At 65.4% G+C, this 56,610-nt stretch carries 51 protein-coding genes (2 of these 51 only partly in view); 23 read left to right on the forward strand and 28 right to left on the reverse strand.

From position 1 onward, the window contains the following. From ACZLIB_RS11875 to ACZLIB_RS11895, 5 genes are all read right to left on the reverse strand, one after another. Positions 1 to 231, reverse strand: partial view of a hypothetical protein gene (locus ACZLIB_RS11875; protein ID WP_478467657.1) — the 5' portion only. It extends 102 nt beyond the left edge of the window; 231 of the gene's 333 nt are visible here — the first part of the coding sequence; the start codon lies at positions 229 to 231; its stop codon lies beyond the left edge, outside the window. Between the two features lie 126 nt (positions 232 to 357). Then, positions 358 to 873 carry an OsmC family protein gene (locus tag ACZLIB_RS11880; protein ID WP_478467658.1) on the reverse strand — a complete coding sequence of 172 codons (516 nt, stop codon included), beginning with the start codon at positions 871 to 873 and terminating at the stop codon, positions 358 to 360. A gap of 22 nt (positions 874 to 895) precedes the next feature. Beyond that, on the reverse strand, positions 896 to 1,663 hold the full coding sequence (locus ACZLIB_RS11885; RefSeq protein WP_478467660.1) for an SDR family oxidoreductase: 768 nt from the start codon (positions 1,661 to 1,663) through the stop codon (positions 896 to 898). Between the two features lie 128 nt (positions 1,664 to 1,791). Then, positions 1,792 to 2,823, reverse strand: a complete 1,032-nt coding sequence (locus ACZLIB_RS11890) for a LysR family transcriptional regulator (protein WP_478467661.1) — start codon at positions 2,821 to 2,823, stop codon at positions 1,792 to 1,794. Continuing rightward, a complete protein-coding gene (locus tag ACZLIB_RS11895) occupies positions 2,820 to 3,128 on the reverse strand; it encodes a sigma factor-like helix-turn-helix DNA-binding protein (RefSeq protein ID WP_049401564.1) in 309 nt (102 codons plus the stop codon). Before ACZLIB_RS11895 ends, ACZLIB_RS11890 begins: the two co-directional genes overlap by 4 nt. 89 nt (positions 3,129 to 3,217) lie before the next feature. Here ACZLIB_RS11895 and ACZLIB_RS11900 point away from each other — a divergent pair, with 89 nt between their 5' ends. The 3 genes from ACZLIB_RS11900 to ACZLIB_RS11910 all read left to right on the forward strand — a co-directional run bounded on the left by ACZLIB_RS11900 (position 3,218) and on the right by ACZLIB_RS11910 (position 5,114). Beyond that, complete coding sequence (locus ACZLIB_RS11900; RefSeq protein ID WP_043033451.1) at positions 3,218 to 3,697, forward strand: carboxymuconolactone decarboxylase family protein; 480 nt, start codon at positions 3,218 to 3,220, stop codon at positions 3,695 to 3,697. A gap of 55 nt (positions 3,698 to 3,752) precedes the next feature. Further along, on the forward strand, positions 3,753 to 4,157 hold the full coding sequence (locus ACZLIB_RS11905; protein WP_032127296.1) for a cupin domain-containing protein: 405 nt from the start codon (positions 3,753 to 3,755) through the stop codon (positions 4,155 to 4,157). 75 nt (positions 4,158 to 4,232) lie between these two features. Then, positions 4,233 to 5,114 carry an RNA polymerase sigma-70 factor gene (locus ACZLIB_RS11910; RefSeq protein ID WP_049422314.1) on the forward strand — a complete coding sequence of 294 codons (882 nt, stop codon included), beginning with the start codon at positions 4,233 to 4,235 and terminating at the stop codon, positions 5,112 to 5,114. Positions 5,115 to 5,228: 114 nt separating this feature from the next. Here ACZLIB_RS11910 and ACZLIB_RS11915 read toward each other — a convergent pair whose 3' ends face one another. The 3 genes from ACZLIB_RS11915 to ACZLIB_RS11925 form a co-directional block, all read right to left on the reverse strand. Further along, positions 5,229 to 6,149, reverse strand: coding sequence for an MBL fold metallo-hydrolase (locus ACZLIB_RS11915; RefSeq protein ID WP_012511063.1), 921 nt, complete (start codon positions 6,147 to 6,149; stop codon positions 5,229 to 5,231). A 271-nt stretch (positions 6,150 to 6,420) separates the two neighbouring features. Further along, on the reverse strand, positions 6,421 to 6,897 hold the full coding sequence (locus tag ACZLIB_RS11920; RefSeq protein WP_478467662.1) for a nuclear transport factor 2 family protein: 477 nt from the start codon (positions 6,895 to 6,897) through the stop codon (positions 6,421 to 6,423). Positions 6,898 to 6,958: 61 nt separating this feature from the next. Further along, positions 6,959 to 7,528: a TetR/AcrR family transcriptional regulator gene (locus ACZLIB_RS11925; protein WP_478469927.1), complete on the reverse strand. Its 570-nt coding sequence runs from the start codon at positions 7,526 to 7,528 to the stop codon at positions 6,959 to 6,961. Between the two features lie 169 nt (positions 7,529 to 7,697). Here ACZLIB_RS11925 and ACZLIB_RS11930 point away from each other — a divergent pair, with 169 nt between their 5' ends. The 3 genes from ACZLIB_RS11930 to ACZLIB_RS11940 all read left to right on the forward strand — a co-directional run bounded on the left by ACZLIB_RS11930 (position 7,698) and on the right by ACZLIB_RS11940 (position 10,314). Next, positions 7,698 to 8,651 carry an alpha/beta fold hydrolase gene (locus tag ACZLIB_RS11930; protein ID WP_279911781.1) on the forward strand — a complete coding sequence of 318 codons (954 nt, stop codon included), beginning with the start codon at positions 7,698 to 7,700 and terminating at the stop codon, positions 8,649 to 8,651. An 831-nt stretch (positions 8,652 to 9,482) separates the two neighbouring features. Beyond that, positions 9,483 to 9,755, forward strand: coding sequence for a hypothetical protein (locus tag ACZLIB_RS11935; protein WP_478467663.1), 273 nt, complete (start codon positions 9,483 to 9,485; stop codon positions 9,753 to 9,755). Next, complete coding sequence (locus ACZLIB_RS11940) at positions 9,727 to 10,314, forward strand: hypothetical protein (RefSeq protein WP_478467664.1); 588 nt, start codon at positions 9,727 to 9,729, stop codon at positions 10,312 to 10,314. Before ACZLIB_RS11935 ends, ACZLIB_RS11940 begins: the two co-directional genes overlap by 29 nt. Before the next feature lie 72 nt (positions 10,315 to 10,386). Here the strand turns inward: ACZLIB_RS11940 and ACZLIB_RS11945 are convergent, their stop codons facing one another. The 6 genes from ACZLIB_RS11945 to ACZLIB_RS11970 all read right to left on the reverse strand — a co-directional run bounded on the left by ACZLIB_RS11945 (position 10,387) and on the right by ACZLIB_RS11970 (position 20,532). Further along, entirely contained in the window at positions 10,387 to 13,035 is a 2,649-nt protein-coding gene (locus tag ACZLIB_RS11945; RefSeq protein ID WP_478467666.1) for an excinuclease ABC subunit UvrA, read from the reverse strand. A gap of 134 nt (positions 13,036 to 13,169) precedes the next feature. Next, positions 13,170 to 15,053: a PepSY-associated TM helix domain-containing protein gene (locus tag ACZLIB_RS11950; RefSeq protein ID WP_478467668.1), complete on the reverse strand. Its 1,884-nt coding sequence runs from the start codon at positions 15,051 to 15,053 to the stop codon at positions 13,170 to 13,172. Positions 15,054 to 15,099: 46 nt separating this feature from the next. Continuing rightward, positions 15,100 to 17,556: a TonB-dependent siderophore receptor gene (locus tag ACZLIB_RS11955; protein WP_478467669.1), complete on the reverse strand. Its 2,457-nt coding sequence runs from the start codon at positions 17,554 to 17,556 to the stop codon at positions 15,100 to 15,102. Between the two features lie 108 nt (positions 17,557 to 17,664). Continuing rightward, a complete protein-coding gene (locus ACZLIB_RS11960; RefSeq protein WP_121503298.1) occupies positions 17,665 to 18,708 on the reverse strand; it encodes a FecR family protein in 1,044 nt (347 codons plus the stop codon). Beyond that, positions 18,705 to 19,391 carry an RNA polymerase sigma factor gene (locus tag ACZLIB_RS11965; RefSeq protein ID WP_478467671.1) on the reverse strand — a complete coding sequence of 229 codons (687 nt, stop codon included), beginning with the start codon at positions 19,389 to 19,391 and terminating at the stop codon, positions 18,705 to 18,707. The genes ACZLIB_RS11960 and ACZLIB_RS11965 overlap by 4 nt, the downstream gene beginning before the upstream one ends. A 259-nt stretch (positions 19,392 to 19,650) precedes the next feature. Beyond that, positions 19,651 to 20,532 (reverse strand): LysR family transcriptional regulator, encoded by an 882-nt coding sequence (locus tag ACZLIB_RS11970; RefSeq protein WP_478467673.1) that lies wholly within the window; start codon positions 20,530 to 20,532, stop codon positions 19,651 to 19,653. A 151-nt stretch (positions 20,533 to 20,683) separates the two neighbouring features. Here ACZLIB_RS11970 and ACZLIB_RS11975 point away from each other — a divergent pair, with 151 nt between their 5' ends. Continuing rightward, complete coding sequence (locus ACZLIB_RS11975; RefSeq protein WP_478467675.1) at positions 20,684 to 22,231, forward strand: MFS transporter; 1,548 nt, start codon at positions 20,684 to 20,686, stop codon at positions 22,229 to 22,231. 38 nt (positions 22,232 to 22,269) lie between these two features. Here ACZLIB_RS11975 and ACZLIB_RS11980 read toward each other — a convergent pair whose 3' ends face one another. Both ACZLIB_RS11980 and ACZLIB_RS11985 read right to left on the reverse strand, forming a co-directional pair. Next, on the reverse strand, positions 22,270 to 22,797 hold the full coding sequence (locus ACZLIB_RS11980) for a DUF6622 family protein (RefSeq protein WP_478467677.1): 528 nt from the start codon (positions 22,795 to 22,797) through the stop codon (positions 22,270 to 22,272). An 88-nt stretch (positions 22,798 to 22,885) separates the two neighbouring features. Continuing rightward, positions 22,886 to 23,719 carry a S1 family peptidase gene (locus ACZLIB_RS11985; RefSeq protein WP_478467678.1) on the reverse strand — a complete coding sequence of 278 codons (834 nt, stop codon included), beginning with the start codon at positions 23,717 to 23,719 and terminating at the stop codon, positions 22,886 to 22,888. A gap of 190 nt (positions 23,720 to 23,909) precedes the next feature. Here ACZLIB_RS11985 and ACZLIB_RS11990 point away from each other — a divergent pair, with 190 nt between their 5' ends. Next, entirely contained in the window at positions 23,910 to 24,188 is a 279-nt protein-coding gene (locus ACZLIB_RS11990) for a hypothetical protein (protein ID WP_478467679.1), read from the forward strand. 31 nt (positions 24,189 to 24,219) lie between these two features. Here the strand turns inward: ACZLIB_RS11990 and ACZLIB_RS11995 are convergent, their stop codons facing one another. Next, complete coding sequence (locus ACZLIB_RS11995; protein ID WP_049401540.1) at positions 24,220 to 25,089, reverse strand: methylenetetrahydrofolate reductase; 870 nt, start codon at positions 25,087 to 25,089, stop codon at positions 24,220 to 24,222. Further along, entirely contained in the window at positions 25,089 to 26,003 is a 915-nt protein-coding gene (locus ACZLIB_RS12000; RefSeq protein ID WP_049401539.1) for a LysR family transcriptional regulator, read from the reverse strand. Before ACZLIB_RS12000 ends, ACZLIB_RS11995 begins: the two co-directional genes overlap by 1 nt. 176 nt (positions 26,004 to 26,179) lie before the next feature. Here ACZLIB_RS12000 and msuE point away from each other — a divergent pair, with 176 nt between their 5' ends. The 3 genes from msuE to ACZLIB_RS12015 are packed head-to-tail and all read left to right on the forward strand — an operon-like array spanning position 26,180 to position 28,870. Beyond that, positions 26,180 to 26,761, forward strand: a complete 582-nt coding sequence (gene msuE, locus ACZLIB_RS12005; RefSeq protein WP_049401538.1) for an FMN reductase — start codon at positions 26,180 to 26,182, stop codon at positions 26,759 to 26,761. Between the two features lie 58 nt (positions 26,762 to 26,819). Next, positions 26,820 to 27,797 (forward strand): DUF1852 domain-containing protein, encoded by a 978-nt coding sequence (locus ACZLIB_RS12010; RefSeq protein WP_478467680.1) that lies wholly within the window; start codon positions 26,820 to 26,822, stop codon positions 27,795 to 27,797. Between the two features lie 38 nt (positions 27,798 to 27,835). Beyond that, on the forward strand, positions 27,836 to 28,870 hold the full coding sequence (locus ACZLIB_RS12015; RefSeq protein WP_049422263.1) for a methionine synthase: 1,035 nt from the start codon (positions 27,836 to 27,838) through the stop codon (positions 28,868 to 28,870). Positions 28,871 to 28,925: 55 nt separating this feature from the next. Here ACZLIB_RS12015 and ACZLIB_RS12020 read toward each other — a convergent pair whose 3' ends face one another. The 3 genes from ACZLIB_RS12020 to ACZLIB_RS12030 form a co-directional block, all read right to left on the reverse strand. Further along, on the reverse strand, positions 28,926 to 29,954 hold the full coding sequence (locus ACZLIB_RS12020) for an SEL1-like repeat protein (protein ID WP_329810055.1): 1,029 nt from the start codon (positions 29,952 to 29,954) through the stop codon (positions 28,926 to 28,928). Between the two features lie 114 nt (positions 29,955 to 30,068). Then, positions 30,069 to 30,590 (reverse strand): hypothetical protein, encoded by a 522-nt coding sequence (locus ACZLIB_RS12025; RefSeq protein WP_478467682.1) that lies wholly within the window; start codon positions 30,588 to 30,590, stop codon positions 30,069 to 30,071. A gap of 24 nt (positions 30,591 to 30,614) precedes the next feature. Continuing rightward, a complete protein-coding gene (locus ACZLIB_RS12030; RefSeq protein WP_012511105.1) occupies positions 30,615 to 30,827 on the reverse strand; it encodes a hypothetical protein in 213 nt (70 codons plus the stop codon). A 245-nt stretch (positions 30,828 to 31,072) separates the two neighbouring features. Here ACZLIB_RS12030 and ACZLIB_RS12035 point away from each other — a divergent pair, with 245 nt between their 5' ends. Then, a complete protein-coding gene (locus ACZLIB_RS12035) occupies positions 31,073 to 32,320 on the forward strand; it encodes an arsenic transporter (RefSeq protein WP_478467684.1) in 1,248 nt (415 codons plus the stop codon). Between the two features lie 26 nt (positions 32,321 to 32,346). Here ACZLIB_RS12035 and ACZLIB_RS12040 read toward each other — a convergent pair whose 3' ends face one another. Both ACZLIB_RS12040 and ACZLIB_RS12045 read right to left on the reverse strand, forming a co-directional pair. After that, positions 32,347 to 33,498: a serine hydrolase domain-containing protein gene (locus ACZLIB_RS12040; protein WP_478467685.1), complete on the reverse strand. Its 1,152-nt coding sequence runs from the start codon at positions 33,496 to 33,498 to the stop codon at positions 32,347 to 32,349. Between the two features lie 104 nt (positions 33,499 to 33,602). Beyond that, entirely contained in the window at positions 33,603 to 35,255 is a 1,653-nt protein-coding gene (locus ACZLIB_RS12045) for an ABC transporter ATP-binding protein (RefSeq protein WP_478467686.1), read from the reverse strand. A 113-nt stretch (positions 35,256 to 35,368) separates the two neighbouring features. Here ACZLIB_RS12045 and ACZLIB_RS12050 point away from each other — a divergent pair, with 113 nt between their 5' ends. From ACZLIB_RS12050 to ACZLIB_RS12065, 4 genes are read left to right on the forward strand one after another with little or no spacing between them, the layout of a single operon-like run. Continuing rightward, complete coding sequence (locus ACZLIB_RS12050) at positions 35,369 to 37,759, forward strand: TonB-dependent receptor plug domain-containing protein (protein WP_478467687.1); 2,391 nt, start codon at positions 35,369 to 35,371, stop codon at positions 37,757 to 37,759. A gap of 6 nt (positions 37,760 to 37,765) precedes the next feature. After that, a complete protein-coding gene (locus ACZLIB_RS12055) occupies positions 37,766 to 39,229 on the forward strand; it encodes a DUF3526 domain-containing protein (protein ID WP_478467688.1) in 1,464 nt (487 codons plus the stop codon). Beyond that, positions 39,226 to 40,581, forward strand: a complete 1,356-nt coding sequence (locus ACZLIB_RS12060; RefSeq protein WP_478467690.1) for an ABC transporter permease subunit — start codon at positions 39,226 to 39,228, stop codon at positions 40,579 to 40,581. Before ACZLIB_RS12055 ends, ACZLIB_RS12060 begins: the two co-directional genes overlap by 4 nt. Before the next feature lie 12 nt (positions 40,582 to 40,593). After that, a complete protein-coding gene (locus tag ACZLIB_RS12065; protein WP_478467691.1) occupies positions 40,594 to 41,304 on the forward strand; it encodes an ABC transporter ATP-binding protein in 711 nt (236 codons plus the stop codon). Here ACZLIB_RS12065 and ACZLIB_RS12070 read toward each other — a convergent pair. The 3 genes from ACZLIB_RS12070 to ACZLIB_RS12080 all read right to left on the reverse strand — a co-directional run bounded on the left by ACZLIB_RS12070 (position 41,301) and on the right by ACZLIB_RS12080 (position 44,092). Beyond that, positions 41,301 to 43,142: an asparagine synthase-related protein gene (locus ACZLIB_RS12070; RefSeq protein ID WP_478467692.1), complete on the reverse strand. Its 1,842-nt coding sequence runs from the start codon at positions 43,140 to 43,142 to the stop codon at positions 41,301 to 41,303. The two genes, ACZLIB_RS12065 and ACZLIB_RS12070, sit on opposite strands and share 4 nt — an antisense overlap. Before the next feature lie 11 nt (positions 43,143 to 43,153). Further along, entirely contained in the window at positions 43,154 to 43,855 is a 702-nt protein-coding gene (locus ACZLIB_RS12075; RefSeq protein ID WP_478467693.1) for a lasso peptide biosynthesis B2 protein, read from the reverse strand. Positions 43,856 to 43,930: 75 nt separating this feature from the next. Continuing rightward, complete coding sequence (locus ACZLIB_RS12080; protein ID WP_162292259.1) at positions 43,931 to 44,092, reverse strand: hypothetical protein; 162 nt, start codon at positions 44,090 to 44,092, stop codon at positions 43,931 to 43,933. Positions 44,093 to 44,297: 205 nt separating this feature from the next. On the opposite strand from ACZLIB_RS12080, the gene ACZLIB_RS12085 reads away from it, so the two are divergent. Together ACZLIB_RS12085 and ACZLIB_RS12090 are read left to right on the forward strand one after the other, a co-directional pair. Further along, positions 44,298 to 45,224, forward strand: coding sequence for a hypothetical protein (locus tag ACZLIB_RS12085; protein WP_478467695.1), 927 nt, complete (start codon positions 44,298 to 44,300; stop codon positions 45,222 to 45,224). Positions 45,225 to 45,851: 627 nt separating this feature from the next. Further along, the gene (locus tag ACZLIB_RS12090) at positions 45,852 to 46,373 is read left to right on the forward strand and encodes a helix-turn-helix domain-containing protein (RefSeq protein ID WP_478467697.1); all 522 of its coding nucleotides are present in this window, start codon (positions 45,852 to 45,854) and stop codon (positions 46,371 to 46,373) included. Positions 46,374 to 46,422: 49 nt separating this feature from the next. Here the strand turns inward: ACZLIB_RS12090 and ACZLIB_RS12095 are convergent, their stop codons facing one another. After that, positions 46,423 to 47,427 carry an extracellular catalytic domain type 1 short-chain-length polyhydroxyalkanoate depolymerase gene (locus ACZLIB_RS12095; RefSeq protein WP_478467699.1) on the reverse strand — a complete coding sequence of 335 codons (1,005 nt, stop codon included), beginning with the start codon at positions 47,425 to 47,427 and terminating at the stop codon, positions 46,423 to 46,425. Positions 47,428 to 47,624: 197 nt separating this feature from the next. On the opposite strand from ACZLIB_RS12095, the gene ACZLIB_RS12100 reads away from it, so the two are divergent. From ACZLIB_RS12100 to ACZLIB_RS12115, 4 genes are read left to right on the forward strand one after another with little or no spacing between them, the layout of a single operon-like run. Beyond that, a complete protein-coding gene (locus tag ACZLIB_RS12100) occupies positions 47,625 to 49,811 on the forward strand; it encodes a TonB-dependent receptor (RefSeq protein ID WP_478467701.1) in 2,187 nt (728 codons plus the stop codon). 32 nt (positions 49,812 to 49,843) lie between these two features. Further along, positions 49,844 to 50,722: an alpha/beta fold hydrolase gene (locus tag ACZLIB_RS12105; RefSeq protein ID WP_049461116.1), complete on the forward strand. Its 879-nt coding sequence runs from the start codon at positions 49,844 to 49,846 to the stop codon at positions 50,720 to 50,722. Next, a complete protein-coding gene (locus ACZLIB_RS12110; protein WP_478467703.1) occupies positions 50,719 to 51,195 on the forward strand; it encodes a MaoC family dehydratase in 477 nt (158 codons plus the stop codon). The genes ACZLIB_RS12105 and ACZLIB_RS12110 overlap by 4 nt, the downstream gene beginning before the upstream one ends. A gap of 36 nt (positions 51,196 to 51,231) precedes the next feature. Next, complete coding sequence (locus tag ACZLIB_RS12115) at positions 51,232 to 54,561, forward strand: hybrid sensor histidine kinase/response regulator (protein ID WP_478467704.1); 3,330 nt, start codon at positions 51,232 to 51,234, stop codon at positions 54,559 to 54,561. A 4-nt stretch (positions 54,562 to 54,565) separates the two neighbouring features. Here ACZLIB_RS12115 and ACZLIB_RS12120 read toward each other — a convergent pair whose 3' ends face one another. Further along, a complete protein-coding gene (locus tag ACZLIB_RS12120; protein ID WP_032127250.1) occupies positions 54,566 to 55,240 on the reverse strand; it encodes a response regulator transcription factor in 675 nt (224 codons plus the stop codon). Positions 55,241 to 55,369: 129 nt separating this feature from the next. Here ACZLIB_RS12120 and ACZLIB_RS12125 point away from each other — a divergent pair, with 129 nt between their 5' ends. Further along, on the forward strand, positions 55,370 to 56,610 hold the 5' portion of the coding sequence (locus ACZLIB_RS12125; protein ID WP_478467705.1) for a fatty acid--CoA ligase. The gene runs 406 nt beyond the window's last position; 1,241 of the gene's 1,647 nt are visible here — the first part of the coding sequence; the start codon lies at positions 55,370 to 55,372; the stop codon falls past the right edge of the window.

Raw genomic sequence — 56,610 nt, forward strand, 5'->3', positions numbered from 1 at the left:
CCTGCGGTAGGGCGAAGGACCGACGATGGCCCAGATCAACGCAAGCGCCCCAAGCAGGAGCATTGTCTTGTTGGCCTGTGAGATGAGCTCGACTTCGGAGGCAAACCCCATGTTGGGATCGAAGGTACCGAACAGCCAGCTGAGCCTCTTCCAGTAATCACGCGCAAGAAAGAACAGGAAGACAAAGACCCCCATCAATGCACCCGCTAGCAGCTGATACTGCACTTCCATGGCAGCCTCTTGAGGGGATCTGGCGTTTCCACGCGTGGACGTCCCGCAGCTTAGCCGGATTTAGATGAGGCGTGCATCCGTTGGCCGGAAGCGGACGTCAGGGCAATAGTCGAGCATGGCTCGACTCTACAGAGGCGCGGACTGCGGGCCGACCCGAACATGCACCACATGGCTGATGCCACGATGGAACATCTTGGCGTACGGGCAGACGCGTTCGGTGTTGCGCACCAGTTCGCAGGCCAGGTTCGCATCCATGCCGGGAAGATGGACCACGATCTCGGCCGACAGCAGGTACAGCCCATCTGCCGGATCACGGGCGAAGGTGACCGCCACTTCGACGCTGGGGTTGTGCAGCAGCAGGCCGGCACGCGCGGCCACCAGTGCCATGGCGCCGTGGAAGCAACCGGCGTAGCTTGCGGCCAATAGCTGCTCGGGATTGGAGCCGCCGCCAGGCCCTCCGAGTTCCGGCGGCAGGCGCAGGTCCACCGCCAGTGCACCGTCGTCCGATCGCACCACGCCAGACGCGCGCCCGTGCTGGGCCTGGCCACCGCTCACCCGCACGCGGCCGGTGTACAGCGGCTGCACGTCGTCGCCCTGGTAGCGGTCCAGCATGGCGGGCGAAGGTGGCTTCAGCTCGGTCATTGGCAGGCGATCGATTCGTCGCTCAGACGGGCTGCCGCTGCAACAGGCCGGACTGCTGCAGCCAGGCTTCGAAGCCGACCTGCCCCAGCCAAGCCTGCCCCACCGGCACCAGCGTATCGATCTGCAGCGGCGCACCGAAGTACAGGGACTCGGCGTCTGCCACGACCTGCCGCGGGTCGCCGGTCCGCTGCAGATACTGCCTGGCCAGATCCGCCATCGCGGCGCGCTGGGGGCCCGCAATTTCCACTACGTCATTGCGGGGTGGCTGCTGCGCGATGCGTGCCACCGCTTCGGCAACATCCTCGGCGGCAATCGGCTGAACGTCGGCGGCGGGCAAGCGCAGGGTCGCCCCATTGCCGGCGGACTGGATGATGCCCGGCAGGAACTCGAAGAACTGCGTGGAATGGATGATGGTGTACGGCAGGCCCGAATCGCGGATCAGGCGCTCCTGGGCGATCTTGCCGCGGAAGTAGCCGCTGGCCGCAAGCTTGTCGGTGCCTACGACGGAAAGCGCAACGTGGTGGCGTACGCCGGCACGGGCGGCGGCGGTCAGGATGTTGTGGCCAGCGGTCACGAAGAACGAAAGCACTGCTGCATCTTCGAACGAGGGCGAGTTGGCCAGGTCCACCACCACGTCGACGCCGTCCATGGCGGCGTCCAGGCCTTCACCGGTCAGCACATCCACCCCAGTGGAGGGCGCTGCCACCACGATCTCATGCCCGGCGGTGCGCAGGCGCTCCACCACCTTGCTGCCGATGCGGCCGGTACCACCGATGACGAGGAATTTCATGACGTGTCTCCTGGAATGTAGAAGGGGCGACCGGTTGTGGCCGGTCATGCTGGAATCGTAGGCAGCGTGGGTGCGGGGCAGTAGGTCCGCGCTGGGGCGCGCACTGTTGCCCGGCACGCACCAATGCTTCAGGCCCAGGCGGGCTGTGCCTCTGGCTTCATGGACGTGGCCTGTTGGCGCGCTTCCCAATGCGAGATCACATCCAGCTCGAGCGCGCGCACCCGCTGCGTGCTGAAGTCGATGAAGGCCCGCACGCGCTTGGGAAGCTGGCGGCGGCTGAGGTAGCACAGGTAGTGGCCGCGATCGAGCGGCGCATGCCGATCCAGGCAGGTCACCACCCTGCCCGCCCACAGCGCTTCACGTATCTGATAGCTGGGCAACTGGGCGATGCCCAGCCCGTCGATGACGGCCTGCAGGGCCAGATCGGCATCGTTGAATACCAGTGCGGTTGGGGGCTGCAGGTGCACTTCGGTACCGTCGACACGGAATTCCCAGGGCTGCATGCGTCCACCCGGCAGGCGCCGCCCGATGCAGGCATGCGTGGACAGCGCATCCACCGACGACGGTAGACCCTGCGCCTGCACGTACGCCGGTGACGCGCACACCACCAGCTGCATCGGCACCAGCTGCTTGGCGATCACCTGGCTGTCTTCCAGCAGGCCGTCGCGGAACGCCACATCGATGCGGTCACCCGCCAGGTCGGGGGCCTGCTCGTCCAGCAGCAGTTCTACCGAGACCTGCGGGTACTCGGCGCGGAAGGCGGCCAGCAAGGGGGCGATCACCCGCCGGCCGAAGCCGTGGCTGGCACTGATGCGCAGGTGCCCGCGCGGCGGGCCCTCGCGCAGGTCGCGCATTTCCTCCAGCGCCTGCAGGATGCAGTTCACGCCCGGGTTGCAGCCCTCCAGGAACAGCTCGCCTTCGCGGGTCAGCGTGGTCGAGCGCGTGGTGCGCAGAAACAACCGCACGCCCAGCTGGTTTTCCAGCTTCTGCACGCTGCGGCTGACGGCCGAACGGCCGATGCCAAGGCGGTCGGCCGCGCGGGCGAAACTGCCCTCGGCCGCCACTGCAATGAAGGCCAGCACGCCGGCGTAGCTGGTGGAGAAGGATGCATTGAGCGCATCGTGGCCGTCGCTGGCCGGGTTGGGCTGTGCGATGTTCATGGGCGGCCTGGCTCCAGGCGGGCACGGCGTGCGTGCAGGTGGTTCCGCGCCAGCGCCAGGCGCTGCCTGCACGCGGAAAGGTCGAGCCCCAGCAGGGGCACAATGTCCTCGAACCCTGCGCCCAGCACGTCGTGCAGCAACAGCACCGCACGTGCATCGGGCGGCAATTCGCGCAGTGCGGCCAGGAAGGTCTGCCAGACCTGTTCGCTGGCAGGGCGGAATGCGGTGCGCAGGTGCGATGAGGTGTCCATGCCCGGCAGACGGCCGAGCATCGGCCGCTGTGACAGGCCATTGGTGTTTTTCATGCAACAGCATGCGGCCCGGCCCCGGCCTACCGGCAGTGCGGGCGCAGGCCTAGCCTCGCTGTGTCCTTCACTCGCTACAGGAACACGCCATGACCGCACGTCTGGATTACGCCGCGCAATCGCCGGAACTGTTCAAGAAGCTCGGCCTGTACTCGCATGCCGCCCATACCGCCTCGATCGAAGCGGCCATCATCGATCTGGTCAACATCCGTGCATCGCAGCTCAACGGCTGCGGCTTCTGCCTGGACATGCACGTGAAGGAGGCCACCCTGCGCGGCGAGCGCCCACTGCGCTTGCACCACCTGGCGGCATGGCGTGAATCGACGCTGTTCAGCCCGCGCGAGCGCGCCTGCCTGGCCTGGACCGAAGTGCTGACCCAGCTGCCGGCGCAGGGTGTGCCCGACGAGCTGTACGCGCGTGTGCGCGGCCAGCTGTCCGAGCAGGAGATCGTCGACCTGACCCACGCGGTGATGGCGATCAACGCCTGGAACCGCGCCAACGTCGCCTTCCGTACTACGCCCGGCACCTTGGATACGGCCTTTGGCCTGGACAAGGCCGGCCTGGCCTGATCGATCCGCCGCTGCCCCATGCAGCGGCCCTCCCCTACCGCACTGGAGACCTGCCATGCGTCGTTCTGTTCTGGCCCTGCTTGCGCTGCTGCCACTGTGCAGCGCTGCCGCCACCCCGCCCCCTGCTGCGCCCGAGCCCCTGGTACGCGAGGTGATGACCCGCGCCCTGCCGGAGCAGCCCGGCAAGGAAGCGCTGATCCTTACCGTGGAATACCCACCGGGTGGCGCCGATCCGGTGCACCGCCACGATGCCCATGGCTTCGTCTACGTCCTGGAAGGACGGATCGTGATGGGCGTGGCCGGCGGCAAGGAAGTCACCCTCGGCCCGGGCGAGGCCTTCCATGAAGGCCCGGCCGATCTGCACACCGTGGGTCGTAACGCCAGCGCTACCGAGCCGGCGAAGTTCGTGGTGTTCCTGATCAAGGACATCGGCAAGCCGGCGGTTCTGCCGCCGCACTGATCGCACGTCCGGCGCTGGCACCAAGGACAGGTCCCCGGGTGTCACAATCCGGGGACCTGTCCCGTCTACGCTGGCATGGACGATTCCACTGCGCTGTTCTCCCGCCTCCGCCCGCGCCTGTTCGGCGTGGCCTACCGCATGCTTGGGTCTTCGCACGAAGCCGAGGACGTGGTGCAGGATGTCTGGCTGCGCTGGCATGGCGCCGACCCGTCACAGATCGAGAATCCCGAAGCCTGGCTGGTGGCCACCACCACCCGTCGCGCCATTGATGGCCTGCGCCTGGCCCGGCATACGCGCGAACACTATGTCGGCATGTGGTTGCCCGAGCCGCTGCTGACCGATGACACCAGCACCCCTGAGTATGTGCTGGAAACCGCCAGTGATCTGTCGGTCGCCTTCCTCAGCGTGCTGGAGCGGTTGGCACCGGATGCGCGTGCGGCCTTCCTGCTGCACGACGTGTTCGATCAGGACTACGCGGTGGTCGCGCGCACCCTGGACAAGACAGAAGCCGCCTGCCGGCAGATCGTGCATCGCGCACGCCTGCAGCTCAGGCAGGAGCGCCCGCGCTACAACGTCCCGCAGGAGGTGCACCAGAAACTGCTGCGCCGTTTCGCCGAGGCCGTATCCAGCGGCGATTTCCGCACGATGAAGGCGCTGATGGCCGAGTCGGCAGAGCTGGTGGGTGATGGCGGTGGCATCGTCACCAGCTTCCCCAAACCGATGGTCGGAGGCGCACGCATTGCCCAGCTGCTGTATGCCCCGCACCTGCGGCGCAGCGCGCAATTGCGGATGGTGCCGGCCATGCTCAACGGACGGCTGGGACTGCTGCGCTATTTCGATGGTGAGCTGGAAGCGGCGATGGCCTTCGAGACCGATGGCGAACGGATCACGCAGATCCTGGTGCAGCGCAACCCGCACAAGCTGCAGCGGCTGGCACTACCCACCTCCATCCAGTAGATCCGCGCCCCGCGTGGATGGCATCCATTGCGACCTCGTTCTTGCGGGATTCGACCGGGGCGCCGATGCGCCCCGATCGTGAACGCCTGCCTGCGCAACGGCCGCAGGACCCGATCAGAAGTCCCAGAACACCGGCACCCAGCGGAAGGTCTCGCCCTCCAGCGACACCCGGCCCACTGACGGGAACGGAAGATGCGTGGCCACCAGCATTTCACCGGTGCCTGCCAGTTCCTTCAGCAGGGCGATGCGGACGCGCGCGGATTCCTCCGGGTCATGCTCGAAGCCGTTGTGCCAGTTCGGCTGGTCGAAGCCGACCGCGAACACCGCGTCACCGGCAAAGGTCAGGGCCTGCCCGGCAGACGCCACGCGCACCACGCAGTGGCCCGGGGTATGCCCACCGGTGCGGCGGGCCGTCACGCCCGGCGCGATCTGCTGTTCGTCCTGGAAGGTGTGCACGTAGCTGCTGTACTCGGCCCAGAAGTGCTTGGCCGTAGCGCGCAGCGCATCGGGGAACCCCTGCGGCATGTTGGTACGGCTGAAGTCCGGCGACTTCCAGAACTCCACCTCTGCCGCGGCCACGTGGATCTTCAGGTCCGGGCGCAGCTGTTCCTTTACGCCTTCAACCAGCAGCCCACCGACGTGGTCCATGTGCATGTGGGTGATCACCACATCGGTGATTTCGCCCAGGTTGATACCGGCGGCACCGAGGCGGCGGATCAACTGGCCGGCGCGCGGCAGCTGCAGGTCCGGGTCCATGCCCAGGCCGGCATCGATGAGGATGGTGCGATCACCGCTGTGCACGACCATCACGTTCAATGCCCAGTCGAAGGCATCCTGCGGCAGGTACATCTCTTCGAACCATTCGGCACGGTCGGCGGCCGGTACGTTGTGGCCGAGCATCTGGGTGGGCAACGGCAGGACGCCATCGCTGATCACCAGCACTTCGACGTCGCCCACCTTGAGGGCGTAGCGCGAGGGCACCAGCTCATCGAGGGCGGGGGCAATGGGCGCGGCGGTGTTTTCCAGACTGAACATGAGGGATCTCCACGAAGGGGCATTGGGCGGGCAGCGATGCAAGGCTGGCGCGAACGATTCCGGGCGCTTTCCCACGGCGCAGGGCGTGGCGTTGCCAGGGCACGATGCCTGGCAGGCCAGCGCTGCAGGGTTCATGGGAAGGCGGGCCACTGCGCACGCGGTGGGCCCGGAACACGGCATGTGCCGTGTGCGATCAGCCTAGGCAGCACACCGTTGCTGCGGTAGGCCCGTGGAGGGGGACGTGATGTTGCATTCCAGGAAGCAATGCGAATCACATACCCAGATCAGACAGCCCCGGATGATCATCGGGGCGGCGCCCCAGCGGCCAGTGGAACTTGCGGTCACTTTCCTTGATCGGCATGTCGTTGATGCACGAAAAGCGGCGTTGCATCAGGCCATCGGCGCCGAATTCCCAGTTCTCGTTTCCATAGGAACGGAACCAGTTGCCGGAGTCGTCGTGCCATTCGTACGCGTACCGGACAGCAATACGGTTTTCGGTAAAGGCCCAGAGCTCCTTGATCAGGCGGTACTCGAGCTCCTTGTTCCATTTGCGTGCCAGGAACTGCCGCGCTTCCTCGCGGCCATGGGTGAACTCGGCACGGTTGCGCCACTCGGTGTCCAGCGAATAGGCCAGCGAAACCCTGTCAGCATCGCGGGAGTTCCAGCCATCTTCGGCAAGGCGAACTTTCTCGATGGCCGATTCACGGGTGAACGGGGGGAGTGGCGGGCGGGGTGCTTCAGTGGGCACGGTGGGGCCTCCAATCAAATGGATGAACGGGGTGCTTCGACGGATCTTGATGACTCAGGCGTCAGCGCCTGGCCTGCTCCAACAACACCGCTGCAACATCCCTTGCAGTGTCTGCGGCGTTGTAGTCGCCCATCACGCGCGAGACGGTGATGGCGCCTTCCATGAGAACCAGCAGCTGCCGCGCCAGTGCTTCCGGCTGCTGGATGTCCAGTTGCGTGGTGAGTTTCAGCGTGTAATCCAGCAGCTTCTGCTTGTGATGTTTGGCGATGTGGCGAATCGGATCATCGGGGTCGCCGACCTCGCCTGCGGTGTTGATGAAGGCGCAGCCGCGATAGCCCTCGGACTGGAACCAGCCCTTGAGCACGGTGAACATGCCGAGGATGCACGCTTCCGGGGTGTCGGCCTTGTTGCACTCCTGCTGGAACCAGGTGAGCCAGCGCACGTCGCGCGCGTTCAATGCCGCAGCGGCCACCTGGTCCTTGTTTTCAAAGTGCCGGTAGATGCTCTTCCGGGCAACGCCGGAGGTCTTCACCAGCAGGTCCATGCCGGTGGCGTGGATCCCGTTCTGGTAGATCAGCGCCTCGGCCGTGGCCAGGATCTTCTGCTGGGTATCGGAGGTAGTTGTGTTCACGACGCCAATGTAGAACGATCGTTCTACCCTGTCAACGGGTGGCGCGGCGACCTCTCGCGTGGGCAAGCTCGCGCAGGACGATCTATCAAGAAATTCGTACATGTCATCATCCAGGCGCCTGATTTCGGTCGCAAAGTACGTCTCACCACCCACCCATGAGACGCCTCGCATGAACACCTTTGCCCGTACCCTGGCCGTTGCCGCCCTCGCCCTCTCGGTCCAGGCCGGCTTGTCCGCGCAGGCCGCCGAACCGGCCAAGCCGGCTGCAATCACCAGCATCGCGCGCACCGCCAGCTACATCACCACCACCGATGGCGTGCAGCTCTACTACAAGGATTGGGGCCCGAAGGACGGCCCGGTCGTTACCTTCAGCCACGGCTGGCCGCTGAACTCGGATAGCTGGGAATCGCAGATGATCTTCCTGGCCAACCACGGCTACCGCGTCATTGCCCATGATCGTCGCGGCCACGGCCGTTCCAGCCAGCCGTGGGAAGGCAACGACATGGATCACTACGCCGATGACCTGGCCACGGTGATCAACACGCTGGACCTGCATGACGTCACCCTGGTGGGCTTCTCCACTGGCGGCGGCGAAGTGGCGCGCTACATCGGCCGCCATGGCACCGGCCGGGTGAAGAAGGCGGTGCTGATCAGCTCGGTGCCGCCGCTCATGCTGAAGACCGCCGACAACCCCAATGGCCTGCCAATGGAAGTGTTCGATGGCATCCGCAAGGCGCAGATGGACAACCGCGCGCAGCTGTACAAGGACATCCCGTCCGGCCCGTTCTACGGTTTCAACCGCCCGGGCGCAAAGGTGTCGCAGGGCCTGATCGATGCCTGGTGGGCGCAGGGCATGCAGGGGGGCCACAAGAACACCTACGATTCGATCGCCGCGTTCTCGGCCACCGACTTCCGCGCCGACCTGAAAAAGTTCGATGTGCCAACGCTGGTGATCCACGGTGATGATGATCAGATCGTGCCGATCGACATCTCGGGCCGCCAGTCGGCGAAGCTGATCAAGGGCGCCAGGCTGATTGTGTACCCGGGTGCGCCGCATGGCCTGACCGACACCCACAAGGACAAGGTCAACCAGGATCTGCTGAGCTTCCTGCAGGAGAAGTGAGTAACCGGGGCTCCGGCATCGCGCCGGAGCCCGTCTCACATCAGAGTGTTTCTGCCCCGCCGCGTGTCCGTTCCCGACCAGAGCCGCCCCCCCCGTGCGGATTCGGGCGGTGCAGGATTTCATCCGGGCCCGGCTGCAAGGGCGTGGAAATGGCCATGCCAGAACCTCGGTACCTGGCAGTAATCCTCTGCTCCTCGTTCGCAAGATAACTCGGCTTTACACGGAGCGAGCGGGCAATCTGAAAATACCCGTTCGTGAAGGTGGTCACGGTTAAGTCCGGGGAAAGTCAATACCTTCAATATCGCTGTAACGTAATTGTTGAAAATGCGAGTGGATTTCGGGCGGGCCAACAATCAGCTGTGACATGGAGGTGGGGATGTGCACGGTATCTGCCAGGTCTTCAGCAAGGCTTGCGGCTCTCCTTTATTTGATGATTGCCTCCTGCATCGCCGCGATCATGCCGGTTGGCGCCAAAGAGGACCGATCACTTGTGCTTGTCAGGCTCTCACCTGAGCAGGGAGCGGTCCTTGCAACCGGGCTACTGAGAGGGATGCTGAGGCCAATCAATGGCTGTGTCTATTTCGTGGATCCAGGTGGCACGGCATATCTTGCAGCATGGCCTCACGATTACTCGCTGGCCATGAAGGGGGGCGTTCCCGTAGGCGTGCAGGATGAACGATCTGGGGAAATAATGGAATTCGGAATCGCCGCATCATTCGGAGGGGGGCATGGCGGTGAATCGCTCCGTTCGAGTCTTGCTGCGTCCATTCCGGATGCCTGTACTGGCCCACTCATGACGATTCACTTGATGCGTCAGGCAAAGGAGCAGCCATGATTAGTCTGCGCACGAAGCTATCCATGCGCGCCCTGGCATTGTCCGCCCTCGGTGCGTTCGCATTCTCCCTGCACGGCCAGCCGATAACTGGCAACCCCACGGCACACACCTACTCGCGAACGTTCAATGTATCTGAGGCCGAAGCAAAATACAGGTCGATGAAATCGATCTCTGCGGCAGGTCTGGAAGCCAGGATTCAGGCATCTGAGCCGGATACGTTTGGTGGCTTGTACGTTGAGCATGAGCCAGAATTCAAGGTCCAATCATAATGGGGCCATAGGCAGGTACATCCGTGCACGCAACCTTTCTCCAGGCCCTCTCAGCGTCGAAGGTGACAGCGGTGGGCCGGTCTTTTCGAACAATGCGGCCGTTGGCGTCATTCACGGCCGGGGCGGTGAAGACACGGGATTTGAGAACGACCTGTTCTACATGCCCATCGAGCGGGTTTCAGCACTTGGCGTTTCCGTATTGACGGAGGCCTTTGAAGTTGCCGGCATCGCAGATCGCACTGAAAATTATTTCAGGCCATTTTCCGTTCCGGTTGCGTACAAGGGAGTTCCGAAGTTCCCGATTGAGTTGACGCTGGAGCGCCCCGTGTGCCCGAGCGGGCCTTGCGAACCCGCCACGGAAACGTTGCCGGACAAGATGCCCTCCCCGCTCAACTACACGTGGGCCTGCTTCTACCCCATCGTGCTCTACCCGCCTCCCGTCATTCCCCCTCCCCCGTTGACCTGGAGGGAGCGGATTACCTTGAAGGATGCGTCTGGAATCACCGCCGAGCCCGTTGAGTACAACCTGCACTGCAGTGGATGTCCTGATTGTCCATAGCCCGCATCTGTTGATGAGTGCAGTGCTGGAGCCACGTGCGTGGATTCTTCGTCAGCCGAGCATGGCTCGGCTCTACATAAGAGCCAGCTCCCTGGCAAGGAACGGCGCCGTTCTGCTGCCTTTGGCGCGCGCCACCTGTTGCGGCGTTCCCTTCGCGACGATGGTGCCCCCTGCCCCGCCAGCGCCGGGGCCGACATCAATCACCCAGTCCGCCTGTGCAACCGCGCGCATGTCATGCTCGATCATCACCACCGTATTGCCCGCGTCCACAAGCCGCTGCAGCTGCACCAGCAACCTGTCTGCGTCCGAGGCATGCAGGCCGGTGGTGGGTTCGTCCAGCACGTACAGCGTGCGCCCGCGTTGGCTGCGCTGCAGTTCGGTGGCCAGCTTGATGCGTTGCGCTTCACCACCGGAAAGCTCGGTGGCCGGTTGGCCGAGCCGCAGGTAGCCCAGCCCGATCTCCTGCAGCAACTGCAGCGGCCGGGCAATGGCCTCTTCCTCGCTGAAGAACGCATGCGCCTGGTCAACCGTCATCTGCAGGACCTCGGCGATGTTGCGGTCATTCCATTGCACGTTCAGCGTGGCGTCGTTGTAACGGGCGCCGTGGCAGGTGGGGCACGGCGCATAGACGCTGGGCATGAACAGCAGTTCGACACTGACGAAGCCCTCGCCTTCGCAGGTATCGCACCGGCCCTTGGCCACGTTGAACGAGAAGCGACCCGCATCGAAACGACGGCGGCGCGCGGCGGGTGTCGCGGCGAACAGCTTGCGTACGTGATCGAACAACCCGGTATAGGTGGCCAGGTTGGAGCGTGGCGTGCGGCCGATGGGCTTCTGGTCGACCTGCACCACCCGCTGGATGGCGTCTACATCGCCCGCCAATGTGCCCCGGGTCGTTTCGATCACGGTCGGGCCGTCGGTGGGCGCGCTATCGGCGTTGTCGTCCGCAGGCTCATGCCCGAGGTGCAGCAGCAACAGCTCGGGCAGCGCCTGCGCCATCAGGCTGGACTTGCCGGAGCCGGAAATGCCGGTCACGGCCGTCAGCAGCCCCAGCGGCACCTGTGCGTCCACGCCCTGCAGGTTGTGGCGGTGGATGCCCTTCAGTTCCAGCCAGCGGTTGGCGCTACGCTGTTGGCTGGCAGGCGCCGGCACCTGGTCGAACAGATACTGCGCCGTGCGCGAATCCTGGATCTGGCGCAGGCCGTCGGGCTCGCCACTGTAGAGGACCTGGCCACCGTGCTCGCCCGCCTCGGGCCCAACATCCACCAGCCACTGCGCGCGGCGCATCAGCTCCAGGTCATGTTCAACAACGAACACCGAGTTGCCGCCGTCGCGCAAGCGCTCAAGCGCGTCGTACAGCGCCTGGCTGTCGGCCGGATGCAGGCCGGCCGAGGGTTCGTCGAGCACGTACAGCACGCCAAACAGCAAGGAGCTGAGCTGCGTGGCCAGCCGCAGGCGCTGCAGTTCGCCGGCCGACAGGGTTGGCGTCGCACGGTCCAGCGAGAGATAGCCCAGGCCCAGGTCACGCAATTGGCGTACCCGCGCCATGACCCCGCCTGCCAAGCGTTGTGCCGCCAGGCGCTTCTCTTCGGACAAGGCCGAGGTCAGGCGCACGTCCGGAGCGCCCTCATGGGTCGCCTGGCCACTCGCGGCCCGCCGGGCGCGATCGCGGGGTGTCGCGCTCCTGCGGGTACGTGCGCCGTTGCTGTGCGCGCCGAAATCACCTTGTGCGATGGGCTCCAGCAGCGCCGCCAGCTGATCCAGCGGCAGCCGCATGAACTCGCCGATATCCACGCCAGCAAAGGTGACCGAGAGCGCCTCCGGCTTCAGGCGTTTTCCGTGGCAGGCCGGGCACAACCGGCCTTCCATGTAGCGCGAAACGCGCTTGCGCATCAGCGCGCTTTGGGTATTGGCAAAGGTGTGCAGCACGTAGCGGCGTGCGCCGGTATAGGTGCCCATGTAGCTGGGCTCCTGCTTGCGCTTGAGTGCGGCACGGGTCTCTGCGGGCGTGAAACCGGCATAGACCGGCACGCTGGGCGCTTCCTCGGTGAACAGGATCCAGTCCCGATCCTTCTTCGGCAGCGTCTTCCACGGCACGTCGATGTCGTAGCCCAGCGTGACCAGGATGTCGCGCAGGTTCTGGCCATGCCATGCCGGCGGCCAGGAGGCGATGGCGCGCTCGCGGATGCTCAGCGAGGGGTCCGGAACCATCAGCGCTTCGGTCACTTCGTAGACATGCCCCAGGCCATGGCAGGTGCTGCAGGCACCCTGTGGCGTGTTGGGCGAGAAGTCCTCGGCGTACAGCATGGGCTGGTTGGCCGGGTACGCACCGGCACGCGAGTACATCATGCGCACCAGGCTGGACAGCGTAGTCACGCTGCCCACCGATGAACGTGCATTGCTGGCGCCGCGCTGTTGCTGCAGGGCCACTGCCGGCGGCAGCCCGTCGATGGCATCTACATCCGGCACGCCCGCCTGGTCGATCAGGCGGCGTGCATACGGCGCTACCGACTCGAAGTAGCGCCGCTGTGCTTCAGCGAAGACGGTGCCGAAGGCCAGCGATGATTTGCCGGAACCCGATACGCCGGAGAACACCACCAGTGCATTGCGCGGAATGGAGACGTCGACATTCTTGAGGTTGTGCTCGCGTGCACCACGCACCTCGACGCAACCGCTGGCGGCGGCAGCGCATGACGATTCACCAAAGGGGGTGTTGGACATCGTTACGATCCTGCAGGCAGTGAGTGGCGCGCGCCAGGGCGCGCCCAGTGGCTCATTCTCGCTGCTGAGAGGTGAATTCGGCGAGGGCGGCCACGGTGACAGCCTGCATGATCTCGTGCGCCTCGCCCTCCGCCCTACCCTCGCTGCAGCACTACCACCCACACCCCCATCAGGGCACTCCCCGCCAGCAGACTCAGCCACACCCGCCCAACACTACGGGCACTGAAGACGCCCACAGCAACGGCAATGAACAGCACGAACCCCAGCAGTGAGCTGGCCAGGACCGAAACGGACGTCCTTACCCCCACCAGCACGGGCAACAACAACGCCAGTGCCGTGGCAGTAACGGCGGTGAACAGGTATCCGCCCAGCGAGGCGGCCAGCACTCGGCTCGCCACCTGCCAGCGATAGGCCGCTTCCCGCCCGGCCGGAGGCTTGGCAGGGCGCGCCGCCTCCTGCGCCCGGGGCCAACGGCGCTGCAGCATCAGGGCCATTCTTGCCAGCATCAGCCCGAATGCCAATGCGACCAGCTCCACGCCGGCCTGCTGCCATGCGCCCCGCTGCAGATACATCAGCAGCCCCTGCCCGGTGGTTGCCAGATTCACCAGCGGCAGTGCCAGGCACAGTGCTGCGGCCAGCCACAACTGCTCGATCCAGGCCAGGCGCGGTGGGCGCCACAGTGCGTGCGCCACCGAGACAGCGCAGGCCGTAAGAAAAATGCGTATTTCCCACGCACTGCGACCGCTGATTTCCAATGGCAGCAACCGATTGCCATACAGGTAGACGATGCTTGCCAGCGCCACCCCAGCCAGCGAGGCGACGTTGAACGCTTCCACGCAGCGGTAGATGCCCGCCGTGGCCGCGCCGAACTCATGCTCGCTGCGCTTGCGCCGCTTGATCGAGAACAGCAGCGTGCCGATGGCGATCATCGCCGTGCCGAGCAGGCCGCTGATGAAGTACAGCCACTTCATCGGCCAGCCGCCGAAATCGGCCTTGTGCAGTGCTTCGATCGTCTCATGCACCTGCACCGCGCCAATCGCATGCGGGTGTACGCCATGCTGTTGCAGCAGCGTGCCGCTGGCAGCATCGAACGCCGCCCGGCTGGCCTCGGTCAGCAGATGCCTGTCCGCACCCCCCTCGGGCTTGCGACCGATCACCTCCACCACGCTGTGCACGGTGCCGGGCGCCTGGATCACGATCAATGCCGGCGGCTGCCCGCTGATGGCCTGCGCGCGTGCCAGCAGGTGCTGCAGGTCCGGCAGTTGCGCGGTGGATACCAGGATGCCTGGCGGAGCCGGCTGCGCTGGCGACAGCTCGGCTTCGTAGCGCGCATAGGCATCACCGACATCGCCATAGGCTGCCTGCACGGGCCACGGCAGATAGCTGCTGTAGAAGAAGGTCAGCCCCGTGTAGCCGATCATGAACAGGAACGGCAGGGTCAGCACGGCACTCAGGTTGTGCGCATCCAGCCAGCTGCGCTGCCCCTTGCCCGGGCGAAAGGTGAAGAAGTCCTTGAAGATGCGTTTATGCACCACCACGCCGGACACCAGCGCCAGCAGCATGCAGGCCGTGATCCAGCCGACCAGCCAATAGCCGGCCATGCCGCCGTGCAGGGTGTAGTGGAAGGACATGAAGTGGCGCCCGCCTTCGGTTTCCCGAAGACGAGGTGGGGGCTGTGGCATGCCGGTGCCGGCATCCACCCAGCGTTCGTGCCCCGTGCCGTCGCCATCCTCCCATGACAGCTCCAGCGGCCAGCCCCGCTGGACAGGCCAACGGATCTGCCATTCCCGGGCATCGGCGGCGTTTGCAGCCAGCCAGTGCTGCGCTCGTACCGCCTGCATTCCCGTGTCCACCGCCGGCGAGGAGGCCGGCACGGGGCCGGCCTCCATCCATCGCGTGATCGGCTCACGGAACACGCTGAGCGTGCCGGTCAGGAAGATCGCGCACAGCAGCCAGCCACAGGTAAGGCCGCACCAGGTGTGCAGCCACGACATGCTCTGCCGAAAGCCCGCTTTCATGCCTGCCCCGTGGCGGGCAGGCCGTTGCCCTGCCGGCTGCGGAAGGTCACAGCGAGCCGCGCAGCGTCAGCATCACATTGCGGGGTTCGCCAAAGAAGTTGCCGCGGCGGATCTGGCTGATCATCGCGTAGTAGCGGGTGTCGAACAGGTTGGCCACGTTGACGCCTACGCTCCAGCGCGGATTGATCCGGTAGCCGGCGCGCAGGTCCCACACGGCACGTCCCGCTGCGCCCATGCGCCAGTCCGGGTCGTCGTAGGCCGGATAGGAGTAGCTGCTCTGTGCCGATACACCACCGCCCACAGAGAACGCGTTCCACTTGCCCGGCAGCTGGTAGGACGTCGACAGGCGCAGCAGGTGGCGGGGCGTCTCGGCGCTGATGGTCGCGCCCTCATCGTCGCGGCTGGTGACGTGGGTATAGCCCGCCATCATCTGCCAGCCCGGCGCCAGTTCGCCGCTGGCCTCCAGCTCAAAGCCCTTGCTGCGCAGCTTGCCGCCATTGCGGTAGCAATCGGACGACGCCAGCGAGCCACGGCAGCTGCCCGGGTCGGATTCGTCCACCACGGCGTTGCCGGTCTTGCGGATGGAGAACACTGCGGCGGAGACATTCAGGCGGCCATCGTTCAACTCACCCTTCACGCCCAGCTCGTAGTTGGCGCCGATGGCCGGATCCAGCACCGAGCCGGACGCGGTGACGTACGAGCTCTGCGGCTGGAAGGTATCGGCGTAGCTGGCATAGACCGACCATTGCGGACCCAGGTCGTAGACAAGGCCGGCGTACGGGGTGAATTCGTGCTTCTGTTCGTAGTCGCGGCTCTTGGCGCCGGTGAAGCCATCGCTGGACTGGTACTTCACCCAGCTCAGCCGGCCACCCAGCGTGAGGTGCAGCGGTTCTGCCAGCTGCAGGCGCAGGTTGCTGTACACGCCGCTCTGCTGGGCGCGGGCGTTTTCTGACCAGTCCCACGCGGGCTGGAGGGGCTGTGGAATGGCGCTGTGGTCCGGTGCGTAGACATCGATCGGCACGTCGATGGCCAGGTCCGCCGAGCTCTGGCGGGTACGCTGGCGCGACCACATCGCGCCCAGCAGCAGCTGATGGCTGCGGCCGAAGGCGTCGAAACTGCCGGTGGTGTGCAGGTCGATGCCATCACTGCGCACGCGCGAGCGGTTGAAATAGATGTCATAGAAGCGCGAACCGATGCCGGTGGCGCGGTCCACCCCGCCCAGCGGAACCGCGACACGCTGGTCCAGGTCCGACTCGGTGCGGTTCACCGACAGGCGTGCCTTCCAGCGTTCGTTGAAGCGGTGCTCCGCCTCTGCAAAGGTTTCGTCGACGGAGCCCTCCTGCCGGTTCCAGTCCTGGATGAGCGAGGTGGAACGCTTGATGTCCAGCGCACCGCCATCGGTGTAGCGCGGCAGGCCGAACAGCCAGTAGCCGTCGGTGTCACTGGCCTGATGGCGCAGGCCAAAGGTCAGCGTGGTGTCCGCACCCAGGTCGGCGTCAATCACTCCATAGGCCACCGGCGTCTTCGATGAGGTGCCCCGCTGGAAGTAGTCGCGGTCCTGGTAGGCGGCGACCAGTCGGCCGCGCACGCTGCCGGTAGCATTGAGCGGGCCACCGCCATCCACCTCGACGCGGTAGTTGTCCCACGAGCCCACGGTTGCGGCCAGATCCAGATGGGCCTGGTCGCGCGGGCGCTTGCGCACCATGTTGATCGCCCCGCTGGGGTCGGCCGCACCGAGCATCATGCCACCGGCACCGCGCAGCACCTCAACCCGCTCCAGCACCGCGGTGTCGATCGGCAGCCAGCCAACGGGCGCATAGACGATGCCGGCCACGCCATCGACCAGATAGTTGCTGTCGTCCACGGTGAAGCTGCGGATCGAGAACTTGTGATTGCCGAAGTTGCGGGCGGTCTTGGTCACACCCGTGGTCTGCGCCAGCGCCTCGTCCAGCGTGGTGAGGTTGCGATCGTCCAGCTGCTGGCGGGTGATCACGCTGACCGACTGCGGGGTCTGGCGGATGCTCTGCCCCAGCTTGCCCAGGCTCAGTTCACGTGCCGTGTAAGCGCCATCGCTTGGGGCATTGGCGGTCACGTTCACCGTCTGCAGGGTGGTCTGGGCATCCTTGCTGCGCGCAGGCGCTGCTGCTTCCTGCGCCAGGGTGAACACGCCCGGACGGGTGGCATTGACACGCACGCCACTGCCCTCCAGCAGGCGCGCCAGTGCTTCCTGGGGCGTGTAACTGCCGGCCAAGGCCGGGGCGCGACGGCCCGCCACCGCCGATTCGCTGAACAGCACCTGCTGCCGGGACTGCTCGGAAAAGCGGCGCAGTGCGGCATCCAGCGGTTGCGCCGGAATATTGAACTGCACGCGTGCAGCCGGCTGCGACTGTGCAATGGCCGGCGCTGCCAGCGCGCTGGAAATGCACAGTGCCAGCAACGGCAGCCGCTTGGCGTGTACCCCCGTAGAGAACGCGCCAGCAACAAGTGCGCGCTTGATCTTCATGTACCCCATTACCGCTCCATCATGCTTGGCCGCTACTGGCCTCACTGGGGTAAACGGAAAATGGCGGTGGGGTGGGAACCCGCGCCGGAAGAAATTTTCGTTCCGGCGTCAGCGGGTCACAGGCCGTTCGTCGATGCGGTAGCCGCCCTGGGCATTGCGGGTCACCTGCACCGGCAACAGATCCGGCAGTGCTTCCAGGAAGGTGGCCGGGGCATCGGTGGCTGCGTACCCGGAGACCGGCAGGAACTTCAGCCCTGGCTGGCCCAACGTGACGGGATGGCCCAGATACTGCCCGACCTCCTGCGCCACTTCGTCCAGCGGCGTGCGCCGGAACACCAGGCGTCCATTGCGCCAACCGCCAATGCTGTCTGCGCTTGCGGCGATGGGGCGATAAGCAGCAGTGAGCGTGGTAACGGCCAAGCCCTGTTCGGCGCGCAGGCTGACCGGCGAGGCACCTTCGGCACGATCCGGCTGCACCCGCACGTGCCCATGCAGCACCTTGACCACGACTTCGCCCGGCCCATTGCGCACATTGAAGGCCGTGCCGACCACCGTCACCCGGCTGCGCTGGGCATCAACGGTGAAGGGCCGGTCGGCCGCCGGGGCGACCTCGAAGAACGCCTCGCCCTGGCTGAGCACCACTTCACGGCGGGATCGATAGAAATGCACGGCCAGCGTGCTGCGTGCATTGAGCGAAATCCGTGAGCCGTCCGGCAATTGCAGATCACGTATCTCGCCCGCGCCGGTGGCCACGTCCTGTACGTAGCTGGGCGCGGCGTACCAACCGTAGCCGACGTACCCCAAGGCCAGCATCGCCACGGCCGCAGCCGCCGCAACGCGTGGCAGGCGCCACGAGCGTGCACGCCGCGCCGCCCTGCCCCGCCGTAGAGCGGCAGGTGCAGGTACTGCTGGGGTGATCACCGCATGCGCGTCCGAGGCCAGTACGGGGCGTGGCAGCTGGCCCAGGTCGTGCCAGGTTCTGGTCACATCGGCGAACGCCTGTCGATGTGCTTCGCTCCCGGCCAGCCAGTGCTGCAGGGCCGCCTCGTCCTTCGGTTGCCAGTCCGCATCCTGCCGCCGTACCAGCCACGCGGCCGCCGCCTCATGCAGGGCAAACGGGTCGGAACCTGCGGGAGAAGGGAGATCGGTCATCGGCAGGGAAAATCAGCATCGATGGCAGGCGCCAACGCCTCGCCCGCCTTGGTCGGGCGATGCAGCTCCTGCATCTGTGCCAGAGACGCATAGCGTACCCGCACTTCGCAGTAGGCAACCGCTCGCGACAGGTGTTTGACCACCATGCGGCGGGAGATCTGCATGCGAGCGGCCACGTCCTCCTGGGTCAGCCCATCGAAGCGGCAGAGCACGAAGGCTTCGCGTTGACGTTCCGGCAGCTCGGCCAGTGCCTCTCGAAGGCGTTCCAGGCGCTGCCGCTGGGCGCTGAACTGCAACGGGCACTGTGATTCATCGCTGGCCATGGCGTGGCCAGCCTCCTCCGCGTCTGCCAGCGGCAAGGTCTGAAGGCGTCGCCCAGCATGATGCTCGCGGTATTCGTCGGCCACGGTGTTCATCACCGTCCGGCGAAGGTAGGCGCCCTGCTGATCGCAGGATTCCAGTGCAGGGCATGCCGCAATCCACTTCACCGCACCGTCGTGCAGGGCGTCCTCACCGTCCGCACCTCTGACGCGCGCAAGACCACGGAGGATGGGTCCGCGCCAGCGGGCATAGGCTTTCGCAAGGAGGTTCCCGCCCGTTGGCAAGGCGTCTTCCGGAATGCCCGGCTCTGTGGAGGAGGCCTGTTCCGCGTTGCTGCCCGTGCCCCGGCCTAGCGTGGACACATCACCCTCAGGGCAAATGCCTGCGGTCTGCACAGGTGGCGCGGGGAATTCACGTTGGGAGCCGGAGTTCTGGCCGCCATAGGCGACGGAAGGGGTGGGATGCCGCAAGTGTAGTGAGAGTCATTTGCAATTGGAACTCCCCTGGCCCGCTCTTGCCGTAATGCGAAGGCGAATCCAGGTCGTGCGGGGATCAACCCGTCCAGCGCACGCGGATATCCGTTACCGCCCGTTACGAAACGTACTGTCCAGTCGCTGCGCTTCAGCCCACCGCGCCGAGTGCGCGGACCGAACACGCGCCATCGCCTGCGCGAAGCAATTGTTCCTCCAACGCTTCGATCGCAGGCGTCCGCACGGCTGCACTGCGCATCAGCCGGAAGCTCGCTGCGGGGAGCACAGGAAGGCCCAGTCCACTGCCCGCAATCATCAGGCCATCCTGGATGTCATCCTGAAGAGCGACAGTGATGGCGAGCCCGGACTTCGCAGCCGATCGCAGGCCCTGCTGGTTCGCCGAGGTAAAGGTGACGCGCCATTCCAGGCCGGCTTCAGCAAGTGCTCCGATGCACACGTCGCGATGCATGCACGGGCTGGGCGCGAGTGCGAGTGGCAGCGTCTTTTCCGGTTCGTGCTCAAATCCCGAACCGATGGCCCAGACGAAACGTGTCCGCCTCAGAACCGGCCACTCAACGTCCTCCCTCAGGAACAGGTTCACCGCCAGGTCGAGTGTTCCCGCCTGTATCTGTTCGTTCAGCGCCCCATAGGACTCCACGGCTACATCCAGCCGCACCGCGGGGAACCTGCGGGAGAAGCGCGACAGCATTGCGGTCAGCCGGTCGCCGGCATAGGTCTCCGGCACACCCAGGCGCACTGCCCCGGTAACGGGAGCCCTCTGGAACCGGCGAACCAGCAGGCTCTGGGCAGCAAGAATCTGCTTGGCATGTCGCAGGAAGTCTTCGCCGTCTTCGGTGAGAGTCACGCTTCTCGTGGTCCGTTTCAGCAAGGCGCTGCCCGCCTGCTCTTCCAGCTTCCGGATCTGGTGGCTGATGGCGGACTGGCTGAGGTTCATGCGCTCACCCGCCTTGGTGAAGCCGCCGGTCTCTACGACGGCGACAAAGGCGCGCAGCAGGTCGGGGTCAAAGAACACCGGGGCAATCCATGATGAAGATTGATCAATTCTATTAAATCAAATCATTTTTATCATCATGGAAGTCCCTCCAAGATGGCCGCTCACTTGAAACGCGCAGCTGCAGTCGCCCCGGCAGTGCGCCAGATCCCGGACCTGCCTGAGGAGACCCATGACTTCCCTTTCACCTGCTGCTCGAGACCGCCTGACGCTTTCTGCGGCGTGCTTGGCTTCCCTGATGTTCGGGCTGGAAATCTCCAGCGTGCCAGTCATCCTGCCGATTCTGGAGACAGAGCTTGGCAGCAGCTTCAGCGGCCTGCAGTGGATCATGAATGCCTACACCCTCGCCTGCACGACGGTGCTGATGGCGGCTGGCGCTCTGGCGGATCGGTACGGGCGCAAGCGCATCTTCGTGATCAGCCTGTTGCTGTTCGGCATCACATCCCTGGCCTGCGGCCTTGCTCGAAGCGGAACGGCGTTGATCGTGGCTCGATCACTGCAGGGTGCGGCGGGAGGCGCAATGCTGGTCTGCGTGTTTACAGTGCTTTCCCATCAGTTCAGTGACTCCGCACAGCGCGCCAAGGCCTTTGGCATCTGGGGCGTGGTCTTTGGCATAGGGCTGGGTTTCGGGCCGGTCATTGGTGCTGGTGTTGTTGTCATCAGCAGCTGGAGCTGGGTGTTCCTGGTGCATGCGCCCCTGGCAGTGGGCGCGACGGCTCTCGCCGTTCTGGGCATCCGGGAATCGTGGGCGCCAAGCCAGCGGAAACTGGACCTTGCAGGAATCGTCTCGCTGTCAGTGGCCGTCTTTTCCTTCACCTGGTACATCACCCAGGGCATTCCTGCAGGCCTTGCAAGCGCCTCTTCCATGGCGGCCGCTCTGGTTGCCGTCATCAGCCTGGCGGTATTCATCGCGGTCGAGCGCAGGGTGCCGGACCCGATGTTCGATTTTTCCATCTTCGGCAACCGGCGCTTCTCGGGCGCATTGCTGGGCTCGATGGGCATGAACTTCAGCTTCTGGCCACTGATGGTGTACCTGCCACTGTTCTTCCAGCACGGACTTGGCTACTCAAGCATCGCGACCGGCCTGTCTGTCCTGGCATACACATTGCCGTCGCTGCTGCTGCCGCCTTACGGCGAGCGTCTCGCTGTGCGCTTCGGGCCTGAGCGCGTGATCCCCGCTGGGATGTTTGCCATGGGCGGCGGGATGCTCATGATGGCGATCGGTGCAGGCGCGGAAAACGCGAGCTGGTTGACCCTGCTGCCAGGCTGCATTCTTGCGGGCTCGGGCCTGGGCGTGATCAATACGCCCGTCACCAACACGACGACCAGTTCCGTGCCCAGCGATCGCGCCGGCATGGCATCCGGCATGGACACCAGCGCCAGATTCATCAGCCTGGCCATCAACATCGCGGTGGTGGGGTTGATTCTGGTGAAAGGTACCTACTACGCACTTGAAACGAACCTGCCCGGCGGTGACCCTTCGCATCTGCGGTCGCTTGCGGAGGGATTGTCCGCAGGTACTGCGCACCTGGATGAGTTGGCGGCCACTGGCCAGGCAGTGTCCCTTGACGTAGCGCATCAGTCGCTGCTTTTCGGCTACCGACTGGCCATGGTTTACGCGGGCGCTTGTGCCTGTGCCTTGGCCGTTGTCAGTGCGCTTACGTTCCGGGGCGGTCGAAGTTCGCTGGCATCGTGCGCCAACGAATCGAACGGGCAGTGAGGGGGGGTATTAATGTGACGTGTCACGCCGCCGCGAATTCAGCCTGCGGTCTCCAGGCCCTTAGCCGCCGCATCCAGTCGCAGCGAAGCCAGATAGCGGCAGTACTTGCCGATGAAGAGGCCGGTGAATCCGCCTGCCAGCAGCAGGTAGGCGGCGCTGAAGCCGGCGTTGGCGGTCAGCGACGGCGACACCGCAAATGCGACTTCGAAGCCGTACTTCACCAGGAAGGTGATCAGCAGCAGCGGCAGCAGGCTGAAGTCCGCGTTGCGCCAGAGCTTTCCGGTAGCGCCATCCAGGGTCAGCTTCACGTGGCCCAGCAGCAGCCATCCCAGTGCTGCCCCGGTGCCGATGCCGACCAACCACTCGCCCCAGGCGGTCAGCGAGGCGCCGAAGCGATGACTGATCGACCATGCGCCCCACACGGCGAACAGGACGGGCACGATCGCCAGCTTCTGCAACGAAGTCTCACCCGGCTTCATGGCGGCGATGCCACGCGTGACCAGGAACGCCAGGAGCAGCCAGACCCAGATCGGCGTCTGCGAGATGAGTTGCTGGAGCATGTTCATGAGCGGTCGCCTTGGTGGGTGGTGGCGAGGTGCCCTCGCCTTGGCGCCCACTATTCGCTTCCGCCCGGGTTGCAACCAGTGACAGCTGTCAGTCTTCGGGGGTTACTGGGCGGTAATCGGGCGCACTCAGGACGCTCTCGATCCAACCCACATAGCGCGATACCCGAACGTTGTGCACCACCTGCCCGTAGAAGCCGGCCTCAAGGGCATGCTCGGGAACGGCGGTGATCCAGGAGCCCAGCCCCACCAGCTGCCAGACGCCGTGATCCTTGATCAGCAATGGGCCGCCGCTGTCCCCGTTACCGAGCACACCTTCAAGCGGCAGGCCCTGTGGCGGGGCATCGAACCGATACCAGAGATAGCGATCATTGCCGCCGGTAATCGCGTTGTATGCCCGCCGCAGCGATGTGCGATGCGGCCCACCCGGCACCAGCCCAATCGCCCCATTGCCAGTGGCGCCCTTTCCGATCAAGGCGGCGACCTGCGTGACCTCGGCGCTGCCGCGATAGAGTGCTACGGGCTGCACATCGTTCACCGGGGTGGCGAGCCGGATCAATGCAATGTCATCCGACCCGGCCAGGAACGCGTGGATCTTCGCCGGGCTTCCCGTCGCCAGCGCCTCCTTTCCCAATGCGTCGGGCATTCTCCTGTAGCCGGGGTGCACGAACACGCGCTCCACGCCGTAGTCCCTGCCGTTGATGGCGATGGTCTGCCCCATCCCTTCCATCGGCGCGGCATGCGCTGCCGTCAGCACCCACTGTGGGGCGATCAGAATGCCCTGCCCTTCACCCGGCATGTCGGCCAGGGCGGGGAATTCTGATCCCTCGATCCGGTAGCGGGCATCGTCCACGTCGTGGCGGATGACCACGGCTCCGGCAGCGAGCGGCAGCGCGGCAAGCGCCAGAAACAGCCAGCGGATCATGGGGGCCTTCATCCTTGCGGTCAGTCGCTGCAGCCTAGCCGAACACGCCGGGCCAAGGGGAGGCATCCGACCAGACTCCCGTGTTCGACGACGAATGCGGGTGAACCTGCCCCGAAGCCGGGGCGGCCACAGGCCGTTAACAGCCCCGCTCTATGCTGGAGCATCATTGGAGACCCATGAGGTACGCGGCATGACCAGACTGCACACCCTGATGTTGACCGGCTGCCTGTTGGTCCTGAGCCCGCTGGCCTCCGCCGAGACCGTGAACCTGACCAACAGCGCCGACGGTGCCAATCGCGATGCGGGCATCGCGGCGGTCAAGAAGAAGCTGCAGGACGCGTGCACCGACCGCAAGGGCTCGCCCGATGCGGCGTCGTTCGAGGTGGTCTTCGAGAAGACCGGCGAGAACCCGAACGTACCCAAGCCGTACTACGTAGATGGCAAGATGAAGTGCGAACTGCCGGGCTGAAGGGCCCGGCCACGCGATCATCGATAGATCATCAGACGCTGGCGGCCGACGTGCGCCGCCGGTACCGCTCGATCCAGTCCAGTGATGGGGCAATGCCGCCGAACGGGAAGAAATGCGGACTGACCGGACCATGGGCGTCTGTCAGCCCACTCAATAGGCGATCCACAAACACCTCTGGCCCCGCCGTGCCGAGCAGCCGGCCGATCGAGATGCCATACCGCGCCAGCATCGATGCACTGGCACTCACGCCGCACATCGCGGCGTAGCGGGCCAACCGCGCAATGCTGGCCGGCCCCGGCACGCCGACCAGCACCGGAACGGTGATGCCACGGGCCCGCAGCGCATCCAGCCAAGCCAGCACGATGTCCGCATCGAAGCCGAACTGAGTGATGATCAGCGGTGCCATGCCCCGCGCCTCGATGGCCTGGCACTTACGCTCCAGCACGCGCCAACGGTCCTCGGCGTTCATCACCGGATGCCCTTCCGGATGCCCGCCCATGGCAACAACCTTGATGCCGCAACGTTCAAGAAGGCCAGTCTCGATGATCGAAGTACTGTCGGCAAACGGCCCTGCGGGCGCGGAAAGATCACCGGCGATCAGCAGGCACTTCTCTACCCCCGCTTCGCTGGCGGCGCGTTCCAGGAACCGCTCAAGCGCCGCACGCGACCCGATGCGGCGGGCAGAGAGATGCGGCATCGGCTCGAAGCCGAGTTCGCGCACCGTGCGCGCGGCCGCCAGCCGGGCGTCGTCGTCCTCGCTCGCCAGGTAAGGGATCGAGATCGTCGTTCCCGGAGCGATGCGATCCACTTCCGCGCGTAGTGCCGGCATGGCCTTCGCGCTCACTTCCAGAGAAAACGCGTTGATGAAGGCTTCCGCCCGCTGCGATCCAGGTGCGGGCATCAACGGGCTCCGCCTGCATTGCCGGCGATCGGCGTGCTGTTCCGGGCCAGTTCGACGAAGGCCTGCAGATAGTCGATGCCGGTATCGGCCTCACGCGCACCCAGGTAGATCTGCTTGGGAATGCCCTTCGCCCCCAGGCGCACCGGCACCACGTCCATGCGCGCCGCGTACTCCTCCACCAGCCAGCGCGGCATCGCGGCCACACCACGGCCGCTGGCCACCATCTGCATCATGATGTCGGTGGTTTCAATGGCCTTGTGGCGCCGCGGCGTGATGCCGGCCGGCAGCAGGAACTGGTTGTAGATATCCAGGCGCTCGAACGGTACCGGGTAGCTGATCAGCACTTCCTGGCCGAGCTGGCGCGGCTTTACGTGGTCCACCTTGGCCAGTGCATGGTCCTTGGCCACCACCAGCACCTGCTCGTAGTCGAACACGGGCACGAACTTCAGGCCCGGCTTCAGCAGCGGATCGGGCGTGACCAGCAGATCGATCTCGTAGCCGAACAGCGCGCCGATACCGCCGAACTGGAACTTCTGCTTGACGTCCACATCCACGTCCGGCCAGGCGGCCAGGTACGGCGAGACGATCTTCAGCAGCCACTGGTAGCAGGGATGGCATTCCATGCCGATGCGCAGTGCACCGCGCTCGCCCTGTGCGAACTGGCCCAGTCGCTCTTCGGCCAGGTCCAGCTGCGGCAGCACGCGATTGGCCACCGCCAGCAGGTACTGCCCGGCCTGGGTCAGGCGCAGGCTGCGGCCTTCGCGCAGCCAGACATCGGTGCCCAGCTGCTGTTCCAGCTTCTTCATGCTGTGGCTCAGGGCTGACTGGGTCAGGTTGAGTACGCCTGCGGCGGCGGTCAACGAGCCCTGCTGCTCGACCTGCTGCACGATGCTGAGGTGGATCCGCTCCAGCATGACGATGAATCCCGCTCATGGATTAGTGAAGTAATACCATTTTACGTCATGGAAGGGCATGACTAGGATCGGGTCATGCCTTCGGTTGCCTGCCAGCCCGGTCACCTCGCCGGCCTGCAGGGCTGCGCCCCCGCAGATCGCCCGAAGGAGCTCCCTCCCCTGCTGAAAGCGAACAGATGACCCGCCCCCTCCGTATCGTCGCCGTCTCCGGCGGACTGCAGCGCCCCTCCAGGGCTGCAACCCTGGCCGAGCACCTGCTGGACCTGATCGGCGAGGACGTTGCCTGCGAACCGCACCTGATCGAGCTGGGCGAGCTGGCGCCGCAACTGGCCGGCGCGCTGTGGCGCTCGCAACTGCCGGCCAGCGTGGAGCAGCAGCTGGTGGCCGTTGAACAGGCGGACGTGCTGGTGGTGGCCACGCCGGTCTACCGCGGTTCGTACACCGGCCTGTTCAAGCACTTCTTCGATTTCATCCACCAGGACGCACTGGTCGACACCCCGATCCTGCTCGCCGCCACCGGCGGCAGTGAGCGCCACGCGCTGGTGATCGACCACCAGCTGCGGCCACTCTTCAGTTTCTTCCAGGCCCGCACCCTGCCCCTGGGCGTGTACGCCACCGACCGCGATTTCGCCGAGGGCCGCGTGCACAACGACGCCCTGATCCAGCGTGCACGGCTGGCGGTGCAGCGGGCGCTGCCCCTGCTTGCGCTGTCCCATCGTGCAGCGCCCGCTGCCGCCGAGGCCGCTGCAGTCCTCTGAATGCCGAATGCCTGCGACCAGCATTCGGATGTCACCCCCGCAACCCGGAACGCCGCCCATGACGACCGACACCTTCACTTTCAGCATCACGCGCATCCCCTTCAACGAGGACTACCAGCCCGCTGACGGCACGCGCATCACCACCAACTTCGCCAACCTGGCCCGTGGCGCATCCCGCCAGGAAAACCTGCGCAACACGATCAGCATGATCAACAACCGCTTCAACGACCTGGCGCACTGGGACAACCCGAGCGCGGACCGCTACGCCGTTGAGCTGGACATCATCTCGGTGGAGATGCACATCGATGGAGCCGATGGCAGCGATCCGTTCCCGCTGATCGAGGTGTTGCGCCCGACCATTGTCGACACGCGTACCGGCGCTCGCACCGAGGGCATCGTCGGCAACAACTTCTCGTCCTATGTGCGTGACTACGATTTCAGCGTGGTACTGCCGGCCAGCAACGAGGGAAAGGCGACCTTCGGCATTCCGGAAGGCTTCGGTGATCTTCACGGCAAACTGTTCCAGCACTTTCTGGAATCGGACGCCTACCGCGCCAATTTCAGCAAGGCGCCGGTGATCTGCATCAGCGTTTCCAGCAGCAAGACCTACCATCGTACCGAGAACCACCATCCCATCCTGGGCGTGGAGTACCGGCAAGGCGAGTTCTCCCCCACCGACCAGTACTTCGACAAGATGGGCCTGCAGGTGCGCTATTTCATGCCGCCGGGCAGCGTCGCGCCGCTGGCGTTCTACTTCCAGGGCGACCTGCTGGGCGATTACTCGAACCTGGAACTGATCGGCACCATCAGCACGATGGAGGCATTCCAGAAGATCTACCGGCCGGAGATCTACAACGCCAATTCCGTGGCCGGCAAGGTCTACCAGCCCAGCCTGAAGCACCAGGACTACTCCTCCACCCGCATCGTCTACGACCGCGAAGAGCGCAGCCAGCTGGCGGTCAAGCAGGGCAAATTCACCGAAGAGCACTTCATCAAGCCGTATCGCGCCGTGCTTGAGCAGTGGGCTGCCCGCTGATTTACCGATTCTCCATTCGCCCCAGGACACAGAACGCAATGTCGACGAAGAAACTGCTCCCCACCTCCACCGCCGGCAGCCTGCCCAAGCCCTCCTGGCTGGCAGAGCCCGAAAAGCTCTGGTCGCCCTGGAAGCTGCAGGATGAAGGACTGACCGAAGGCAAGCAGGATGCCCTGCGCCTGTCCCTGCAGGAACAGCAGCACGCCGGCATCGATATCGTCAGCGACGGTGAGCAGACCCGGCAGCACTTCGTTACCACGTTCATCGAGCACCTCAACGGCGTCGATTTCGAGAAGCGCGAAACCGTGCGCATCCGCAACCGCTACGACGCCAGCGTGCCGACCGTGGTCGGCGCCGTGAGCCGGCCCAAGCCGGTGTTCGTGGAGGATGCGAAGTTCCTGCGCCGGCAGACCACGCAACCGATCAAGTGGGCCCTGCCCGGCCCGATGACCATGATCGACACCCTGTACGACGCGCACTACAAGAGCCGAGAGAAGCTGGCCTGGGAATTCGCGAAGATCCTCAACGAGGAAGCGAGGGAGCTGGAAGCCGCTGGCGTCGACATCATCCAGTTCGACGAGCCCGCCTTCAACGTGTTCTTCGACGAAGTGAACGACTGGGGCGTGGCCGCACTGGAGCGCGCGATCGAAGGGCTGAAGTGCGAGACTGCCGTGCACATCTGCTACGGCTACGGCATCAAGGCCAACACCGACTGGAAGCAGACGCTGGGCTCGGAATGGCGCCAGTATGAAGAGTCGTTCCCGAAGCTGCAGACCTCCAACCTCGACATCATCTCGCTGGAATGCCACAACTCGCACGTGCCGATCGATCTGATCGAGCTGGTGCGCGGCAAGAAGGTGATGGTGGGCGCCATCGACGTGGCCTCCAGCACGGTGGAGACGGCTGAGGAAGTGGCCAACACCCTGCGCAAGGCGCTGCAGTTCGTGGACGCCGACAAGCTCTACCCGAGCACCAACTGCGGCATGGCGCCGCTGGCCCGTGACGTGGCACGGGGCAAGCTGCGTGCGCTCAGCGAAGGGGCCAGGATCGTGCGCGAGGAGCTCTCGGCGTAACCGCTGCAAGCGATCTGCGTCCGGACCTCTGTGCGGGGTCCGGACGCATCGGCACTCAGCGCTTGCGCGCGCGCCGCTCGGGGCACTCCTTCGGATCGAACAGATCGTAGGTCTGCTTGATGGCCAGATTGCGGATCGCCCTGCGGTTTCCCTGCGCTGCAGCCTCACAGGTCCAGTAGATATCCTCTTCCTGGTCCTTGGGCACCCCGCGCCCGATGGAGTACAGGTATCCCAGCTCGGCCTGTGCAGGCGCGTAGCCCGCCATTGCCGCCTTGCGATACAGGTCGGCGGATCGGGCCTCATCCTTCTGTACGCTGATACCCTTGGCATACATCAGGGCGAGCCTGGTCTGCGCCTCCACATCACCGCCATCGGCAGCCGCTGTGAATGCTTCAACCGGGCCAAACGCGCCGGGCGTGTCCATCTCGGCACACCACACCTCGTTCTCCTTGCGATTCAGGCACAGCTCCAGACGGGCCTCCTTGACTCCCGCTAGGCCGAGCTCCTGCACGGCTGCCCTGGCATACCACTGCATGGCCTGGGCCTCGTCTTTCGTGAGGCCGGCGCGTCCCTTCTGATAGAGATTGGCAAGGCTGTACTGCCCGGCCGGCGAGCCGAGTTCAGCGGCTCGGCGGAGCCACAGGACAGCTTGGGCATCATCCTGCTGCGGGCCCAGGCCCTGCAGGTACATGATCCCGAGATCGGACTGTGCGTCCGCATTGCCCTGATCGGCAGCCTTGCGTACCCAGTGCAGGGCCTGAGCGGAATCCTTCGGCACGCCATTGCCTCGCAGATACAGCACACCCAGCATGGACTGTGCCGGCGCATAGCCCTGATCGGCCGCCTTGCGGTACCAGTCCGCTGCCTTCGCTGCGTCCCTGTCGACGCCTGCGCCGCGCAGATACCTGTCCCCAAGTTCATTCTGGGCTTCCGCGTTGCCGGTCTTCGCCGCAGCCATCACGCGATCCCGCTCGGCTGCGTTGTCATTGCCAAGCGCAGGCGTGCTGCAGGCCAGGGCAGCCAGTCCCGCACAGAGTGCGACGCGCCGCAGGGCGCCAATCCATTCTTCCGTGAACGTCTGCATTCTTGATCAACTCCAGATGGATGCCGCAGGTAGACCCGGCAGGTGCCTTGATCAGCAAGTGATCGGGGCCGGGGGCGGCATTATAGATGCGCGCAGGACCACGTGGCCGAGGTTCTATCTGGGTAGCGGGCGTGCCTGCTCCTGCGCTCGCGACATCGCAGGGGTCCGTCTCAGCGCAAGCGCCGCCTTGATCCGCCCCATCTCTCCCGCCCCGGCCTCGGCCAGGCGGCGGGCCTGCTGCCGCTGCTCCCGCGTGAGCGCGGAAGGTGGTGGAGTACCGGCATCCAACAGCCGCGCCACCGCATCGCGCAACCGCAACTGCGGGCAGAGCCGGGCGGCACACCATCGCTCGGCGTAGCGCTTGGCCTGGCGAGCATTCACGGCGGCCACGACCTTGGGCTGGGGTGATTTCCGCGCGGCGAGGAACAGGCGGACGCCGAGCACGGCATGCGGCACGACGTTGGCCACACAGCGGCCGTTCCACCACAGGTCCCAGCGGTCACCGCTCTGCACCCAGCCGGAGGGCCGGGTAGCGGTCATGAAATCGGGAGGGCTGGAGGGTGAATGCATGGCCGGAAGAATACGGTCGGCCGTCGCATGGAATGAGATTGCGGATTTGCGCTGGCGACCTCTCAACGCTTCTGCCGTAGCGAAGCCCTCTCACCACTCTGGGCCGAGCAGCTTCTCCACCTCGGTTTCGAGTTTCTTTGCGGCTTCGGCCTGCGAGGCTACCTTGATGCACAGCCCGGACTGCGCGGGACCCGGAGTCAACTGGTAGCGGTTGATGGTGCCGCCGCCGTCGCCATCCAGCTCCACCCGGGCTACCAGGGTTCGGCCGTTGGCATTGAAGATCCAGTCCCGGTATTCGGACATCGTTGATTCCATGCGTGACACTTTGAGTGGCCTTCACTCTAAGCGGAGCGACGGTGAAGAGCGCCCGAAGAAAACGTTCGCGGAGCGTGGGTGCCGGGGGCATGCGGCAAGCAGACGAGCATGGGCTGGGCTCCACAGCTCGGGCGCGGCTCACGGAGTATGATGCCGCCTTCCCCGAACTGCCGTGATTGCAGCGGGCGCGCTCCTGCGAGGTACGCGTCGGCGCCGCTGAGACACCCCGCCCGATGCTCGTTTCCTACTCCTCTTTCCTCATCTGGGCGGCCGTGGCCGTTGCCACCGTCGGCCTGCTGTTCCGGCCGTTCCGCATTCCGGAATATGTGTGGGCACTGGGGGCTGCCCTTCTGCTTCCACTGCTGGGAGCGGTGTCGTTCGGCACGACCTTGCACGCGGTGGCCGAGGGCCGCGATGTCTATCTGTTCCTGGTCGGCATGATGGTGCTGGCCGAGCTGGCCCGGCGCGAAGGCCTGTTCGACTGGCTGGCGTTGTACGCGGTCCGCCATGCGGGTGGTTCGGGACGACGCCTGTTCGACCTGGTGTTCCTGGTCGGCACGCTGGTGACTGTGTTCCTTTCCAACGATGCCACGGCGGTGGTGTTGACCCCGGCGGTCTACGCCGCCTGCAAGGCCGCCCGTGCCAACCCCCTGCCCTATCTGTTCGTCTGTGCGTTCATCGCCAATGCGGCCAGCTTCGTGCTGCCCATTTCCAACCCGGCCAACCTGGTGGTGTACGGCCAGCACATGCCGCCCCTGATGCAGTGGCTGGCACAGTTCGCGCTGCCGTCGCTGGCCGCGATCGGCGCCACCTATCTGGTGCTGCGCTGGGTGCATCGGCGCGAGATCGCGCAGCCGCTGGTGGCGGCGCCGGCGCATCGCCCGCTGACCGAAGGCGGCCGGCTGAGCGCGCTGGGCGTGTTGTTCACCGGCACCGTGCTGCTGGTGACCTCCGCACTGAACGGCCCGCTCGGCCTGGCCACGTTCTGTGCAGGCACGCTGAGCGCGGCAGTGGTGGCGATGCGCCAGCGGCGCAGTCCGTTGCCGCTGCTGCGCCATGTGTCATGGGGCGTACTGCCGCTGGTGGCCGGCCTGTTCGTGCTGGTGGAAGCGGTGGCCCAGACCGGTGTCATCCAGGCGGCGGCCAGCGCGCTGCAGGCCGTAGCGCAGGCATCGCCACACCAGGCCAGCTGGCTGGCCGGTGGCGCGGCGGCGTTGCTGAGCAACGTGGCCAACAATCTGCCGGTCGGCTTGGCCGCTGGCTCGCTGGGCCAGATGGCCGACCTGCCGGCACAGACCCGCGCCGCATTGCTGGTCGGCGTGGACCTGGGCCCCAACCTGTCGGTGACCGGCTCGTTGGCCACGATGCTGTGGCTGGTGGCGCTGCGCCGCGAGGGCGAGCATGTCAGCGCGCTCGACTTCCTGCGCGTCGGCGCGCTGGTGATGCCGCCTGCGCTGATCGGGGCACTGTTGCTGCTCTAGCCGGGGGCTGCCGGGCGCCACCCGGACTATGGGGTCTTGCCTGCAGCAATCTTCCCGACCAGGGCATCGATCGCCGCTTCCATGGCATGCGCGGTCTGGTCGCCACTCTGGTTGGTGATCACGAAGATGCCCAGATCGTGCTCGGGCATGATGTAGATGTAGCACTGTGAGCGCGGTACGCCACCGTGATGGGCATAGTAGACGCCCTTCTGGCGATCGCCGGCGACGATGTTCCAGAAGTAGCCGATGCTGAACTCGTCGTCGAATCTGGCCAGGGCGCGATGCGATTGCTTTACCACCGGCCCATTGGCCAGTTGGAACTGAAGGTACTTCACCATGTCCGGGACGGTTGCTTTGACGTTGCCGGAAGCGCCCCATGGCAACTGTGGCATCGGCGTGGTCGGTACGGGATTGTCGCTGTGATAGCCGGCCGCCAACCGCGGCGCTTCGGCATCATCCAACCTGATCCGGAGGCCGGTCATCGCCGCGGAGTCGCTGAAGAAGCCACGCAGCAGTGACGCGTAGTCGGTCTTGTAGGCCACCTCCAGAACATGCGCCGCCAGCTCGGTCCCTGCGCTGGAGTAGGCGTACTCCTTCCCTGGCATCCGCCGAATCTGTACGGCGTGCAGGTCCCGGAGGAAATCCGTCTTGCCGTAGTGCGCGTAGAGCGCATTGAGCTCGCCCGGCGTGCGGTGATCGGTAAAGTCCTCCAGTACCGTGTTCGCGCGCTCCGGCAGCATGTTCGGCAGGCCACTGGTGTGCGACAGCAGGTGGCGGACGCGGATGGGTTGGCCCTGGTACTGCAGGTTGGGATAGTCGCCCTGCAGGTACGTGCGAACGTCATCCTCCAGGCCCACCCTGCCTTCCAGCACCGCATTGGCCATCAAGGTGCCGGCCAGCGTCTTGCTCAGTGAGCCGATCTCATAAAGCGTGGCATCGGTCGGCGCGCCGGCTGTACCGGCCACCATATCGCCGCGATGGCGGATGAAGGTCCTGCCCCGGTACACCACGCCAATGGAGGCCGAGTGCAGCAAGGGCTGCTCGATCAGGGTCTGCGCAACCTCGTCGATCTCTGCCCCCGGTTCCTTCGATGGCGCCTTCCCGCCCGTGCATCCGGCACCAAGGAGTACGACGGACACGACGAAGGCATGAAACCAACGTCTGTTTCGAACGGTCATCGAAGTGGCTTCCATGCGTTGGCGCTTGAAGGGCGATCAGGAAAGAGCGCTCACGATAGCCGATTGTCGAGACGAACACGCTGGCTGCGGAGCGCCTCCTGGCCCTAAGCATCGCCCCCGAGATCAATCACCCGGTCAGTCGGGCTCACGATGCCTCGCCGATGGGTGATGGCCACCACGGTTACATCGTTCGCCAGTGCGCGGATATGGTCCATGATCTCGCGTTCAGTGGCCTCATCCAGCGCGGAGCTTGCCTCGTCCAGGAACAGGATCGTCGGCTCGCCATACAGTGCACGGGCAATCGCGATGCGTTGGCGTTCCCCACCGGACAACTTCAGGCCCCGCTCGCCCACGGTGGTTTCAAGGCCCTCAGGCAGCGCCTCGATCAACGGCAGGATCGCAGCCTTGCGTGCGGCACGCTGCAGCCGATCATCATCGCGTGCGCGCCCCAACAGGATGTTGTCGGCCAGGCTTTCGTTGAGCAGGATGACATCCTGCGGAACCACCGCGACAGCGGCATGCCAGGCCGCACGGTCGATCCGGGACAGGTCAAGGCCATCGACCAGGATCCGGCCACGCTGGGGATCGATCGATTTCAGGGCGAGCTTGAACAGCGTCGACTTCCCTGCCCCGGTCGGCCCGATCAGGAAATTGATGCCGCCACGTTCGGCCTCGAAGGACACATCGCTTACCCCGCGACCGTTGCCATAGCGGTGGCTGACCCGCTCGAACGCCAGCCGGCCGCTTTCACCCGCAAAGCGCTGGGCATCGGCCACCTGCTGCTCCTCGGGCGCCGCCCACAAGGTGGAAAGCGGAGCCAGCATGCTCCACGAGCGCGCGACGTCATCGATCGAACGGGCGATCATCTCGAACGGCATGTTGAGCTGGAGCAGCAGCAGATTGAAGAGGACGATGTCGCCGACGCTCAGACCGCCACTCTGGTAGCGCGGCAGCAACAGATGGAAGGTAACGATGAACTCGACCGCCAGGCCGATGCCCAGCAGCGCAATGAAGCCGATCCGCTGCAGTACGTAGGCGCGCCAGCTGTCGCGCACCTCCTGGGCCTTCTGCTCGAAGCGCTGCACCATCCAGGCGCTGCCGCCGAACTGGCGCAGCGTCTCCATGGCATTCATGGCATTGCCGACGAAGCGCGCGTTCTGCTGGCCGGCCTCGACCGCAGCTTCGCGATGGATGCGTGCGCGCCGGGTAGCGATGGCGGAAAGCGTGACGGCTACCGTGCCGTAGGCCAGCACGATGGCCACCACCTGCAGGTTGATCAACGCACCCAGCGTTATCAGCGTCAGCAGGATCTGCAGCGCACTGGGAATGAAGGCCACCAGCCCCAGCTGCACCACGATCTTCAGCGCGCCACGGCCTTTCTCCCCTGCAACCTGCAGCTCGGCGGCGTTGTACTCCAGGAAGAAGCTGTTGGTCTTCTTCAGCAGACGGGCGAAGTAGCGGGTACTGGTGATGAAGCCAAGATTCTCGCCGCTGAGGAACGACAGGTACTGCACGGTGTTCTGCAGGGCGCTGCCAGCGCCAAGCATGACCGCATACAGCAGGAAGCCGCCCGCGAGAGCGCCGACCCCGTCGATGGGCAGACGGTCGATCAGGCGTGAGAAAAGATAGGGCGCCGCAACATTGGCCAGGCTGGACAGCACGACACTGCCGGCGATGAGCAGCAGCAGCCTGCGGTCAGCCTTCCAGTACGTGCCCAGGATTTCAGCGACGGGCGGCGGAACAGCAGTCTTCTTCATCGGCCTGGTTCCGGCGTGGACTCAACCCCAGAATGATATGCTATAACATATCTATTCAGGAGCGACGTAGCCACGTCGCAGGCCACTTTCGGATGGGATCGATGGACCGGGGAATGACGAACGTATCCGCTGCCATGCCACGCGCGCTCATGGCCCTCAGCATTGCCGCTGCACTGTTGGCCAGCGTGCCTGCGATCGCCCAGAACCCCGGCGATGCCCGGCGTTCGCGGGCCGCAGGCGCAGCGCCCGAGGCACCGACTGCGACCCTGGACAAGGTGCTGGTGGTCGGCAGCAACATCCGCGATGCCATTGGCGGCGGCGCCTCCCCGATCATCGTGATCGACAAGGAGGCCATCGACCGCACCGGCGTGGCCACCGTGCAGCAGCTGTTCGAGAAACTGCCGCAGAACTTCGGCGGTGGCGCCAATGGTGCCAACGTCGCCAACCTTGGCGTCGACCGCGATACCGGCAACAACTTCGGCCAGGGCACCGCCATCAACCTGCGCGGTCTGGGAACCGGCACCACGTTGACCCTGATCAACGGCCACCGCGTGACCTCGTCGAACCGCTACCAGTACGTGGATGTCTCGCTGATATCGCTGAGTGCGGTGGAACGTGTGGAGATCCTCACCGACGGTGCCTCGGCCATCTATGGCACCGATGCGGTCGGCGGTGTGGTCAACATCATCCTGCGCCGCGACTTCACCGGGTATGAGACCGCTGTGCGTTACGGCGCCGTGACCACCGGCGGCATGGAGGAATACCAGGCCTCGCAGTCGGCAGGCTGGTCGTGGGATGGTGGCCATGTGCTGGCCAGCTACGAGTTCCTGAAGCAGAGCAACCTGCCGGCGGTGGACAAGGATTTCTCGAAGAACGTGCGGGTCAAGCCGTACGACCTCTACCCCGGTTCGAAGCGCCACAGCCTGTACGTGGACGGCGTGCAGCAGCTCAGCGATGTGCTGACCCTGAACGTGACCGGCTCGTTCGCCAAGCGCGAGATGGACACCACCATTTCCGGCACGGCCGACGAAACCCGGTTGTTCCCGCACACGCGCCAGTTCGACCTGTTCGCGGGACTCACCCTGGATCTTCCACGCGGGTGGCAGGCGCGCCTGAATTCCGGGTTCGGCAGGAGCGATGTGTCCTATCAGCGCACCACCATCACCGGCAGTTCGGCCAGTACGGCGCCACCGACCGATACGAACTCCGAATCGCGCTACCTGGACCTGGTCGCCGACGGTGAGCTGTTCAGCCTGCCCGCCGGTGGGGTTCGCGCGGCATTCGGCGCGGGCTATCACCGCGATGGCTATGAACTGATCGATCACCGCGGCCTGGAAAAGCCATTCGACCTGCATCGAACGATCAGGTCCGCCTTCGGCGAGCTCAACATCCCGCTGCTGAAGGACATGCCGGGCGTGCGCAGCCTGTCCTTCACTGCGGCAGCGCGCTATGACGATTACAGCGATTTCGGTTCCACGCTGAATCCCAAGCTCGGCCTGCTGTGGGAGGCGACCCAGGGGCTTTCGTTCCGTACCAGCTATGGTCGTTCCTACCGGGCGCCGGTGTACCAGGACATGCAGTTGAACAACACCGTGGTGGTGGCGAACGTGCCCAACCCGAGTGCAGCCAATGGCAACACCATCCTGATGATGCTCTCCAATGGCAATCCCGATCTGGGCCCCGAACGGGCCAAGACCTGGACCGGCGGTTTCTCGTTCGCGCCGCCGTCGCTGCCGGGGCTCAAGATCGATGCGAACTACTACCACGTCGAATACGCCGACCGTATCGGCAGCGGCTTCGGCGGCAGCTTCCCGTCGCTGTTCCTGCAGTCCACCGCACCTTACGCAGACATCCTGACCACCAATCCCACGCAGCAGCAGATCCAGCAGGCACGCCAGCTGGGCGTGTCTGGCCTGGGACTGTTCGTCTCGCGCGTGGGGCCGTATGCGTTGCCGCCAGGCATGGACGAAACCAACAGCCAGGTGATCCTCGACAACCGCTTCCGCAACAACGCCTTCACCCGGCAGCGTGGTGTCGACTTCAGCGGATCCTATGGCTTCGATGCCGGCCAGACCCACATCGGGCTGAACCTGGCCGGGCAGTACATCATCGAGTCGAAGCGGCGCGTGACCAGCACGTCGCCCGAGGTGGATGCGGTGAATTCGGTGTACTACCCGGTGGACCTCAAGATGCGCGGCGGCATCGCGCTCAGCCGGCAGCAGGCCGCGGCGGGGATCTTCGTGAACTACGTGGACAGTTATCGCGACCCCGCCAATGTCGCCCGGCCCCACGTCAGCTCCTGGACGACCGTAGATCTGAACCTCGCCTACCACTTCGGTGCATCGGCGGACCCGCAGCGTGGCACATCGCTTGCGTTCAACGTGCAGAACCTGTTCGACCGTGATCCGCCGTTCATCGTCAACAGCATCAACACCGGCTATGACCCCACCAATGCAACAGCGCTGGGTCGCTTCCTGTCCATGACGCTGACGCACCGCTGGTAAGCCGCCATGCGCGCCGAAGCCCCTGCCCTGTCCCGGTCCGTCATGGCCATCCAGCAGGCGTTTGCTGTTGCGGCAACCCAGCTCACGTTGATGTGGCGCGAGCGGCGCGTGCTATGGCTCGCCCTTGCCCTGTTGCTGATTGCGGGAGCATCGGTGCTCAGTGGTGCTGCACGCCTGACCCTGCAGGCACAGGAGCGCCAGGCAATGAGCGAGGAAGAGGCGCGGCTCTGGGACAGCCAGGGCACAATCGACCCGCATAGCGCCGCACATGTGGGGCGTGCCATTGCTGCCCCTGTGCGGCCACTGGCTGCACTGGACCCGGGGCTGACGGACTACCTGGGAACCTCGGTGTTCATCGAAGGCCACGCGCAGAACCCGGCCCGGCACCGTGCCGTGGATGGTGGCACCGCACTCAGCCGCTTCGAGGGTTTCTCTGCGGCGTGGGCGCTGCAGGTGGTGGCGCCGCTGCTGATCATCCTGGCCGGGTTCGCCACACTGTCCGGCGATGTGGCCCGCGAGACGCTGCGCCAGGAACTCGGTACCGGCGCCTCGGCCGGCGTGCTGATCTGTGGACGCTTGATTGCCCTGGCGGCCGCCTCGCTGCTGCTGGTGATGGCCATGCTGCTGATCAGTCTTCCGGGCCTGTCCATCCAGTACGGCGACGCCACGGATCTTGCCGCCCTGCTCGCACTGGCGGCCGCCTACCTGCTCTATCTGCTGGTGTTCTGTGCACTTACCGTGGGGGTGTCGGCACTTGCCGGCTCGGCACGGACGTCACTGGTCGTGCTGCTCGGCTTCTGGGTGGTGTCCACGCTGCTGCTGCCGAGGGTGGCGCCTGCGGTTGCCGAATCCCTGTACCCGACCCCTTCGGCACCGGCGTTCAGGACCGGCGTGACCGAAGAAGCGGAGAACGGCGCGGATGGCCATGACCCGGCCGACAAACGACTTGATGCCTTGCGGGCGGCGTTGATGGCACGCTACCGGGTCGACAGCGTTGACGACCTGCCGCTGAACTTCCGCGGCGTGGCGCTGGAGTTTGCCGAGGCCAACTCGACGCGCGTCTACAACCGCCATTTCGATCGCCTGCATGCCACCTACCAGCAGCAGGACGCCACCCAGCGCCTGTTTGGCCTTGCCTCGCCGACGCTGGCGCTGCAGTCCTGGTCGCGCGCCTTCGCCGGCACGGATTTCCCGGCGCATCTGGCGTTCCTGCGCGGCGTGGAGGACTACCGTTATCGGTTGATCCAGGCACTCAACCAGGAAGTGAAACTGCACAAGGCACCACAAGGCGGGAAGCACGTGGCCGACATCGCCGGCATCACCCGTTCAGTGCACTACCGGCCGCCGCAACAGACCCTGGCCGGTACCGCTACCGCGCAGCGCGGAAATCTCGTCATTCTGCTGGCCTGGCTGATGCTGGGTTGCGTGGTGGTGCTCATCTCCGCACGGAAGCTGGGGAGATCGCCATGAACGTTGTGTCGATTGCCCGCTATGAGATCCGCCGATTGCTGCGCGATCGAGCGCTGCCGGTGCTGCTTGTCCTGCTGCTCGGGCTGGGTGCCTACGCCGCGTGGAACGGCCGCGCGTGGGTGGACCAGCGCGAGGCGGCCATCGCCCTGATCAAGCAGGAAGAACAACAGACGAAGGAACGCAGCCGGGCATTCGTCGGCAAGGCGCCCTCGGTGCTGCCCCGCGCCCAGCCGGTGCTGGCGCCCGCCGCCATGGCAACGCTGTCGATCGGCCAGGCAGACGCCTACCCCTACACCGCCGATGTGGTCGCGCTGGGCGATCCGACCCTGCTGCTCAAGCACGTCTGGGCCGACATCGGCAATCCAGCGGCACGGGTTGCGGGACGGTTCGACCTCGCCTTCGTCATCGTCTTCCTGCTGCCGCTGGTCATTCTCGTGGCCACCCACGATCTGTGGTCACGTGAGCGCGAGCGCGGCATCGCAGCGCTGGTGCTGTCACAGCCGGTGTCGGCAACGCGTCTGCTGGTGGTCAAGGTGCTGGCCCGTGGCCTGATGGTGCTGCTGCCCGCACTGGCCATCCTCCTGGCGGTGACGATCGGGGCCGGCGCGCGCAGTCCTGCGGGCCTGGCCATGCTGGCCCTGACCGTCCTCCTGTACGGCGCGTTCTGGCTGGCCCTTGCACTGCTGATCGGCTGCCTTGCCCGGCGCACCACCGAGGCGGCCATCGCCGCCGGCGCGCTGTGGCTGCTGATCGTGGTCATGGCGCCGTCGCTGGCGCTGGCCACGGTGAACCTGATCGCGCCGCCGCCGTCACAGATGCAGTTCGCCACCGAAGTGAAAGCGATGCAGTCCGATATCGCCACGCGCCAGCAGCGCGAGCATGCGAGGTCGGCGCCAGTGAATTCGCCGTCCCCCGTCATCTCCGACACTGTGCGCCAAGCCTACGCCGATCGGGTTGCAGCTGACCGGGAACTGGAACGCCTGATCGCCTCGCATGCGCAGGCCGAGGTCGCACATCGCCAGGTTCTGGACAAGGTGCGGCTGCTGCTGCCGGCCGTCGCGACACAGGACGCGCTCGACCGCATCGCAGGCTCGGATGCCGACCGCGCGCTCGACTTCCAGGGGCAGGTCCACTCCTTCTGGCAGGCGCGGCGGCTGTTGCACAAGGCCTATCTGGATCGTGACGCGCCGCAGACCTTCGAAGAGTACGACACCCTGCCCCGCTTCCAGTTCCACGAAACAGCCGGCGTCGCCCAACGTGGTGTCCTGGCCGATCTCACCGCACTGATCATTGCCACCCTGCTTGTCCTGCTTGCAGCCGGTGCATTGCGCAGCCGGCTGGCAACGCCCTGAGGAGACGTCCACATGCTGTCTGCAAAAAGCCTGGTCATGGAACACGGTGCACATCGGGCGCTGGATGACGTCAGCTTCGAGGTGAAGCCCGGCGAGATCTTCTGCCTGCTGGGCGCCAACGGCGCCGGCAAGTCGACCACCATCAAGCTGTTTCTTGGCTTTCTGAAACCCACCTCCGGTGCGGCCGAAGTGGACGGTCTCAGTGCGCACCAGCAGCCGCGGGAGGTACGCCGGCGGCTGCTGTACATCCCCGAGACCGTCGCGCTGTACGACGAGCTGACCGGCTACGAGAATCTGGACTACTTCGCCCGCCTGGCCGGTGTCGAGGAACGCTCGCCAGCGCGGTTGAAGGACGCACTCAGGTCCGCTGGTCTGGCGACCGACGCATTCGGGCGACGCGTGGGCCTCTATTCCAAGGGCATGCGGCAGAAGGTCGGCATCGCACTGGCCATCGTCAAGGAAGCCAGGGCCCTGTTGCTGGATGAACCCACCTCGGGCCTGGACCCAACGGCGTCAGCCGAATTCCATGAGTTGATCGTGCGGGAACGCGATCGCGGCACGGCGATCCTGATGGCCACCCACGATCTGTTCCGTGCCCGGGAAGTGGCGACCACGATCGGCCTGATGCGGGCCGGCCACCTGCGCAGGACGCTTGATGCCAGCACGATCACCGCGAACGATCTTGAGAGCCTGTACCTGGAAGAAATGAGCCGCAGCGCCTAGGCCACGGCGGCCGCCTGCGCGCCACGCTGGCCGGACCAGCGCCGCAGCCACGCTTCGATGTTGATCTGCGGGCCGAAGATGCCGAGCACCTGCGACGAGTGGTCCGGGCTGACCTGCTGGATGCCCGCATCGGCCAGCGCGCTGTCGAGATAGCCGCGCCTGGCCAGCATACCGTCAACCAGCAGATTCCTGATGAACTGCTGGTGCCCCTGGGTGACCGCCACGGAATGATCATCCAGATAGGATTTCACCTTCCGCGACAGCAGCACCTCCGGCAACAGGCCTTTCATTGCACGCCGCGCGATGGTGCGGTCTTCCGCGTCCGCGATGAGCAGGTGCAGCGGAATGCGCGCGAACAGTTCGACAAGCGGCTGCGCACTGATCGGCGATACGCCATGCCAGTGGCCTGCACCTTCGAAGGGATCAAGGACGCTGGTCGGAAACACCATGCGGCCGATATGGGCCAGCTTGTAGGGTGATACGCGATGCCCCTGCGCCTGCGCATGCCGCAACCAGGCCGGCTGCAGGCCATCCTGTTCGGCGCGGTCCACCCGCACCCATGGGCAGGGTTTGCCCCAACGGCCATTGATGCTGCCTGGCCGCTTGAGCAGACCATGGACCATCGCATCCTTCAGCACCCCGTACAGTGAATCGCCGGACTGCGCGGTTTCGAAGGCGACGCGGAAGAAATCCCGGTCGATGCCGCGCCGCCAGGCGTAGTCGATCGCAGCGGCATTGCCCTTGAAACGCAGGAACACCGCATCACCGCCAACGCCGGTGAACTGCACGGTGTCACCGTCGAAGGCCACGTCACGGCGGTGGAGAAGATAGCCGGAACAATGCGCCGGCCGGGCTGTACGCGGGAAGGTCATGATCTCTTCCAGCGCGCAGTGAGGTTGCCTTCGATACTCGATGTATTCGCAACGCCTGCCCGAGGAATCACTGGCCCCTTGCACTGCCATCCGCGCGAACAGCCGTTCGTCGGCACCGATGCCATCATCGTAGTGGTGGACACACGTCACCTCCGGTGCCGACGGCGCCTGCAACAGGCCGGCCAGGATGATCGAGGAATCCAGCCCGCCTGACAGCTGCAGCTGGATGCGCCGGTGCGGGCTGGCCAGTGCACCGATGCAGCCCAGCAGCGTGAAACGCGCCAGCGACACGGCTTGCTGAAGATCTTCGATCGGCGCGTCGCGGGCCAGCCGCACCACGTCCCACTGGCAGTGCCGGCCCACCTGCTCACCATTGCGGATTGAAACCGCTTCGCCCGCTTCGACCGCCGTGACCTCCTCGAAGCCGGTCTGCAGGCCATCACGAAACGGGTACAGCAGCGAGTACGACAGGAAGGACCAGTCAACGCTGAAATCGCGTAGGCCCAGCATCAGGCAGTCTTCCATGTTGGAGAAGACCAGCGTCAACTGGCCCACCGTGGTCATGTAGCACGGGATCTCCGCAGTGGGATCGCGCAGGACGAACCAGCTCGACGTTTCCTGCTGGAAGCCGAACGCCACGTAGCGGCCCCAGTAGTGTTCTACGATGCTGCGGCCCCGGCTGCTGCAGGCGGCGTCCGCTGTGGCGGGATCCAGGTTCACGCAGCAAGGCACTTTGCCTTCGCCGAACGTCTTGTCGAACAGCTTGCCCAGTACCACCAGCGCGTTCGAGCGATTGCATTCGAAATAGCCGTGGTTGTCGCTCTGCACATGGATCGCCGCGCCGTTGTCGTTCAACACGCAGGCGATGCCGGGCAGCCTGGCGCCGATCCTTTCCACGATGCGTTCCGCCTGCGCCGTCGCGGATTCCGAGTGGGTGTTCCAGAGCACGGCGATGTATCGGTACATGGCAGGTTTCGTTACAGCACCAGGATGGGAACCATCCGGCGCAGGTTGAAGGGAATGTCGGTCAACACCTGATCGCCGTGCTGCAGCCAGCAATGCGCGGCGAACGGCTGGGTTCTGACCGCGAACACCCAGGCCGGAGCGATGCCGTAGTTCGACAGGAATCCGCGCATCGCCAGGCAGTAGAGAAAGCACTCATCGGTTTTCCTGAAAGCCAGGGGCCGAAGCCAGTCGAACACCCGCACCCGCAGGGCCAGTTCTTCAGCGCTTACCGGCCGGCTGTGGCCGCGATCCGCCCGACGGCGCACGGCCGACACCGTGGAACTGAAAGGAAGGAACGTTCTGCTGCAGGCGGCATAGGCGCACGAGGCGATGAATCGACGCAGGTCGCGCGCCATGATGGGCGGACGGCCACGCGGCGCGCCTTCGCGCGCCCAGTACCGAGGCAGCGCAATGGCAGGGCTGGCAGCGGATTTCCCCTGCTGCGGATCCGCGGTGATCAGGCGGCGGTCGATCAATGCCTGCAGAAGCCTGGGCGTGCTTGCGTCATCGGACTGCAGGGGCCAATCGAGAACGAGCTTGCCAAGGCCTGCGGCGCCGCGTTTTTCAAGGGAGAGATACTTTCCCGTGGCCTGGTCCAGAATCACCATCGCATCGCCGGTGACACAGACGTGGGCGTGCTTTGACAGGAAATACGGGGCGGCAGCCTGCTCCATCATGCGCTCCTGCGCCGGAACCGGAGAAGCGGTGCATGCAAGGCATGCACCGCAGATGCGACATTGCGCGGCAGATCAGGGCGACGTGGTCGGGAACACGCCATCCCACAACGTGCCGTGGTTGTGCGCCTTCGTTTCCGAAACCACCGAGCCCAGCTCGATCAGTTCGCCACCCATGCCCTGATCCTCAGGGTTCTGCTGTCCTGCCACTACACCCAGCTCAATCAGCTCGTTCATGAACATCTCCTATCGTCAGTGGATGTACCCGCGCATTGCGTTGGATCGCGTTGCATTGGATACGGAGCAGCCAAGCCACCATCGCCGCGACATTGCAGGGCGATTGCCGCCAAGGCACCTTAATGTTACGATATAACATATTATTTTGGCGTGACGAATGACGCCAGCGGCCCGTTGTCGATATGACCTACGAGAGGCGAGAGGGATGAGCAGCGAGATCAGAGACGACGGCCTGGATCCCACGCTTCTGCTGAAGGGGATGTTTCCCCTGCCGAAGCTCATCCGCTTCGTACGGGAGCGTTGCCCCCCGGGACGCTTCGACGAGACTGCGCTGGTGGAGGAATGGCGGACGGCACGTGCCGAGGTGCTGAGGCTGCAGCAGGAGGAAGCCGGTGAGGCCGACGCCATCAATGTCCATGCGTTGGCGGATGAGATGCTGCCGCTGGCTGAGCAGACGCTGCGACAACCCTCGATGCACCGGATGACGAGTGTTCTGCCACGCAGTTGGCAGATGGTCGAGATCGATCGACTGGTGATCTTCCAGGAGTGCATCAACCTGCGTCACATCGATCAGTTGGCGGCATCCCTGACCGCCTCGCCCAGCGCGCAGGAGGTCATGCAGCTTGTCGCGCGCAGCGGCAGCCATGCACATCCGGAAGTGCGCTTCACCCAGTCCGATGGCAGCTACACCTTCGCGTCCACCTCGAACGACCTGCGCTTCCTCGATGTGGCGACCCTCGATCCGGCTGCCATCGCCGACTACGAGCCGTTCGGCGCAGCCAGCCACGCCGTCGTCATCTATCTGGGTTTCAGTGACAACCTGATCAGCGCCACCCGGTTTGGCAAGCGCATGGTGCTGACCAATGGCTCCCATCGCCTGTACCTGCTGCGCCGGCTCGGGTTCAGCCATGCGCCCTGCCTCGTCACCGATGCCTCCGACAGCGACCTCAGCGAGGTTCTGCTGCCGGCGGCGGTCAAGCAGGATCGCGGATTCTACCTGTCTTCCCCGCGTCCGCCGCTGTTCAAGGACTATGTCGATCCTCGCCTGACCTGCGTCGTGCCGGTCACCCGCAAGCACTACGCTCTGAGGGCCAAGCTCGACCTGCAGAGGATCACGGTTCCGGCCTTGTAGGCCTGGCTGTCCAGCTGCTTCGATGTCGTGCGGTCGATATGGCCGGATTGGTGAATCACCTGGCGGAACTGTCGAATGACGCCTGCGGGCTTGCCGCATACGCTTCCCATCCTCAACAAGAGAGGATGTCAGCGTGATTGAACAGCCACGGACCACCGAAACCACAGGAAAGGACGCGCCGATCGTCCATGTCCTGATGGGCCTGATCTGTGTCTGGCACAGGCGCGAAGCGGCATCGGCGAGCGATGAAGAGTAAGCGCCGCCGTACTGCCCCGCGTAGCTCTGAGTCGTAGGTCCGGCGTGGAGATTTCGATTGCAGGGCTGAGCGAGGTTGGGCCCGACTACCCGGACCGTGTCGATCTTCCAGTGATGGTGCTTGGGCTGGACCCCATTCCAGATGCCTGGCAGATGCCCTTCCATGCGCACCGGAAGGCACAGCTGCTGGTTGCCACGCGCGGCTTGATCATGCTGGAGACTGCAGCCGGCCTGTGGGTGGTTCCCCCACAGGGTGCGATCTGGATTCCCGGTGGCCTGTCCCATCGGGCCAGCAGCAGTGGGCGGCCGCACGGGTTCGTGGTGTTCGTGGAACCCGGTGTCGTGCCGGGGCTGCCGACGCACTGCGCTGCAATGGCGATCACCCCGTTCATGCAGGCCCTGCTGGAGCGGGCATCCGCCCTTCCCGGGCACTACGAGCCTGGCAGCGCGCAGGACCGCCTGATGGCCGTGTTCCTGGATGAGCTGATTGCTGCGCCACCGGAGTGGCTCCATCTACCCATGCCATCCGATGCAAGGTTGCGCCGGCTGGCCAATGCGATGCTGGACACGCCAGCCGAACGGGCAACGCTTGAAGTCTGGGCGAGCCGGATTGGAATGAGCGAGCGCAACATGTCGCGCCTGTTCTCTGGAGAAACCGGTTTAAGCGTAAGGCGCTGGCGCAGGCAGCTGCATGTTGTGGTCGCGCTGCCGCTGCTGGCCAAAGGCAGGACAGTGCAGGCCGTTGCGGACCACCTGGGCTATGACAGTGCCGGAGCGTTCGTGACCATGTTCCGCAAGACCGTGGGTGCGCCGCCCAAGCGTTTCCTGGCGGAGCGAGGCACTCGGCAGCGGGCATCGGACGCCGACGATCAGCGGCCGCAGGAGCCACGTTGACGGATGCGGGAGCGCGTGGCTCCCGCACCGGCAAGGATTGTCCTTCCCCTCAGCGCTGGTAGTCCTTCAGGAACAACCAGGTGATCAGCGTGGCATCCGGCCCCTTCGGGTCGGTGAACGGCAGGCCGGACTGGCTGCCGCTCCACGCATGGCCCATGCCCTGCACCACATAGTGCTGCACCAGCGTCCTGCCACCGTAGGCGTAGGTATCCACCGTATACGCACGTCCACCCGGCACCTGGCCGTGATAGGTGCTGGTCGGCACGTACTTCACCGAGTCGTTGTCCAGGCCGTCGTCGGCCAGATCATTGGTCTGCAGGAACTGGCGCACGGCCTGCTGGCCGTTCACCGGATTGACGGTGAGATCGGCGCTGCCATGGAACACCAGCACCGGCAGCGGTCGCGGCGACGGCGATCCCGAGCACTGCCAGGCCAGACGGCCATTGCTGTCCGGCGAATAGATGCTGCCGGCCAGCAACGCATAGGCGCTACCGGAAATCGTGGTCGCACCCTTGAACATGCCACCGGAATGGATGGCGCCGGCAGCGAACACATCCGAATAGCAGGCCAGCATGATCGAGGTCATCGCGCCGCCCGCGGAAATGCCGGTGACATAGACCCGGTGCGGATCCACGCTGTAGCCCGCTTTCACCTTGTCCACGATGCCGGCCAGGATCGATGCTTCGCCGCTGTCGCGGGCCTGGTTGATCGGCAGCTGCCAGTTCCAGCAGCGGGCCGGATTGGAGGTGACGTTCTGCCGGGGGTAGACCACGATGAACCCCTCCGTGTCGGCCACATCATTGAAGCCTGACGCCTCGCCCATCAGGTTCGGCCCGGTCACACAGCCATGCAGCACCAGCAGCAGCGGCAGCGGCCGGCTGTCGTCATAGCCGGCCGGCACCCATACCTGGTACTCGCGGGCGCCGAACAGATTGCCGTACAGGCCGATATCCCAATGCCCGGCCGGGCCAGCGGCAAGCGCGCTGCCCGCCATCGCCAGCCAGCTGCACAACACCAGCAGTACCGCCTTGATCGAATCGATTCCGGATTTCATGACCTGATCCTCGTGCGTGAGTCGTGGATGAAGGAGTACCGGGGACCGCTTCCGGTTGGGGGCGCGCCCAGTATCCGCATCCACGGGCCGCTGCCGACTGGACCTAGGTCCACTCGCTGCTTGCCCATGACACCGCTAGCCTTGGCTGCAGGGGTGGCAATGGGCCATCCGCACGCTCATGCCTGGGGGAGGACCGAATGAAACGGAATTGTTTGAGTCTCATGATCGGCGCGCTGCTGGCCACGGGACCGGTACTGGCACAGGAATCACCGACGGCAGGCAGATCCGCTTCGCCGACCAACCTGGACAGCATCAAGGTCACCGCGCGCAAGCGTGAGGAAACCCTGCAGGAAGTGCCGGTGGCCGTCACCGCATTTACCTCGGAGGCGCTGGACAAGATGAATGTCCAGGACATCAGCGACCTCGATGCGCAGGTGCCCAACCTGACCATCTACGCGGCGCGCGGCGCCAGCAGCACGGTCACCGCCTACATCCGAGGCATCGGCCAGTCCGACCCCACCTGGGGCGCGGACCCGGGCGTCGGCATCTACCTGGATGACGTCTACATCGCACGTCCGCAGGGTGCACTGCTGGATGTGTTCGATGTCTCGCGCATCGAGGTGCTGCGCGGCCCGCAGGGCACGCTCTACGGCAAGAACACCATCGGCGGCGCGATCAAGTACATCTCGCGCGGCCTGCCCACCCAGACCGAGGGCTTCGCCCAGATCACCGTGGGCAACTACAGCCAGCTGGATGCGAAGGCGGCCATCGGCGGTCCGATTGGCGGCGCCGACAGTGGCCTGCGCGCCCGTGTGGCGGTGGCCAGCATGAACCACGACGGGTTTGGCGAGAACACCTTCAACGGCCAGCCGGTCAGTGACAAGCAGATCAATGCCGCACGACTGAACGTCGGCGCGTACGCGGGCGATGACTTCGACGTGCAGTTCGCACTGGACTGGATCGATGACCAGTCCGGCATGCGCGGCTCGAAGATGCTGGCGCCCAATCCGTTCCTGCGCGCATACCCGCCGATGGACAGCCGCTATGACATCCGCTCGGGCATGCGCAACCTCAACAACGTGGAGAGCAAGGGTGCCTCGGCCACGGTGAACTGGCGGCCGAACGAGGACATTGCGCTGAAGTACGTGGTCGCCAAGCGTGAATCGGACAGCGAGGCCAACATCGACTTCGATACCGCGCCGGTCAAGCTGGCCGACGTGGGTGGCACGTATCACGACGACCAGGTCAGCAACGAAGTGCAATTGAACTACGATGCCGGCGGCCGGGTGCGCGGTGTGGTCGGCCTGTACCAGTTCAGTGGCGAGGCGGGCGGCCAGATCCAGAACAACTACTTCAGTGCGCAGTTCGCCGACAACCAGGGCAAGGTGTTGACCGACAGCATCGCGCTGTACGCGGACTGGACCTTCGACCTGACCAGCAAACTCAAGCTGGATGTAGGCGCCCGTTACACCGACGAGGACAAGCGCGCGATCGTGCTGAACCGCCTGTACGCCGACCCGGGTTTCAGCCGGCCGGTGGCGGTGACCGCGGACTTCGACAAGAAGACCAACTTCAAGAACGTCTCGCCCAAGGTCTCGCTGGACTACCAGATCACCCCGGACATCATGGTCTACGGCCTGGCCACGCGTGGCTTCAAGTCCGGTGGCTACAACATCCGCGCCAACGCGGTGGCCGTGCCACGCTCGGCCGAGCCGTTCGACGACGAGACCGTGGACAGCTACGAGGTCGGCAGCAAGATGGCCTTCCTCGACCAGCGCCTGTTCCTCAATCTGTCGGCCTTCTACAACAAGTACAAGGACATCCAGTTGTCGGTGTTCACCGGCCTGGATACCAATGGCGACGGTGTCGATGACTCCTTCTTCGGTGATTTCACCAATGCCGGCGCAGGTACGGTCAAAGGCCTGGAAGTCGAGTACCAGTACCTGCCCAGCCAGCACTGGCTGATTTCCGGCAACCTGGCGTGGCTGGATACCAAGTACGACGAGTACATGGATCGTGGCGTCAATGTGGCCAGGCAGATGAAGTTCACCAATGCACCGGAATTCTCCGGTGCGTTCAACGTGGAATACCGCACCGACCTGGCCAACGGCAGCAACCTGTCGGCACGGGTGAGCTACAGCTACCAGAGCGAAGTGTGGCCGACCACTGATCTCAGCCCGGTGATCCGCCAGCAGGGTTACGGGCTGGTCAATGCCGGCGTCATCTGGCGCCTGGATGATGCGTGGACCTTCTCGCTGCAGGGCACCAACCTGGCCGACAAGGAATACCGCTCCACCGGCTACAACATCCCGGCGGTCGGCACGCTGATTGGCTTCTATGGTCCGCCACGCCAATATAGCCTCAGCGTCCGTTACGATTTCTAGCGCATCCGTTACGATCTCCAGGAAGCTTCTGCATGACGCAGTCTTACGACGACCTTTACTGGAACAGCAATGATGGGTTGCGCCTGCACGCGCGCGACCATGCACCCGATGCGGGGCAGGCAGCGCGTGGCACGGTGGTCTGCATTCCCGGGCTGACCCGCAATGGCGCCGATTTCGATGCGCTTGCCGATGTGCTCACCGCCGAGGGCTGGCGCGTGATCGCGGTCGACCTGCGCGGTCGCGCAGGCTCGGAACGCGCATATGACCCGTCCAGCTACAACCCACGTGCCTATGCGGATGACATGGTTGCGCTGCTGCGCTCGCAGAACATCGCCAAGGCGGTATTCGTCGGCACCTCGCTGGGCGTGCTGGTGACCATCACCCTCGCCTCGCGCGCGCCCGAGCGGATCGCGGGCGCGGTGCTCAACGATGCCGGCCCCAAGGTGCCGCGTGAGGCGCTGGCACGGATCGGCAAGTACGCCGGCAAGCCGGTGCCGCCGATGGACCTGGTGCAGGCCACCGCTTACGTGGAATCCATCGGCAAGGCCGCGTTCCCTCGCTTCAGTACCGACGACTGGCGGCAGATGGCGGTGCGCACCTTCCGCCCGCGCAGCGATGGGCTGCTGGAGCTGGATTACGATCCGGCCGTGATCCGAACGACACGTCCCTGGCTGCTGTGGTTGCTGCGGCCGGTGCTGTGGCGTGCGGTTCGTGGGCTGACCGCACGGGTGCCGGTACTGGTGGTGCGCGGTGCGCTGTCCGACATCCTGCCGGCCGATGTCGCGCGGCAGATGGCGGCCACCTCGGAAAGTGCCCGCCTGGTGGAAGTGCCGGATGTGGGCCATGCGCCGATGCTGTCCGAGCCAGAGGCACGTGACGCGATCCTGACCTTGCTGGAGCGTGTGGCGTGAGTGCAGACAGCAACCTGCCTCCCGCGCTGCAGGCGTTGCAGCAGTGGGCGGCCAGCGAGCGGGTGAGTGGCGTGACCCACGTGGACCAGGCGCGCATCGATGCCTTTGCCGACGCCACCAGCGACCACAACTGGATCCACGTCGATCCAGGCCGCGCGCAGACGCAGCTGCCGGGCGGGCAGACCATCGCGCACGGTTTCCTGCTGCTCTCGCTCACCGTGCAGGACGATGTGGTCGCCCTCACCGGCTTCCCCGGCATCGCCCATGTGCTCAACTACGGCCTCAACAAGGTCCGCTTTCTGGCGCCGGTACCCAGCGGGTCGGGGGTGCGGGTACGCTCGCAGCTGGTGTCACTGGAGGCGCGCCAGCCCGGCCAGTGGCTGCTGACCCAGCGCAAGGTCGTCGAGCGGGTTGCCGATGGCGAGCTGGCACTGGTTGCTGAGCAGCTGTCACTGATCGTGGTCGTCCCCTAGCACCACCCTGCCCGGCTCTCTCCCTACACTGGAGCGATGTTGACGCCCTCCATCGTCCTCTTCGCCTGCATTGCATGGACCGCACTGCTGTTTGGCGTGGCGCTGTGGGGTGAGCGCCGGGGGCACCGGCTTTCGAAGGCATGGCCGCTCATCTACGCGCTGTCGCTGGCCGTGCACTGCACCGCGTGGACCTACTACGGCGCGGCCTCGCAGGGACTGCAATGGGGCTTCCCGATTCCACCCACCCTGGCCGGCATGGCGTTGATCTTTGCGTTCGGCCTGCCCTTCCTGCTCCGCCTGGGGCGGCTGGCCAAGCAGCACAACAGTGCCACCATCGCTGATCTGGTCGTCGCACGACTGCGTGCCGATCGCGGCCTCGGTTTCACCATCACCCTGGTGGCACTGTTCGGCATCATTCCCTACATCGCCCTGCAGTTGAAGGCTGTCAGTCAGGGCCTGGGCGCGCTGCTGGGCGATCGTTTCGCGCCTGCTGCCGCGCAGCTGGACATGTCGTTCTGGTTCGCCCTGACAATGGCGGCGTTCACCCTGCTGTTCGGTGCACGCAAGGCATCGGCCACCGAGCCCAATCGTGGCATCGTGGTCGCCCTGGGGCTGGAGTCGGTATTGAAGCTGGTGGCGCTGCTCGCCATTGGCCTCTATGCGGCGCTGTCGGTGCGCCAGGCGGACACGCCGCTGTTGGAAAAGATGGCGCAGCTGCCGCCACCGGCCATCATGCCGGACTATCTGACCATGGTCGCGCTGGGGGCGATCTCCGCGTTTACCCTGCCGCACCAGTTCCATGTCGGCGTGGTCGAGCTGCGCCAGACCTCGGACCTGAGGACGGCACGCTGGTTGTTCCCGGTCTACCTGCTGCTGATCGGGCTGCCGTCGGTGCCGATGGCGCTGGCCGGTGCCGCGCAGCTGCCCGCATCGGTGTCGCCTGACCTGTACGTGCTGGCGCTGCCGCAGGCCGCTGGCCACCACCTGCTGGCCTTGCTGGCCTATCTGGGCAGCCTGAGCGCCGCCACCGGCATGATGATCCTGTCCGGGCTGACCCTGTCGATCATGCTCGGCAACCATGGCTTCGGCTCACGGTTGCTGGACGGTATTGCCGGCGGTGCCGCGGCGGCCGACCTGCGTCCACGCGTGCTGGCCTTCCGCCGTGCCGGCATCCTCGCCGTGTTCCTGATGTCGTGGCTGTACAGCCGGGCGATGAGCGACACCGAGGCACTCAGCGATTTCGGCCTGATGTCCTTCACCGCCCTCTCGCAGCTGGCGCCGGCGGTCCTGCTGGCGGTGTATCGCCCGCGCACGCCCTCTCCGGCCATCATCGCCGGCATCGTGCTGGGGTCGTTGGCCTGGCTGTGGCTGGTGCTGCTGCCGATGGTGATCCCTGCCACGCCCCCAGCCTCAGGCCCCGATGACCTGCACTGGCTGTCCGTGGTCTCGCTGCGCCTGCAGTCGGGCCATATCGCCATCAGCATGGGCGCCAGTCTGGCGGTCAACCTGCTGACGGTTGCGCTGGTGTCGCGCGCGGTGCGTCCCTCGTTGCCGCGACGACGGGATGCGGTGGCAGCAGCCTCGCTGCGCAGGACGGCCGGACGCTTCCTCGGCCAGGAGCGGGCCCGGCAACTGATGGATGGGCATGCCGGGCAGCTGCTGGACGACGACCGGGTCATCACCATCGAACGCGAACTGAGCGCCGTGGTCGGCGCGGGCATGGCGCGCCTGCTGGTGGAGGCCGCTCGCGATGGCGGTGCCGCGCCCTTGGATGCGGTAACCCGTGCTGTAGGCGAAGCCACCCAGGCGCTGCGCTTCAACCAGCGCCTGCTGGAAGCGGCGCTGGAAAACATGAGCCAGGGCATCAGCGTGGTCGACGCGCAGCTGCAGCTGGTAGCCTGGAACAGCCGCTACGCCGCGTTGTTCAAGTTTCCGCCCGAGTTGCTGCAGGTCGGGCAGCCGGTGGTCAATCTGACAGCGTGGGCGCTGGCCGAACTGAAGATCGGCGACGGCCCTGGTGACTCTCGCGACAAGGCCCTGCAGCGTCGCGCCGCACACATGCGGCGTGGCACGCCGCATCTGTCCGAACGGATCTTCCCCGACAACACCATCGTCGAGATCCGTGGCAATCCAATGCCCGGCGGTGGCTACGTAGCCACCTTCACCGACGTCACCGCCTTCCGGCGTGCCGAGGAAGCGCTCAAGCGCAGCAACGAAACCCTCGAGCGCCGCGTGCAGGACCGCACCGCACGGCTGGAACAGGCAGTGCACGAAGCCGAGCGCGCGAACGTTGCCAAGACACGCTTCCTGACGGCGGTCGGCCACGACCTGATCCAGCCACTGCATGCGGCGCAGCTGCTGACCGATGCGATGTCGCAGCACATCGAATCGGAGTTCCTCGACAGTTTCCTGCGCCAGATCCGTGGTGCGCTGGACTCCACCGACGACCTGCTGTCCGGGCTGCTGGATATCTCCCGGCTTGAGGCGGGTGGACTGGTCGCCGATCCGCGCCCCTTCGCGCTGTCGACCGTCCTGGATCCGCTCGCGCAGGAGTTCGCGGTACTGGCGGCGGCGCGCGGCCTGCAGTTCCGCCATGTGCGGAGCCAGGCCTGGGTCCATAGTGACCCCCTGCTGCTGCGCCGGGTGCTGCAGAACTTCCTGGCCAATGCCATTCGTTACACCCGCCATGGCGGTGTGTTGCTCGGTGTGCGCCGCCAGGGACAGGCACTGCTGATCGGTGTGCATGACACCGGCCCCGGCATTGCTCCGGAGCAGCAGGCGGTGGTGTTCGAGGAATTCCACCGGGTCGATCGCAGCAACGGCCAGGGACTGGGCCTGGGCTTGACCATCGCGCACCGCATCGCCGACCTGCTGCACGCACCCCTGCACCTGCGCAGCGTGCCCGAGCACGGCTCGGCCTTCTCGATCAGCGTGCAACGCGCAGCACCCCCTGCGACCCCGCGCAGCTCGCCGCCGGCGGCCGGCAGCAGCGCGCTCAAGGGAGTCCGCGTGCTGGTGGTCGACAACGACCCGGACGCATTGGAGGCGATGCGGCAGCTGCTGCTTTCCTGGGGTTGCGATGTCATCGCGGCAGGCCAAGCCGATGACATCGGACCGTCAGCGCACGAGGCGGCGCTGTGGTTGTTCGACTATCACCTGGATGATGGCGATACCGGTGTTGCGCTATGGAAGCGGCTGGTAGGCATGCATGGGCCGCGGCCGACGGTGATCCTCAGTGCGGATGCCGGCAGCGATACGCGCGAGGCGGTGCGCGGCGTTGGGCTGTCCCTGCTCAACAAGCCGTTCAAACCGTTGGCGCTGCGCTGGGCGATCAACCACCTGCTGGCGGCCAGTACCACGCCCTGACCGGTCAGGGCTCAGGCAGTTCTTCGATCTGCCGGGACGGATCGGCCAATCCCATTTCGTGCAGCACGCGGATGGCCTGCGCGCGGTTGCGCACGCCCAGCCGCTCCATGATGCGTGTCATGTGCGCCTTGACCGTGCGCAGCTGTACGCCCAGCCGGTCGGCAATCTGCTTGTTGAGCAGGCCCTCGGCCACCAGGCCCAGCACCTTGTACTGATGTGCCGACAGGCTGGCCAGGCGTGCGGCCAGGTCGGCATCCCTGCTGAACGTCGCCACCCGTGCCACCGGTTCGCGCAGCAGCGCCGGGATCCAGCGCTCGCCCTCCAGCACGGACTGCAGCGCGGACTGCAGCTCGTTCAAACCCGAGCTCTTGGGCAGATAGCCCGCGGCGCCAAGGTCGATGGCACGCCGGATGACCTGCGGCTCCTCGTTGGCGGAGACGATGATGATCGCCAGGCCCGGCTGCAACGCACGGATCGTGGCCAGCCCGGCCAGTCCGTGGTTGCCCGGCATGTGCAGGTCCAGCAGCATCAGATCGATCGACTGGTTCTCGATCACCTCCAGCACGCTGTCCAGCGAATCAGCTTCGCTGATCTGCAGATCGGCGACCGCCTCTTCCGCCGCGCGATGCAGTGCCGCGCGGAACAAAGGGTGATCGTCGGCGATGAGCAGGGTGGGCATGTCCTGGCGAGATTATCAAATCGGGTGCGCGCAGGAACAGGTACCTAGGTACGCTGGTGCAGCAGGAAGGGCTTGCTAGTGTGGTGCGGAGAAGGCCGGCGACCGCAACGCCGCCCACGAGGAAATGCCATGTCATCCGCCCCCACTCCCGATGCCAATGCCTATCCACTGCTGATCAAGCAGCTGCTGCTGATGCCGCTGGCGGTGAGCCCTGAACAGGAAATCGTCTACGGCGACCAGGTCCGATTCGACTACCGCACCCTGCAGGCGCGCATCGGCCAGCTGGCCGGCCTGTTGACCTCGCTGGGAGTCGGCCACGGCGACACGGTGGCGGTGATGGACTGGGACAGCAACCGCTACCTGGAGGCCTACTTCGCCGTGCCGATGATCGGTGCGGTGCTGATGATGGTGAACGTGCGCCTGGCCCCAGAGCAGATCGCCTACACGCTGAACCACAGCGGGGCGCGGGTGATCCTGGCCAACCGCGAGTTCCTGCCGCTGCTGGACGCCATCGACGAGCAGGTGCCGGACCTGCGCACGCGCATCCTGCTGGACGATGCAGGCGGTCCGCTGCCGCCAGGCTTCGCCACCGAGTACGAAGCGGGGTTGCGCGATGCCACGCCGATCGTCCGCTTCCCGGACTTCGACGAGAACGCCCGTGCCACGGTGTTCTACACCACTGGAACCACCGGGTTGCCCAAGGGCGTGTATTTCAGCCACCGGCAGCTGGTGTTGCATTCGCTGGCGGCGATGGCCGCGCTTGGCGGTGCACCCCGTCAAGGCCGCCTGCATCGCGACGATGTCTACATGCCCATGACCCCGATGTTCCATGTGCACGCGTGGGGCCTGCCCTACGTGGCTACGGCGATGGGCATCAGGCAGGTCTATCCGGGGCGCTACCTGCCTGCGAAGCTGCTGGCATTGATCGCCCGTGAGAAGGTGACCTTCTCGCACTGCGTGCCAACCATCCTGCACATGCTGCTGGAGCATCCGGACGCGGCGCAGACCGACCTGGAGGGCTGGAAGGTGATCATCGGCGGTGCGGCTCTGCCGCGTGCGCTGGCGCAGCGTGCGCTGGCGCGGGGCATCGACATCTTCGGCGGCTATGGCATGTCCGAGACCTGCCCTCTGCTCACCATCGCCCAGATCGACGTGGACAGCGTGACCGATGCCGATGAGGTGCTGTCGCTGCGCACCAAGGCCGGCATACCGGTACCGCTGGTGGACCTGCGCATCGTCGACCCGGACATGAAGGATGTCGCCCACGACGGCATCGCCACCGGAGAGGTCGTGGTGCGCGCACCCTGGCTCACCCAGGGCTACCTGCACAACCCGGATGCATCTGCAGCACTGTGGGCAGGAGGCTATCT

It is taken from the genome of Stenotrophomonas sp. 220_Sma (assembly GCF_056487375.1).

Coding starts and splice junctions, on each gene's coding strand:
- ACZLIB_RS11880 (WP_478467658.1), bottom strand. CDS start 873: ATGACCGAGCTGAAGCCACCTTCGCCCGCCATGCTGGACCGCTACCAG.
- ACZLIB_RS11885 (WP_478467660.1), bottom strand. CDS start 1,663: ATGAAATTCCTCGTCATCGGTGGTACCGGCCGCATCGGCAGCAAGGTG.
- ACZLIB_RS11890 (WP_478467661.1), bottom strand. CDS start 2,823: ATGAACATCGCACAGCCCAACCCGGCCAGCGACGGCCACGATGCGCTC.
- ACZLIB_RS11895 (WP_049401564.1), bottom strand. CDS start 3,128: ATGAAAAACACCAATGGCCTGTCACAGCGGCCGATGCTCGGCCGTCTG.
- ACZLIB_RS11900 (WP_043033451.1), top strand. CDS start 3,218: ATGACCGCACGTCTGGATTACGCCGCGCAATCGCCGGAACTGTTCAAG.
- ACZLIB_RS11905 (WP_032127296.1), top strand. CDS start 3,753: ATGCGTCGTTCTGTTCTGGCCCTGCTTGCGCTGCTGCCACTGTGCAGC.
- ACZLIB_RS11910 (WP_049422314.1), top strand. CDS start 4,233: ATGGACGATTCCACTGCGCTGTTCTCCCGCCTCCGCCCGCGCCTGTTC.
- ACZLIB_RS11915 (WP_012511063.1), bottom strand. CDS start 6,149: ATGTTCAGTCTGGAAAACACCGCCGCGCCCATTGCCCCCGCCCTCGAT.
- ACZLIB_RS11930 (WP_279911781.1), top strand. CDS start 7,698: ATGAACACCTTTGCCCGTACCCTGGCCGTTGCCGCCCTCGCCCTCTCG.
- ACZLIB_RS11935 (WP_478467663.1), top strand. CDS start 9,483: ATGATTAGTCTGCGCACGAAGCTATCCATGCGCGCCCTGGCATTGTCC.
- ACZLIB_RS11940 (WP_478467664.1), top strand. CDS start 9,727: ATGAGCCAGAATTCAAGGTCCAATCATAATGGGGCCATAGGCAGGTAC.
- ACZLIB_RS11945 (WP_478467666.1), bottom strand. CDS start 13,035: ATGTCCAACACCCCCTTTGGTGAATCGTCATGCGCTGCCGCCGCCAGC.
- ACZLIB_RS11950 (WP_478467668.1), bottom strand. CDS start 15,053: ATGAAAGCGGGCTTTCGGCAGAGCATGTCGTGGCTGCACACCTGGTGC.
- ACZLIB_RS11955 (WP_478467669.1), bottom strand. CDS start 17,556: ATGAAGATCAAGCGCGCACTTGTTGCTGGCGCGTTCTCTACGGGGGTA.
- ACZLIB_RS11960 (WP_121503298.1), bottom strand. CDS start 18,708: ATGACCGATCTCCCTTCTCCCGCAGGTTCCGACCCGTTTGCCCTGCAT.
- ACZLIB_RS11975 (WP_478467675.1), top strand. CDS start 20,684: ATGACTTCCCTTTCACCTGCTGCTCGAGACCGCCTGACGCTTTCTGCG.
- ACZLIB_RS11980 (WP_478467677.1), bottom strand. CDS start 22,797: ATGAACATGCTCCAGCAACTCATCTCGCAGACGCCGATCTGGGTCTGG.
- ACZLIB_RS11985 (WP_478467678.1), bottom strand. CDS start 23,719: ATGATCCGCTGGCTGTTTCTGGCGCTTGCCGCGCTGCCGCTCGCTGCC.
- ACZLIB_RS11990 (WP_478467679.1), top strand. CDS start 23,910: ATGACCAGACTGCACACCCTGATGTTGACCGGCTGCCTGTTGGTCCTG.
- ACZLIB_RS11995 (WP_049401540.1), bottom strand. CDS start 25,089: ATGCCCGCACCTGGATCGCAGCGGGCGGAAGCCTTCATCAACGCGTTT.
- ACZLIB_RS12000 (WP_049401539.1), bottom strand. CDS start 26,003: ATGCTGGAGCGGATCCACCTCAGCATCGTGCAGCAGGTCGAGCAGCAG.
- msuE (WP_049401538.1), top strand. CDS start 26,180: ATGACCCGCCCCCTCCGTATCGTCGCCGTCTCCGGCGGACTGCAGCGC.
- ACZLIB_RS12010 (WP_478467680.1), top strand. CDS start 26,820: ATGACGACCGACACCTTCACTTTCAGCATCACGCGCATCCCCTTCAAC.
- ACZLIB_RS12015 (WP_049422263.1), top strand. CDS start 27,836: ATGTCGACGAAGAAACTGCTCCCCACCTCCACCGCCGGCAGCCTGCCC.
- ACZLIB_RS12020 (WP_329810055.1), bottom strand. CDS start 29,954: ATGCAGACGTTCACGGAAGAATGGATTGGCGCCCTGCGGCGCGTCGCA.
- ACZLIB_RS12030 (WP_012511105.1), bottom strand. CDS start 30,827: ATGTCCGAATACCGGGACTGGATCTTCAATGCCAACGGCCGAACCCTG.
- ACZLIB_RS12035 (WP_478467684.1), top strand. CDS start 31,073: ATGCTCGTTTCCTACTCCTCTTTCCTCATCTGGGCGGCCGTGGCCGTT.
- ACZLIB_RS12040 (WP_478467685.1), bottom strand. CDS start 33,498: ATGACCGTTCGAAACAGACGTTGGTTTCATGCCTTCGTCGTGTCCGTC.
- ACZLIB_RS12045 (WP_478467686.1), bottom strand. CDS start 35,255: ATGAAGAAGACTGCTGTTCCGCCGCCCGTCGCTGAAATCCTGGGCACG.
- ACZLIB_RS12050 (WP_478467687.1), top strand. CDS start 35,369: ATGACGAACGTATCCGCTGCCATGCCACGCGCGCTCATGGCCCTCAGC.
- ACZLIB_RS12055 (WP_478467688.1), top strand. CDS start 37,766: ATGCGCGCCGAAGCCCCTGCCCTGTCCCGGTCCGTCATGGCCATCCAG.
- ACZLIB_RS12060 (WP_478467690.1), top strand. CDS start 39,226: ATGAACGTTGTGTCGATTGCCCGCTATGAGATCCGCCGATTGCTGCGC.
- ACZLIB_RS12065 (WP_478467691.1), top strand. CDS start 40,594: ATGCTGTCTGCAAAAAGCCTGGTCATGGAACACGGTGCACATCGGGCG.
- ACZLIB_RS12070 (WP_478467692.1), bottom strand. CDS start 43,142: ATGTACCGATACATCGCCGTGCTCTGGAACACCCACTCGGAATCCGCG.
- ACZLIB_RS12075 (WP_478467693.1), bottom strand. CDS start 43,855: ATGGAGCAGGCTGCCGCCCCGTATTTCCTGTCAAAGCACGCCCACGTC.
- ACZLIB_RS12080 (WP_162292259.1), bottom strand. CDS start 44,092: ATGAACGAGCTGATTGAGCTGGGTGTAGTGGCAGGACAGCAGAACCCT.
- ACZLIB_RS12085 (WP_478467695.1), top strand. CDS start 44,298: ATGAGCAGCGAGATCAGAGACGACGGCCTGGATCCCACGCTTCTGCTG.
- ACZLIB_RS12090 (WP_478467697.1), top strand. CDS start 45,852: ATGGCGATCACCCCGTTCATGCAGGCCCTGCTGGAGCGGGCATCCGCC.
- ACZLIB_RS12095 (WP_478467699.1), bottom strand. CDS start 47,427: ATGAAATCCGGAATCGATTCGATCAAGGCGGTACTGCTGGTGTTGTGC.
- ACZLIB_RS12100 (WP_478467701.1), top strand. CDS start 47,625: ATGAAACGGAATTGTTTGAGTCTCATGATCGGCGCGCTGCTGGCCACG.
- ACZLIB_RS12105 (WP_049461116.1), top strand. CDS start 49,844: ATGACGCAGTCTTACGACGACCTTTACTGGAACAGCAATGATGGGTTG.
- ACZLIB_RS12115 (WP_478467704.1), top strand. CDS start 51,232: ATGTTGACGCCCTCCATCGTCCTCTTCGCCTGCATTGCATGGACCGCA.
- ACZLIB_RS12120 (WP_032127250.1), bottom strand. CDS start 55,240: ATGCCCACCCTGCTCATCGCCGACGATCACCCTTTGTTCCGCGCGGCA.